Genomic DNA, 57,671 nt, shown 5'->3' on the forward strand with positions numbered 1-57,671 from the left:
GTGCTAAAACAATTAGTGCTAAGATCTTTTTCATTTCTATAATTTTTAGTGTTAAATATACTAAGATTGTATCAGTTTGTTGAAATTAAAGCATAAATTATGTTTCTTTTATGTAAAAGGTCTAGTGGTGTTTTTAATAATAATAGTTATGAATCCTAAAAATAAAACATAAAATGAGAATATTAGTTACAGGAGCTTCAGGATACATAGGCAAACGCATAATACCCTTATTATTAGAGAGAGGTCACTCCGTTGTTTGTGCAGTTCGTGGTAAATTACGAACCGAAAAACAGTATACAGGTGAAGCCAATGTGCATATTGTAGAAGCCGATTTTTTAGATGCAGACTCACTAAATAACATCCCCAAAGATATAGATGCCGCTTACTATTTAATTCATTCAATGTCCAATTCGGTGAGCCAATTTCAGAAAATGGAAGAAGATTGCGCCATCAATTTTAAACGCTATATAGAGACAACCAATGTAAAACAAGTTATTTACTTAAGCGGAATTACAAATGACACCAAATTATCTAAGCATTTAATTTCGAGACAAAATGTTGAAAAAACACTGCAATCTAAGGTGTACGCTTTAACGGTTTTTAAAGCCGGAATTATTGTGGGATCAGGCAGTTCTTCTTTCGAAATTATTAGGGATCTAGTCGAGAAACTTCCGGTAATGATTGCTCCAAAGTGGCTAAACACTAAAACACAACCTATTGCCATTCGCGATATTTTAAGTTTTCTAACTAGAGGTTTAGGCAAGGAAGAATTATACAATACCTCTCACGATATTTTTGGTCCAGAAGTGCTAACCTATAAACAAATGCTTTTACGTTTTGCCGCAGTAAGAAAATTTAAACGCTACATTATAACCGTTCCTATAATGACGCCAAAGCTATCTAGTTATTGGTTGTATTTCGTAACGTCGACCTCATACAAACTAGCGCAAACACTAGTAAATAGTATGGGAGTAGAAATTATTGGAAAATCTAGTGACATCAATCAACTCTTGGATGTTAACCCAATGTCATACGATAAAGCTGTCAAATTAGCCTTCGAAAAGATTGAGCAAAACAGTATCGCTTCAAGTTGGAAAGATTCCTTTGTAAGCAGCCGATCAAAAAAGAGAGTGTCAGCTAAATACATCAATGTACCTGAATACGGCTGCTTTAAAGATATTAAACAACGTAACGTGAAAAATGAAGCACGAACTTTAGAAAAAATATGGGCGATTGGAGGAGAAAACGGGTGGTACTACGGTACTGTTTTATGGAAATTTAGAGGCGCCATAGATAAGCTTGTCGGCGGTATTGGATTGCGCAGAGGACGTACCAATCAAACGACAATAAATACAGGCGATGCTTTAGATTTTTGGCGTGTACTTTTAGCTGATAAAGAAGAAGGGCGCCTCCTACTTTTTGCCGAAATGAAACTTCCAGGGGAAGCGTGGCTAGAGTTTAAAGTTGAAAAAGGTGTTATTTATCAACGTGCCGTTTTTAGACCGCGTGGGATTGCAGGACGATTATATTGGTATAGCGTTTTTCCATTTCACGGTTTAATCTTCAACGGAATGATTAATAAATTAGCCGATGCCTAACGCAACTAATAACACCATTTTATTACTCTAGAAACGTTTTCAAAACAAGCATCTATAGTTTATGACAGTAAAATAGTAACGCTATAAAAATTCTGTTTAACTATTTAGGTTAAACCTTAAACATTTCGTAAATTTGATGTAATTAATAACATAACTATGCTATTCAACACAACGTATAAAAATAAAGACAACTTAAAAACTATCGATAAAATGGTCGGTAATTCTTATGGTTTTTTAGAACGTATTAAATTGAAAGGTACCGGTTCTAAACGGATGATTATTGAAGAAGTTAGTCCGAATTTACGCCCTATTATTAACAGAGTTTCAGATATAAATTATGCAAGTATAGAGCTGCGTTCTAAAGGTATTTTAATTTACATAACCAAAGGACTTTCAAATTTCACCTGGGTAATTCCTTTTTATCAGCTTGTAATTTACAAAACGAACGGAACAAGCATTCATGCTCAGGGAAAATATATTCATTTTAAAAATAATATCACATTTAAAGAAAACAAAAGATTTTTTGATAAACTATTGTCTGAAAAATTAAAATTCGACGAACAGTATAAATTTCAACATATTGATCCGTGACTAATTTACTATAGGAGATTGCGACCAAACAAGTAATTTAACTAAAAAAAAAACACTGTCCTTTAAGCCGAGGCTTTGCAGGTTATCACGACTATAACCTAAAAGAATGAAACTAAATAATAGTGCTTAAAAAAAAGTTAATGTGCTAGGTCTAGCTGAAAAGCTTTAAAACAGTAAATAGTTTGAATTTCAACTTATACAAAACTAATTTTCAATAAATCCATTTCAAAACGATAAAATTGCTATGAAAAACAGTAATATTGAAATCTTACGGCTACCGGCAACGGCTCGTTTACGAGGGACACCTATTAATACTATGCTATTTTTATTTAGTACTGCTCGTTCTTTTGAGTTAAATACTAATAAAAACGTAAGAACAATCCGTTTATGTGCTGATAAAATAGCTGTTTTGGGACTTAATTTTTTAAATAATTTCTGGATAAAAATTACAAATTATGATGTTGAAAGATTAGTTTGTAAAATATTTTTCGGATTAAAGCTTCAAAATATGGTAAAAATTGCTTTATTTGAAAATAAATATCTAAATAACCAAATACGCCTAGAAAATAGCAGTGCGTTCTATTCTAATTGTGACCAACTTTTTGTTCCCACCTTAGAAAAAGCAGACGTGTCATACAACTCTTCTGGCAAGGTTATTGGGTTATTTGGAGCAAACCGTTTTGTAGAACATTATAAAATAATACTAAAAACACAAGAACGGTTAACAAATAAAATAGCAAATAAATTACACACAATTCTAAGCACAGAAGACGTTGCCGTAATTATTGATGCCAAACATTTATATGGTTCATCTCAAGGTATTAGAGATGGCACCTAGGCAACAGTAACTTCTTTTTTAGAGGTCAATTTAGGTCAGCCTCCAAAATTGCTGAATTGCAGAATTACTTAAAAGACTAATGATGGATACTCTAAAAAAAGCACTCGAATTTGAACAACAAGGCACCTCGTTTAAAAGTACCAATGAGCGAATAGTTGCGTCACGTGAAGCTAAAGAACTTATTCTTAGCTTAAACGAAATTTACAAAGAAAATAAGGACCCTGAGCTAATGGACGTTATGAAGCGTCTTACAGTGATAAAACAAAAAATTGAAAAACGACTTAAAGGTCGACCAAAGAGTAGCTAGACGAGGTTAACAGCTTCTGCTCTACTCTATCTAAACCATATAATTATGAAAAAAATATTAGTAGTAGGCGGAAGTAAAGGTATTGGTAACGCCATTGTTCAACATTTAGTAAGTCACCATACTGTTTACAATTTTAGCCGTACAGCACCAAGTTTTGGTCACAATAATTTACACCATTTTCAGGGAGACATTTTAACCGATGACCTCCCTGATTTAGAAGCTTTAGATTCTATTATTTACTGCCCAGGCAGTATTAATCTAAAGCCTATCTCCCGATTATCTCTAGACGAATTCCGAGAGGATTTCGAAATTAACGTTATTGGTGCTGTTAAAACTATTCAGCACTATCTCCCACTATTAAAAAAGGGAAATAAACCTTCTATCTTATTATTTAGTACGGTAGCCACCACTTTAGGAATGCCCTTCCACGCTAGTGTTGCAGCTTCAAAATCTGGAGTTGAGGGTTTAATGAAATCTCTAGGCGCAGAATTAGCACCAACAATTCGTGTTAATGCCATTGCTCCCACAGTTACCGATACCGATTTGGCTTCTAAACTACTGCGCAACGAAAAAATGATAGAAAACATTACGGATCGCCACCCCCTTAAAAAGTTTCTAAACCCTGAAGAAGTAGCCAATATGGCAGCTTTTTTAATTTCTGAAAAGGCTGCTGCCATTTCAGGACAAGTTTTAAAAATGGATTGTGGTATTGTCAGTTTTAAAATATAATCACTTATGAATCCTTTTAAAGCGTTTTTCGCAACACTTTTTACGCAATCGGGCTCTAATATTAAAGCTGAAAAATCCTCCATCTATGATATTTCAATGCGTAGCCTAACGGGTAAACCCATTGATTTTACAAACTATAAAGGAAAACACATTCTATTTGTTAATGTAGCGTCAAAATGCGGATTTACACCTCAGTATAAAGATTTAGAAACTTTGAGTAACACCTATAAAGATGCATTGGTTGTTATTGGGGTACCTTGCAATCAGTTTGGCAATCAAGAACCTGGAAATTCTGAAGACATCGAAACGTTTTGCGAAGTCAATTACGGCGTTACCTTTTTAATCACAGAAAAAGTTGCTGTGAAAGGAAAAAATCAACATCCATTGTATAAATGGCTAACGCAAGAGAGCAGAAACGGCAATAAAAGCTCTTCAGTAAAATGGAATTTCCAAAAGTATTTAGTAGATCCTAAAGGTGAGTTGTTAGACTACTACTACTCTACAACGAGCCCATTGAGTAAAAAAATAACAAAAAAATTATGAAACGTTTAAAACTATTTTTCATCTTTTTAATCATTAATTTTTCAGCTTTAGGAATCGGAAGCTGGTTAATGGATAATGGACCGCGGTCCCAATGGTACTTAGGTTTAAACAAAGCGCCTTGGACGCCGCCGGGCTGGGTTTTCGGTGCGGCCTGGAGTACAATTATGGTGTGCTTTTCAATCTACCTCAGTTATATATTTTATCGTAACAATTCTAAAAAAGTACAAGTTATATTCGGACTCCAAGTAATTTTAAACGTCATTTGGAATTTTATATTTTTTAATCAACATCTCGTATTGATGGGATTAATAACTATAACAGCGTTAACCGTTGTTATTTTTTACTTCTTTTTTAAGTATAAGACAGCACCCAGAGCTATAACTTACCTCCTATTGCCCTATATGATATGGCTAGTTATCGCAACGTCATTGAATGCTTATGTTTTAGTCAATAATTAATTTCAGAATTCAAATATGAAAATCTACACTTTCCATAAAAAGCAAAAGTTACCGATTACAAAAGAACAAGCTTGGGACTTTTTGTCAAGTCCGAAGAATTTAAAAACCATAACTCCCGATTATATGGGATTCAATATCTTATCTGGAGCCGACCGCCCAATGTTTGCTGGACAAATTATACAATATATAGTAACGCCAGTTATGGGAATAAAAACGAAATGGGTTACCGAAATTACACACGTAAAAGACGGAGAGTATTTTGTAGATGAGCAACGTTATGGCCCCTACGCTTTATGGCATCATAAACACTTTATCAATGTAATTGATGGAGGTGTTGAAATGGAAGATATTATAGATTATAAAGTACCGTTTGGTTTTTTAGGGCAGCTAGCGCATCCTTTTTTAGTTAAACCAAAACTTGAAGAAATTTTTGAATACAGAACAGAGAAGCTAGAAGCGCTTTTCGGAAAATATTAACAATTTATAATGATCTTAGTTATTACTAAAACTAGTCCTTATTCGTCAAAATAATGCTAACAATGAAGCCGCCTATAAATATTTTTTGGTTCCGTCGCGATTTACGATTAGATGATAATGTGGGATTTTATGAAGCCTTAAACGGGGATAATCCAGTAGTACCCATCTTTATTTTTGATACTGAAATAATAGACCCCCTACCAGAAGACGATGCTAGAATTACGTTTATTTTCGACACATTACAAGCAATGCGTAAAACTTTGCAGAACCACCATAATAGTAGTGTAGCTATTTTTAAAGGAACTCCAGAACGTGTTTTTAAAGCGCTGATAGAAACTTACACTATCGGTACCGTGTTTACCAATCATGATTACGAACCTTATGCTAAAGAACGCGATATTGCTATAGAGTCGTTACTAAAAAGTAATGACATTGATTTTAAAACGTACAAAGATCACGTTATTTTCGAGAAGGATGACGTTACAAAAAGCGATGGTAAACCGTATTTGGTATACACACCTTATATGAAGCGTTGGAAAGAGGCGTTTAAAACACACGATTTAACTATTTATTATACAAATGAGTATCTAGATAATCTTATAAAAAACGCACGCTTACCAAATCTAAGCTTATCGGATATTGGATTTAAAAAATCTCAGCAAATTATTGCACCCTATACTATTACTCCAACGCTAATTGAGGCGTATGAAAGCACTCGTAATTTCCCTGGCCTAGATGCTACATCACGATTAGGACCGCATTTACGCTTTGGCACAGCTAGCATTCGTAAAATATTAAAAAAAGCAATAGCCGAAAACAACGATACCTTTTGGAAAGAATTGATTTGGAGAGAATTTTTTATTCAGATATTATGGCATTTTCCTAAAACAACTACAAACGCATTTAAGCCTAAATACGATAGAATTGACTGGCTAAATAACGAAGCCGAATTTAAAAAATGGTGCGATGGAGAAACGGGATACCCACTTGTAGATGCAGGAATGCGAGAACTTAACACCACTGGATTTATGCATAACCGCGTGCGCATGTTAGTTGGTAGTTTTTTGTGTAAACATTTACTTATCGATTGGCGTTGGGGAGAAGCCTATTTTGCCGAAAAACTGCACGATTACGAACTCGCCAGCAACGTTGGCAACTGGCAATGGGCAGCCGGTACTGGCGTCGATGCTGCTCCATATTTTAGGATTTTCAATCCGACGACACAAATTGAAAAATTTGACAAAGACCATAAATACCTTAAAAAATGGGTGCCAAATTATCAAGAGTTTAACTACCCAAAACCAATGGTCGACCATAAAGAAGCACGAGAACGTTGCTTAAAAACGTATAAAACCGCTTTAAATTAATGGAAATAAATTCTATAAAAATCCTATAAAAAGAGTAGTAGATTTTATTACAATTTACTGCTTTTACATTTCTCTACTAGGATATAACATAGACTTTCAATTCTATTTATTATAAAATCGAGCTATAATCTCTTCGTGACTTTTAATGGTTTTCGTACACCAATCTAATCGTTTTTGTAGTTTTTCATCGTCAGTAAGACCCCACTCTACAGTGGTCTTTTTCAACTTTGTGGTAACGTGTTGTAAAATAATTGCAGCTGATACCGAAATATTTAAACTTTCAGTAAATCCAGACATCGGAATTTTTAAAAACACATCGGCTTCATCTAAAACCTCTTGCGACAACCCTTCGGTTTCTCTTCCGAAGAAAAAACAAGATTTTTTTGTCACATCAAAATCGTGAAGTTCACAATCGTCGGTATGCGGTGTCGTTGCCACAATTTGGTATCCTTTACTTTTTACATCGGCAATACAGTCTTTAATAGAATGGTAGCGATTTAAATCTACCCATTTCTGTGCTCCCATCGCGATTTCTCTATCAATACGCTTAGAGTTTATTTCCTCAACTATATTCACTTCTTGAATACCAAACACATCGCAACTTCTAATTACGGCGCTGGTGTTATGTAATTGATAAACATCTTCGGTGGCGACTGTGAAATGTTTCGTCCGCTTGTTGATAACGTAGTTAAAACGCTCCAACCGGTGGGGGGTTAAATAACTTTCTAAATGTTGTAATAATGCTCTATCAATCATAAAATAAAAATAAATAAACTGATGGTATGGCGGCATCAGGTTTTAACGTCGTTAAAAATAAGTGTTTAATTATTGGCACCTATATTGCCTTGCACCACTATTACATTTAATTGGCTGTCGCTTAAATGCACATTAATATATCCGTTTACCGTAAGCACATCATCATATAAAAATGGCGCGCCGTCGTTTAAAGCAGAAACGTTGGTTTTACTAATGCCAGTCGTTCCGTTTACAGTATTAAAGGTAAAAATAATTGGCCCAGTCGTAGCAGCATCATTACTATGAATATGAGCCGGATGAATCCCTCCGGACGGCGTTCCGTTTAATGAAATAACCGCTAAAGCTTCACCATTTAAGCGCTTTGTAAAAGTAATATTACCCGAAGCACCCAAAACATCTTTCTCAAGTAAATCGTAAGTAATACTAGTTGTTGTTAAATCGTTTTGCCCAATATCACCCTGAACTAATAGACCATCAGATTCAAAATTACTAAATTGTACATTCACGTAGCCATCAAAATCTATGAGGTCCTCATAAGTGTAAGCGCTGGTTGTTGTACTACTTATTCCTGTTTCGTTATTAATAGCTTCTAACTCTAAAGCAACCGCACCTGTTTCGGCTGCAGTATTAAGTCGTAATTGTGCAGGGTGGTCGGCAGCATTTAAATCTCCCGAAAGTTCGATATATAATGTGGTTGTATTATTAGAATTTTTAATGACAGTAATAAACCCTTGAATAGCTAAATCTGATGCCGCACCTAAATCGTAGGTTGTACTTGCCAATTGTGTCACAATATCTTCAGGAATTGGTGCATCATCATCGTTTCCACAGGCAACAAATAATAAAAGGGGGCACATAAAGAGTAGGTTTAATAGCGATTTTCTCATAGTCTTTTTATATTTTTTCAGAGTACTAAATTAAACAATGTTTTTGTATTGTTCAATTCCTTTTAAACAGAATAAAAATTAATATATCTTTAAACATTATTAAATAAATTAATATGAAACACATCGTCGTATTGACTGGCGCTGGTATTAGTGCCGAAAGCGGACTTAAAACGTTTAGAGATGCTAATGGATTATGGGAAGGCCAAGATGTGATGGCCGTCGCATCGCCTGAAGGTTTTGAAGCAAACCCTGCTTTAGTTTTAGAGTTCTACAATCAGCGCCGAAGACAATTATTGGAGGTACAACCGAACGTAGCACATTTTGATTTGTCTGAATTAGAAGCCGATTACAAAGTGACCATTATTACTCAAAATGTAGATGATTTACACGAACGTGCCGGAAGCACAAATGTGATTCATTTACACGGTGAATTACTAAAAGCACGATCCATCAATAATGAAAACGACATAGTATCGTGGACAACCGATTTAAATAGCGGTGATTATAATGACGCGGGCGAACAACTCCGACCGCATATCGTCTGGTTTGGAGAAGCAGTCCCAATGATCGATACCGCAATGACCATTTGTAATTCGGCAACAAATTTAATAATAGTAGGAACCTCGATGCAAGTCTATCCTGCGGCAAGTTTAAGGCATTACATCCCCGACGGTACACCCGTTTATTTTATAGATCCTAATCCGAATATTCAAAACTCTAAGCACCTCACCGTAATTGCTAAAGCAGCGACTCTAGGTGTAAAAGAGGCTATTGAAATGATTAAAACAATGCCATAACAGTCAACAAAAAAGGGACGAAGTTCGCACAGCGCCCCTTTTATATATAGTAATTGAATGGTATTGGAATTTCTGAAATAAAGGTCGGTACATTAGATTTTTAAATCCATATCCTTAATACTTTTTATTCTATTGCGCTCTAAAAAGGCATCAATCGTTTCGAAATGTTCAATGACACGTTGGTCTTTAAATTCAAATACTTTTTGAGAGAGACCTTGTAGAAAATCGCGATCGTGAGAAACTAAAATTAGAGTGCCATCAAAAGATTTCAAAGCCTCTTTTAAAACATCTTTAGATTTTAAATCTAAGTGATTTGTGGGTTCATCCAATATTAAAACGTTTACAGGCTCCAATAATAATTTAACCATCGCCAAACGTGTCTTTTCTCCTCCAGAAAGCACACTTACTTTTTTATCAATCTCCTCGCCTTTAAACATAAAACGCCCCAAAATATTTTTCACTTGCGTACGCATATCACCTTTAGCAACCGAATCTACCGTTTGAAAAATTGTTAATTCCGGATCTAAAAGGGTCGCTTGGTTTTGTGCAAAATAGCCCACTTTTACATTGTGTCCAATAGTACACGTACCATTAAAATCGATGTCACCTAAAATAGATTTAATCATTGTCGATTTACCTTCACCATTCCGTCCTACAAACGACACCTTCTCGCCACGAGCGATAGAAAAACTAGCCGCATTAAAAATAATTTTATCTCCGTATTTTTTTGATAATTCTTCGACTATTATCGGGTAATCTCCAGAGCGTTGCGCTGGTGGAAAGGTTAATTTCAATGCCGAATTATCAATTTCATCAACCTCAATAATTTCTAACTTCTCGAGCATACGTTCTCGCGAAGTTACTTGATTGGTTTTAGAATAAGTGCCTTTAAAACGATCTATAAACACCCTATTATCGGCAATAAATTTTTGCTGTTCTTGGTACGCTTTTACTTGATGCGCTCTACGGTCCTCGCGTAATTGCAAGTAATGCGAATAATTCGCTTTATAATCGAGAATACGTCCCATTGTTACCTCGATTGTGCGGTTGGTAATAGAATCAATAAACGCGCGATCGTGAGAAATAACCATTACAGCATTTGCTTTATTGACTAAGAAATCTTCAAGCCAAAGTACCGATTCTATATCGATGTGGTTGGTAGGCTCATCTAGTAAAATTAAATCTGGTTTTTGTAATAAAATTTTAGCCAGTTCAATACGCATACGCCACCCACCACTTAATGTGCTGGTTTGTAGTTTAAAATCGGCTTGCTTAAAACCTAATCCTTTTAACGCCTTTTCTACTTCAGAATCGTAATTTATATCTTCTAATGCATAATATTTCTCACCTAAGTCGGCAACCTTTTCAATAATCGACATATAGGCGTCACTCTCGTAATCGGTTCGCGTTTCGAGTGCTTTATTTAAAGCATCCATTTCAACGCCCATATCCAAGATATGTTTAAATGCTTTTGCTGCTTCTTCAAAAACAGTGCAATCATCTTCAGTTAATAAATGCTGTGGTAAATAAGCGATTACCGTCTCCTTAGGGCATCCTACTTTACCTCTAGTCGCTGCTTGTTCACCCGCAATAATTTTCATCATTGTCGACTTTCCTGCGCCATTTTTCCCCATTAAAGCAATCTTGTCATTTTCATTAATGACAAAATTCACATCTTTAAACAACGTTGTTCCGCTAAACTCAACGGCTATATTATCTACTGTAATCATATTCTTATTTTAAGATGGCGAAATTAATAAATTGACAGTACTAAATCCTTTATCTCACAGTAGATTTTTATATTAATCCAATAATTATGTTCTCATAACCTTCTTTTTTTATTAATTTCGCGCATTAAAATTATAACGCATTAATTATAAACTGATTATCATTGCATATATGAACGATATTTTATCCTTTGCCTTATTGTCATTCACCTCCTTTTTTACGTTAATCAATCCCCTAGGAACGATGACTATTTTTATGACAATGACGCGAGATCTCGAAAGTGCCGACCGAACTCGAATAGCAAAAAAAGCATCGATCGTGGCGTTTATATCTATCGTTATTTTTGCCTTTTCGGGGCAATTACTCTTTAAATTCTTCGGAATTTCTGTAGATAGTTTTAGAGTGGTAGGGGGTGTGATTTTCTTTTTAATGGGAATGGATATGCTGCAAGCACGACTGGGAAAAGTAAAAGTAAATCCGGCGGAAGTAAAAAGTTATGTTAGCGATATTTCGGTAACCCCATTAGCAATTCCTATGATTTGCGGACCTGGGGCACTAACAAACGCTATTGTTATGATGGAAGACGCCAATTCAATCGAATTAAAAGTCGTCTTAATTTTATCGATTGTTGTCGTAATGTTATTAACTTTTGTTATTCTTTATAGTTCGTCAAAAATCATTAAAATATTGGGTGAAACAGGGAATAATGTAATGATGCGTTTAATGGGTTTAATTGTAATGGTTATTGCTGTTGAATTCTTCTTTGCAGGATTAAAACCTATTATTGCCGATATGATGAACTAAAAGAGACCGTCACTAAATAACGTAGAAATAAATCATAAAAAAGTGAAACAAGGCACCGCCAATAACAAATAGGTGCCAAATCACGTGATTGTACGGTATTTTTTCGACGCTATAAAACACAATCCCAAAAGTATAGGCTGCACCACCGGCAGCGAGTAAAAGCAATCCGTTAGTAGGCATTAATTCTGCTAACCGCGTATAATCGAACACAATAAGCCAACCCATTATTAAGTATAAAAGTGTAGAAAAGACTTCGAATCGTCCCGTATAAAACAGTTTTAAAAACACGCCAAAAAAAGCAATGCCCCAAACGGCATAAAACAGCGGCCACCCCAAACTATCGGATAGCGTAATAAGTACAACTGGCGTATACGTTCCAGCAATGAGTATATAAATACTGATGTGATCGAGAATTCTAAAATAATGCTTTCTCGATTCTTTCTTTTCGTAATGGTAAAATGCCGAAGCACTAAACAGCACAATAATCGAGCAGCCATAAAGAACGACACTAAACAAACTCCAATCGGTTTTATTGGTGTCTTTAAAAATTAAAAACACGAGTCCTAAAACACCCAAAACGGCTGTTATGGCGTGCGATAGTGTGTTAAGTTTCTCTTCGAAAGGGGTTTGAATACGCATTAATTAGTTTCTATTTTAACCATTTATTAGATAATTCATAAAAATCGAATTGGATAGCGGGCTCTTGACGTTCTAAACTCCCACTCTGGAAACTACGTTCCAAAATATCTTCTATATAATAATCCTCCTTAACATTAACGGGGTCGAACTCTTCTTTGAGTGAAATACTAAACAAACTCGCCGTTGTATTAAACCAAAAGGCGCGCCAGCCATTACGGAGTTCTTTAATGAGATCGAAGGTGGTGTTGCCCGTTTGACGGTGAACTAGTTTTACTAAAATCTGACCTTCAGTTCGGGTTAATTTTTTTAATTCTTCAGAGAACTCACTTTCAATATACTTATGTATTCTTCGGGCATAAACGCGTTTGTCGCGTTTCGACTCTAAAGAATTTAAGCGTTCACTCAACGATTCTAAACGATTTGCAGCTAGTGTTGCATAAGGGTAAACCTTTAATGTTTTTCGGCGTAATATTACATACTTTCTACGCTCTAATGAGGAACCAAAATGCAATTGGTGTAAAAGCATTACTTCATTTAAATTAATAGCATTTACAGGTATAGAATCGCCATCAATTAACGTGTACTCTAATACAATAGAATCATTTTCTACGGGTACTATCTGCGCATATAAATATAGCGGTGAATACAGTAAAAAAAATAGTAATAGAAATAACATGTTTTTCATATAACACCAAACGCTAAAATCGTTCCAAACTTTTAATTATTATGTTACAAAATTACTAATTAATAGTCAGTATAATTGTTTATTGCTACTTTAGTGCAAAATTAAAAATAATGGCAAAAAAGACAATTCTTAACGAGAAGTCTATGGACTTTTTAGAAAAATATTTAAATAACGCTGCACCTACAGGTTACGAATGGGGTGGCCAGAAAATCTGGATGGATTATCTAAAGCCTTACGTCGATGAATTTATTACAGATACGTATGGTACCGCGGTAGGAGTTATTAATCCTGATGCAAAATATAAAGTGGTTATTGAGGGCCACGCAGACGAAATTTCGTGGTATGTAAATTATATTAATGACGACGGACTTATTTACGTGATAAGAAATGGTGGTAGTGATCACCAAATTGCACCGAGTAAAGTAGTAAATATTCACACTAAAGATGGCATTGTAAAAGGTGTTTTTGGATGGCCAGCGATTCACACTAGAAATAAATCGAAAGAGGAGGCTCCAAAACCTGATAATATTTTTATTGACTGTGGTTGTAAAACTAAAGATGAAGTTGAAGCCCTTGGCGTACACGTGGGTTGTGTAATTACCTACCCAGACGAATTTCATATTTTAAACAAAAACAACTTTGTTTGTCGTGCATTAGACAATAGAATGGGTGGTTTTATGATTGCTGAAGTAGCGCGTCTACTAAAAGAAAATAAGAAAGAATTACCTTTCGGACTTTACATTACCAACTCTGTACAAGAGGAAATTGGTTTACGTGGTGCACAAATGATTAGTGAGCGTATTAAGCCAAACGTGGCGATTGTTACCGATGTAACACACGATACAACAACACCAATGATTAACCAAAAAGCGCAAGGACATTGCGAAATTGGTAAAGGACCTGCTATAGCTTACGCACCAGCAGTTCAACAAAAATTACGTGATTTAATTACCGATACTGCCGATGCTAACAAGATTCCTTTTCAACGTACTGCTTTATCGCGCGCAACAGGAACAGATACCGATGCCTTTGCCTATAGCAATGGCGGCGTAGCTTCTGCCTTAATTTCGTTACCATTACGCTATATGCATACAACGGTAGAAACCGTGCACAGAGACGATGTAGAAAACGTGATTAAATTAATTTACGAAACCTTACTTAAAATTGAAGACGGCGAAACGTTCTCCTATTTTGAATAGCCAGCGAAGCTGAATTTAACTAAAAATAATTACGAGCCTCTTTTTAGAGGCTCTTTTTGATATGACAGAAGAGTGTATAGATATTGTAACCCAAACGGGAGAAGCCACTGGTAAAACAGCTTTAAAATCTGAAATTCACAGTCAAGGGTTGTATCATAATACCGCCCACATTTGGTTTTACACCAAAGACGGTTATATATTATTACAGCAGCGTGCAGCATCAAAAGCAATATACCCGCTACTTTGGGATGTTTCCGTTTCTGGTCACGTCGATGCTGGCGAATCCATTACCAATGGTGGCATTAGAGAAACTCAAGAGGAAATTGGCTTGAAAATAACGACTTCCGATTTGCATAAAATTGGTGTTTTTGACTGTTTCAAATCATATAATAATGGTATTATCGATAATGAATTTCACCATACCTTTATGGCGGAATTGAAAGTACCGCTATCAGAACTTGTACCTCAAGTTGAGGAAGTGGAGGCTTTAAAATTAGTAACTTTTGAAGCGTTCAAAGTACTATTGAAACATAGTACAACCAATGGGCATTTTGTGGCTTCAAATTATAGGTACTACCTAAAGGTTTTAAAATCCATAGAACAACGCAGCAACTAAATGAGTCTACTTCTACTAGCCCTCGCCCCTATTTTTATAATCATTATTTATATTTATAGTAAGGATAAATATGAAAGAGAGCCGAAATGGCTACTTCTCATTTCATTTCTATTGGGCGCTATAGTTAGCATTTTTATAACGACTATTCTATATAGTGTCTTCAAAATCGCCTTACCGGTTACCGACAATCTCAATGTAGTACAACAATGTATTCAAGCTTTTGTGGTCGTTGGGTTTTCAGAAGAATTTAGCAAATACCTTATTGTATTATTCTTTGCACAACGCCGAAAAGAATTTAACGAACGGTTCGACGGCATCGTTTACGCCGTTATGGTGTCTATGGGTTTTGCCGCTACCGAGAATGTATTATATGTTTTAGAAGGCGGAGCATCAACAGCTCTCTTAAGAGCCTTTACTGCCGTACCAGCACATGCTACTTTTGGAATCCTAATGGGCTATTTTATGGGAAAAGCGAAGTTTTCAAAAAACAAAATAGTACTTAATTTAACCGGTTTATTATTAGCTGTTTTATTTCACGGCGCCTACGATTTCTTCTTGTTTATAGACTTTATTCCAGGCATTTGGGTTGGGGCTTTCGTTTCATTAATCATAGGTGTTTTACTCTCTCGAAAGGCTATAAAAAGACATCAAAGCATATCCATTTTTAAAAATACCAAATAACACCTTATCTTTAAGGTTCGAAATACACACAATTTTATGAGTAAAACATATAAAACAAGCGTCAATTCTAACTATAATTTTGAGTTATCGCAAGACAGCGTTTCAACATTAGATGCTTTAAAAACAGCGGACAATACGTTTCATATTCTTGAGAACAATACCTCGTTTAAGGCACAGATTTTAGCTTCAGATTTTAATAAAAAGAGTTATAAAGTGGAAATCAATGACACCACTTACGCCGTTCAAATAAACGACGAACTCGATGATTTAATTAAAGAAATGGGATTTGAGATTGGAGCGTCCAAAACAATAAACGACATTAAAGCACCGATGCCAGGCCTTATTTTATCTTTAAATGTAAGCGAAGGTCAGGAGGTTAAAGAAAATGATCCTTTGTTAATTTTAGAAGCAATGAAGATGGAAAATGTATTTAATTCACCTCGCGATGGCATTATTAAATCTATTGCTGTGAAGACGGGAGATGCCGTAGAGAAAAATCAATTATTAATTGAATTTGAAAATTAAGATGAAGAAATTACTAGTAGCAAATAGAGGTGAAATTGCCATTCGTGTCATGCGAACAGCAAAAAAAATGGGCATTAAAACGGTCGCAGTATATTCTACTGCCGACAGAAATGCGCCGCACGTAAAATATGCAGACGAAGCCGTTTTAATTGGTGAAGCGCCTTCAAATCAATCCTATTTATTAGGCGATAAAATTATTGAAGTTGCGAAAAGCTTAAATGTCGATGCCATTCATCCAGGATATGGTTTCCTCTCTGAAAATGCTGGATTTGCGGAAAAAGCAGAACAAAATAACATCCTTTTTATTGGTCCGAAATCCAAAGCCATTAAAATAATGGGAAGTAAATTAGCAGCCAAAGAAGCGGTTAAAGCGTACGATATCCCAATGGTTCCGGGTACCGCAGAAGCGATTACCGATATTCCTGAAGCTAAAAAAATTGCTACTACCATTGGCTTTCCAATTCTTATTAAAGCCTCTGCCGGTGGTGGAGGAAAAGGAATGCGCGTGGTAGAAAAGGAAGCGGACTTCGAATCGCAAATGGATCGCGCCATCAGTGAAGCTGTAAACGCTTTTGGTGATGGTTCCGTATTTATCGAGAAATATGTGGCCTCTCCGCGACATATTGAAATACAAATAATGGCCGATAATCACGGTAATGTGATTCATTTATTCGAGCGAGAATGTAGTATACAGCGGCGCCATCAAAAAGTTGTCGAAGAAGCTCCTTCCGCTGTATTGACTCCCGAATTGCGAGAGAAGATGGGACAAGCCGCTATAGAAGTAGCTAAAGCTTGCGATTATGTAAATGCAGGAACAGTGGAGTTTTTATTAGACGACGACCTCAATTTCTATTTTCTAGAAATGAATACGCGTTTGCAAGTAGAACACCCCGTTACCGAGCTTATTACGGGTACCGACTTAGTCGAATTGCAGATTAGAGTCGCAAGGAATGAAGTGCTTCAACTTAAACAAAGCGATTTAAAAATTAAAGGACACGCTATCGAATTACGTGTGTACGCCGAAGATCCATTAAACGATTTTTTACCTAGCGTGGGGCATTTAGACGTGTACCAATTACCAGTGGGCGAAAACATTAGAGTGGATAATGGTTTCGAGCAAGGAATGGATATCCCTATTTATTACGACCCAATGTTGGCCAAATTAATAACCTATGGCGACACAAGAGCTGAAGCTATTCAATTAATGAGTACAGCCATTAGCGCGTATAAAGTGGAAGGCATACAGACCACTTTAACTTTTGGTGCTTTTGTTTGCCAACACGAAGCGTTTACCTCAGGGCATTTCAATACGCATTTCGTTAAGCAGTTTTATTCGCCAGAAGCTATAAAAGCAAAACAAGAGAATGAAGCAAAAATAGCCGCGAAAATAGCTCTGAAACAATATATTGAAGATCAAAAAGTGCTACGCGTACCAACGAAATAAGCGCTCATCACAATAAAAAACAATGCAATGTGCTTTTAAGCGCGCATTTTAAAATACACTTAGAAAAATGGATTCTAAAATTAAAGATTTAAACAAAAAACTGACGTTAGCTCACTTGGGTGGCGGACAGGTACGTATAGATAAACAACACGAAAAAAAGAAATTAACAGCACGCGAACGGGTGACTTACCTTTTAGACGATGGTTCTTTTGAAGAAATTGGAGCGTTAGTCACACACCGAACTAAAGATTTCGGAATGGAAAATCAGCAGTTTTATGGTGATGGGGTTGTTACAGGTTACGGAACAATAAGCGGAAGATTGATTTATGTTTTTGCCCAAGATTTCACCGTTTTTGGAGGCTCACTTTCTGAAACGCACGCCGAAAAAATATGTAAAGTAATGGATTTAGCAGTAAAAGTAGGTGCTCCCATTATCGGACTTAATGATTCTGGTGGTGCGCGTATTCAAGAAGGAGTACGCTCGCTTGGTGGTTATGCCGATATTTTTTACAAAAATGTTCAAGCTTCGGGAGTAATTCCTCAAATTTCAGCCATAATGGGACCTTGTGCCGGTGGTGCCGTGTATTCGCCAGCAATGACCGATTTTACACTTATGGTAGAAAATACCAGTTATATGTTTGTAACAGGCCCAAATGTTGTAAAGACGGTAACTAACGAAACCGTAACCTCTGAAGAATTGGGTGGTGCGAGCACACACTCCACAAAATCGGGAGTAACTCATATTACATCGGCTAACGATATTGAATGTTTGGAAGATGTTAAAAAATTAATGAGCTATCTTCCTCAGAATAATACCGAAAAAACGAAAGCCCTTCCTTTTGAATTAAAAGAGGAAACGCGCGAGGTATTAGCAAATATAATTCCTGATAACGCAAATAAACCGTACGATATGCACAGCGTTATTAACGGTATAATTGACGAAGACTCGTTTTACGAAATTCATAAGAATTTTGCAGAAAATATAGTGGTCGGTTTTGCACGGTTGGGCGGGAAAAGCATTGGTATTGTTGCCAATCAGCCGTTATATTTAGCCGGCGTTTTAGATGTTGATAGTTCAACAAAAGCGGCACGATTTGTCCGTTTCTGCGATTGCTTCAACATTCCATTACTAGTCTTAGAAGATGTGCCTGGATTTTTACCGGGAACCGATCAAGAATGGAACGCAATTATTACTAACGGAGCAAAATTATTGTATGCTTTTAGTGAAGCAACTGTACCTCGTATTACCGTTATTACACGTAAAGCCTACGGTGGCGCTTACGATGTAATGAACTCGAAACACATTGGTGCCGATATGAACTATGCGTGGCCAAGTGCTGAAATTGCAGTAATGGGCGCTAAAGGAGCAGCGGAAATTATCTTTAAGAAAGAAATCTCTGCAGCCGAAGATAGCGACGGCAAATGGAAAGAAAAAGAAGCTGAATATGCCGCTCTTTTTGCAAATCCGTACAGTGCCGCAGAACGTGGATTTATAGACGAAGTTATTTTACCACAAGATACCCGCCGAAAGTTAATAAAAGCTTTCGCTATGCTAGAAGACAAGCAGATCGAAACACCAAAACGCAAGCACGGAAATATTCCGTTATAGAGCGATACGAGACAATATATCGACCACCGAGGCGATAATATACTCTACGCCTATGGCGATAACGATAAACCCGATAATTCGGGAAAGTGCATTAATACCAGAAGCGCCCAAGAATTTAACGATGAAATGGGCGCTTTTTAGTATTACATAAATACATATCGTGACTAAAAGCATCGCTCCTAAAAGCGTCCATATTTCATATATTTTCTGATATTCTTGGTTATAAGCGATCAAGAGCGAGATAGTTCCAGGCCCTGCCAGCATTGGTATAGATAACGGTGTTAACGATATAGAATCTCGCGAATGTATATCTTTTTGCACACGCTCGCGTTTCATTCCTTTATGTTCTCCAAATTTCCCTGTTAACAAAGCAAAACCAGAGGACGCGATAATAAGTCCGCCGGCAATTTTAAGCGCATTCAAACTGATTCCGAAAAAGGACAAGATATACTTGCCCGCAAAAAATGATAAAAGCAAAATAACAAAGACATTTAAAGCCGTCCAAAAGGCCGTTATAGCGCGCTCCTTTTTACTGTGTTCTTGCGTTAACCCCACAAAAACAGGTACAGTTCCTAAAGGATTCATAATCGAGAATAAGGCACCAAAACTTAATAAGAATAATTCCATAGTTTTTTATGCAAATTCCGTTCTTTTTCCCCTAAAGAAAGTTAGCACCTCATTAAAATATAATTACCGAATAGTTAATTATTAGTCTTTAATAATTTGTCGCTATACATTAATTTAACACCGCTTAAATGGGTAATAAACTAAAGTTTACAAATAGACTGAATACCTTTTTTAAATAATTTTAAAGCATTGGTCGCTTTGGGGACGGCTATAGAATAATAAACGCCGACACCTTAATTTAGGGTCACGGTATTTTCTTTATCTTAGTTAGCAATTCAATTGTTGTTTACTTTATTTAAGAAAGACACAACAAAAGGCAAAAACAACTCCTACTATGAAATTATTACTGTATATTATAATCTTAACAACCACACAAACAATGGCTATAATTTTCAATTTTAATACATCTTCCAACATTACAAACTGGCGCGTAGTAGATGATGTCGTTATGGGAGGGCGCTCTAACGGCACTTTCTCTCTCAACAAAGATGGCAACGGTGTTTTCACTGGCAGCGTCTCTTTAAAAAATAATGGCGGTTTTTCGTCTTTGCGTTTCAATACAGAGAAAACTAGCGTAGAAGGATTTTCGAATATTGTTTTAAGACTTCGCGGTGATGGAAAAACCTATCAGTTTAGAGTAAAAACAAAAGCGACAGATGTCCATTCTTATATTACGACTTTTAAAACATCGGGAGAATGGGAAGACATTAGTATTCCTTTAAAAGACTTGTATCCTTCCTTTCGCGGAAGAACGCTAGAGATGACTAATTTTTCGGCAGAATCTTTTGAAGAAATTGGTTTTTTAATTGGTAATAAAAGAGAGGAATCTTTTACGTTATTTTTAGATAGTATACGGTTACAATAGAAAACATTTCAATTTAGCTGTATTCGCTTAGCTTCCATTAAATTTAATATTTCCGCTGGTATTATATATTATAATTCACCCCAAGGGACTAAAACCTATGAAAAAATTACTACTACTTTTTACATTGACTATTTTTGTGCCGTCGGTAAATGCGCAGTGGTCTGAAAACAATGCGTTGTATTTATCAATGGATTATAACTTAGGAAATTATATAGGAATTGATCTCAACGCAAATTACATTTACAACGAAACCTATTCCTTTAAAATTGGGTATACTGGAAATTTGCGAAAACCAAAACGGCAACCTGATGATTTTAGCAGGGGTTTTCCAGGTCTCTTTACGCTTGGATTAATTGGCCCTTTCGATACTATGGAAAATTACCAAATAGGAGCTGGACGGATTATTAAGTTAAATAACAAAGGGAGTATTAGATTAAATCTTTCTATGGGCATAGGCCTTACTACTATAAAAGAGGCCACAAATTGGCAAAGAGATTCAGCCTACCTGTTAGATAAAAATTACAGTTATCAATACCATCGTTACCGAACACTAAGTCTTATTATTAACCCAAAAATAGAATTCCCATTTACGCGAATCTACGGACTTAGTCTATCGCCAATGGTGCAAATAAACAAAGACCGAACGTATTTTGGAATTGGAATTGGGCAACTATTAGGTGTGCTTAAGAAAAGGGATAACGTTAAAAAATAAATTGCTATAGTTCTTAATTCTTCATAAAACTTAAGTATCTAAATGTAGAACCCGAAGCAAAACCTCGGGAGATACTGTGGGTAAAACCACCAATAACAGTCTTAGTTTTTTACAAGCACCCACAACTCCACTTCTTCTTCCGAACGCCAATGTTGGTCGCGATTTGTTTGTTTTGAAGCGCCTCGCACACTTTTCTTATAACAGTGTTGCAATTTAAAACGTCCGCCCTCCGCAAGCTCCCTTTCGATGGGATGCTCTTTGGTAACGTTAGTAATTTGAGCCAAATTTGAAAAAAGCAGTACCAAATGACCATCGTCTAAAAGACGCTCCCTGGCACCTTTAAAGAAATCAGGAAACAAGTTTTTAGGGTAATATATAGCTTCATCAAGAGCATCCACCCTGCGAGGTTCTGGTAACCACGGCGGATTAAAAACAATCAGTTCTGTCTGCTGCTCAAATTTACCAAAAAGAGATCCGTGGTCTAATTCTATTTTACGAGATAACTTCGTGTCGCCCATAAACTCAGTTAGTCCTACCACGGCATTCGGGTTAATATCGGTTCCTAAGACTTTCTGAAATCCGTGTTTTACGAGTTGTAAAGACAGTACGCCACTACCAAACCCAACATCGATCGCTGTTTTTTTCGCTCCTTCATAGCGCTTCAACCAATTATCGAACAACTCTAAATGATCAAAACGAGTCGGCACGTACGTGCCGTAATACGGGTGTAATTTATTTCTTAACACCGGAATTAACACCCCTTTTTCGTACCATTGCCAAGAGCTGTTTAAGCCTTGTACTTGTGGAAAAGTCAATAAAAAATTAGAAGTTTCAGGATACAGTCTTTCCAACCAACCAATTACCGGTGCTTTTTTTACTATTAATTTATGATCTGCAATTTCTATGACTATAAGATTCGATAGTTTTCGGTATTCCGATCGGTATTTGCGCTGCTCTAAAAATGTTTTATTAGGAAACTGCTTTTTAAGATGGTCTTGTAAGGCTTTAAGAAGCACCAATCCATTGCTATAAAAAGCGGTAATTAAAACATGTTTCCCTGCTTCTAAAGCTTTTATAGTTAGTTTAACATCTGTCGCGCGATTAAATAATTCTAAACGTTTTTCCGGAACAAAAGGTGCAGGTTTATTAATAGTAATATCTGTGCTCATAAATAATTGTATTGTTTTCGATTAAGAAGTAAAAACGACTAATCTACTTTTTTAACTGAATATAATGGATAAAAGATCGATTCAAAATAGTCAAAAATAAATTCTTAGCAATGGGCCACAGTGCTATAAAGAGATCATTAGTATCGAAAATGAGTAATAATCGGCAAAGATACTTTAATAAATTCCATTACATACCCGATTATAAAGGTTTATCTATCAAATAATAAAAACAAAATAGTAATATAAGCGTCACAGTGCTTAAAAAAATGAAACCTAGTATATCTATTTACTATCTCCAACAGTCATTGTGAAGAAAACACTCTTCGTTGCGTATTTTACAACAATTTAAAGTAACTATTACTTATATTGAACCCGCTAATTAACCCGCATTAAAAGGGAACCAATAATTTTGAATCCTTATTTTAAAGAGCACACCCATAGTCATCTATTTTAGGTGCCTTAAATTATAAAATAATATGAAAAAACGCATTGCAGGAATTGTTATTATATGCCTTATGGTGGCTTGCACCTCGAACAAAGACTATTACTTAGTAAAATTTAGCTTGAGTAATTCTGATAAAACCGGAGCGTCTTCAGGCTATATGAATTCTAAAGGAGATTTAATTATTCCTGTGGGAAAATACGATTATTGTTTTACCGACACCATTCGCGATTTAGGAATGGTCGTTGAAAAAGAAACGGGAAGAATTTTGGGTATTGATCGTAATGCCAATGAAATATTTGAGGTTTTTAAATACGATAATGGTCCTGATTTTGTAGAAAGCGGATTGTTTAGAATCCTTAAAAACGGAAAAATTGGTTATGCCAATACCAAAGGAGAAGTTATAATAGAACCTCAATTTGAATGTGCTTATCCGTTTGAAGGCCACTTTGCAAAAGTATCCAACACTTGCAAAACAGTTAACGATGGTGAATATACGGCTTGGGAAAGTGAGCACTGGTATCGCATTTCGAGAGATGGAAAACGCGTAAAAAATTAAGATTCTTTTTATAAAATACCCCCTTTGAAAACCAACTTAACATACAATCCGTTTTCTGGTCTATTAGCCGAGGATATCAACGCAGTTCTCGTGCCGCGATTTAATATGGAAGCCCTTATCTCAAAAATTAAACAACCCGAAGAATTACTTACTATTGAGTTTTTAGGGAAACAAGGCCGCGGAAAAACGACACATTTAAGGTCTGTGCACCAACAGTTAAAAGAGTTCCCTATCGTGTTTCTTAATGCGAAATCTTCAGCATCAGAAGTACTAAACCATACTAAAGAAATTCTTTTCATAGATAGTATTCATCATTTAAAAATTAAGGAACGCTTACAATTATTTAAACAGAAGAAAACCATCGTTTACACCACACATTACACCAGAAAATGGGAGTGTTTAATTGCTAAAAAAAAGATATATTCGTTTCAATTTAACGGGATTGAACCAGAAACACTTCAGCTGATACTAAATAAACGTTTACTTTTAGCAACGCCTGAAGGTCTAGAATGCGAGAATCTATTTTCGGTAAAGGATTCCACGGTATTAATAAAAAAATTTAAAGACAATTACAGAGCAATTATTAACCATCTTTACGAAACCTATCAATGACTAAAACGATCTTTACACAAGAGTTTATAATAGAAAGCGTGTCTACGGCAAACGTGGTATCGGGTTACTGCACTATTTTGGCTTCGGAAACTATTCACGCCGATGGAATTACTGGAATGATTTATTTTGAAGCCAGAGGCCGAATGACGAGTCAAAAGGAACACGTGTTAACTATAGAATTGGCACACGACCAGGCTCTACATAAAAAGGAAACGTATACCCTTCCTTTTTCTTTTGATTTACCTGCGGACAGCATAGAATCCTACAGCGGTAAAAACGTGAGCTTTTCTTATAGTTGCGACATTATACTGGCTATTAATGAAAACGATAGCAGTACAATAGAAAGAAGCGCATTTACCAAGATAAAAGCGGTAGTAAGCTCTAAAAATGAAATAAAAACCACGCATTATTTTAACTTCGAAAACAAAAACAGACCTTATGAAGTATTTGAAATTAAGGAGAAGTTTTATTTGCAGACCAATTTGTTTATCTCCTTAATTTTTATCTTAATTTTTGGCGCTATATACAGCTATTATATACCCGATTTTAATACTCTATATATAGTTTTAGGTGTTATTTTAGTTTTTCTTTTAGTTTTTGTTAGTAATCAATTTATTAAAGGTGCGCTGGGAAAAGTATCTCTAGAAACGTTACAAAATGACGACGGCTTTTATTGCAAAATTTACAAAACCAAGAAATTTAATTTATCTAACCAAACGCTCTATTATGAAATTATAGAAGAAGTCACAGATTCTAGAGGCTCATCAACGTCGACCGCTATAGAAACCATCTTTACATCGCATAAAAAACCATTAACAGATTTTAGAGACACCTCTACCATACAATTCAATTACCCTCAAGAAAGTGGCTTACAATCGGTAAACTATAAGGATGTTTCTATTTTTTGGCGCGTGGTTTTAGAAGGTAATTATTATGGTAATAAAATGAAATATTCAAGAAAATTTAAAGTCGATAAACGAAATCCATCAGTTTAGTATTTAACATGGTACACCATTTTTACACGTCTGTTTTTAACGGCATTTTTACAGTTTTAGACACGTTGAATAGGAATGAAATGATGCTAAAAAAACATCAAGAATCCATCAAAAAAAACAATCTTTATATAATTTAAAGGCACTACTATGAACTCTAAACTATGAAAAATAATTCGTTTTGGGATACCGTCTCCAATTACTTAAAATTTCAAATAATTGCTGGTGCTATAATTTTTGTCGTGGTTATAATTTGTGCTATTGCAAAATCGTTTTTATACCTCTTTTAGGCAAAAGACAACAAAAATTTAGATACGACATATATAAAACACCTGTTTTAATACTTTACCAAAGTGAACAGCATTGTTGTGACGTCTAGTTTTTTTTTATATAAAAATTGATACTCATAACACATCACACTGTGGCGGTATAATAAAACGGTCCAAATAATTAAACGTATGGCAAAAATTGAAAGAGACGACATCCAAATAATAAGTCGACATAGTAATTGGTCTGTAAAAAACATAGACCAAACGCTTAAAGAAAACATCTACAGCACTAAAGAAGCTTGGCAGAAGTTCCTTAGACTATTCTTTATCAGTTTAGGCGTTAGCTTTACAATAGCAGGAATTATTTTCTTTTTTGCTTACAATTGGGCGCACCTCGATAAATTCTTTAAAATTGGATTAGTTGAAGGTTTAATAACCGCAACTACTTTAGTAATTTTATTCTCTAAATTAAGTCATGATATTAAAAACATAATACTAACTGGCGCAGCAATGTTAGTAGGTGTTTTATTTGCAATTTTTGGTCAGATTTATCAAACAGGAGCTAATGCGTACGACTTTTTTCTGGGTTGGACTTTACTTATAACCTTGTGGGTTGCTGTTTCAAATTTCGCTCCTTTGTGGCTTATTTTCATCCTCTTAACAAACACCACAATCGTATTATATTCGCAACAAATAGCACATAACTGGTCTTTTGTTTTTATAACGACTTTACTATTCTCCTGTAATAGTGTGTTTTTAATAGCAACTCTATTTATAAACAAAATTAATAACGCCTTAAAGCCGCCACGTTGGTTTACAAATAGCTTAGCATTGGCCGTTGTTACTTCAAGTACAATTGGTATTAGTTTTGGTTTATTCGATAACTCTAAAGGTACTTTATTTGTATTACTTACAGTAAGTCTACTAGCTTATAGTGCAGGAATATGGTACGGATTAAAAGCAAGAAATGGTTTTTATCTCTCAGTGATTCCGTTTAGTGTAATCGTTATTATTTCTGCATTGCTCATTAAATTATCTGATGATTTTGGTATGTTTTTCTTAATTACCATATTCGTTATTACCAGTGTAACCTTAGTTATTAAAAACCTAATCAATCTTCAGAAAAAATGGATAAATTAGCGCATAAAAAGGTCTTATTAGATACGATTCGTTTATCGGAAGGTGCAACATTTGAATGTAACGAAGAGGCTATTCTTGAAGAGTATACACAGAAAGTAGAGAACACTTCCAGTGAAGCGATTAAGGTACTTTCTGTTTTTGGAGGTTTATTTGCATCACTTTTCTTTATAGGCTTTCTGGCGATTACTGGTTTATATAACTCTGAAATAGGGCTTTTAATTTTCGGAGCCTCATTTATCATTGCGGCAACCGCAATAAACAAAGCAGTTTCTAAACTTATTATCGATACGATTAGCTTTTCTATGTATGCCATTGGTTTTATTCTATTAGCTTTTGGCCTATACGGTATGGATTTAGGTTATAATTTTATTGTTATGCTATTCATAATAATAGCATTTAGCGCTTTGTATGTTACTCAGAATTATATGTTTTCATTTATTTCTATATTAATAATTAGTGGAGGTTTTCTTGCTTTAATCGTTTTAAATGACGTTTACACTGTCGTTCATCTATATATTGCAATGTGCACTTTGCTACTCACCTATGTCTTTCTAAATGAAGCTAAAATAATAGTGTCAAGTAAAAAACTATCGAAACTTTATAATCCATTAAAAACAGCGCTTATTTTCTCTTTGCTATTTGGTTTTATCACTCTTGGTGAAACCATTTTAACTACAGAGCCCGTGCAAATGCTTTGGCTATCGTCTGTCGCTATAATCGCTATAATTTTATATTTAATATCCATAATTATTAAAATAAACGAGATCGCAGAGGCTAAAACGAAAATAATTATTTACATATTGAGTGCTTTAATACTAAGCTCTACCCTATTTTTACCAGCAATTTCTGGCACACTTTTAATTATATTATTAAGCGTATTGGTTAACTATAAAACAGGATTAGCCATCGGTATAATCGCTTTTATATATTTTACAATTCAGTATTATTACGACTTACATTTCACCTTGCTAATCAAGTCGATCCTTTTACTGTCTTCTGGAATGGTATTTATTTTACTCTATCTATTCACTTCAAAACAGCTAAATTCTAATGAAAAAATATAAATGGATCATCATACTACTAAACCTTATTATTGTATTGGTAGTATTTAACAATTCTGTAGTAAAAAAGGAAACCTTACTTACCGATGGAACGCTTATTTTATTAGAATTAACCCCAGTAGATCCACGCTCGTTAATGCAAGGCGATTATATGGATTTACGCTATGCCATCTCAGACAATCTTAACGACAATTACGACAATGAGGATAGCTCTAAAAGAGGCTTTTGCGTTGTTACTTTAGATGATAACAAAGTTGCTAAAAGAGTACGTCTCCAAAACCATAAAACTCCGCTTAACAGAAAAGAGTTTCTTATAGAATACAACGCGAGACAATGGAACGGTATTACTATTGGTGCCGAATCTTTCTTCTTTCAAGAGGGCACGGCAGAAAAGTACGAGAATGCTAAATATGGCGGTCTAAAAATAGACAGTGAAGGCAACAGTTTGTTAGTGGGCTTGTACGATGAAAACCGAAATAAAATTGAATAACCGCAACTATTTTATACCATTATATAGAAACTCATTTACAAATTCGCGCCACAATCCGGTTTTTTTTCGCTCTTAATGTATTAAATTAGTTGTTTATAATAGCCGAAATCTCTTATCCCAAAAAACCACAATCCTTTTAATGGAAAACGAATTTACAAAAGTGATGTCCGAAAGGTCTAATGAAGAATTAATAAAAATAGTAACTGTCGACACTTCAAATTACAATGCAACAGCGATAGAAGCTGCACATTCTGAAATTGAAAAACGAGCTATTAATACCAGCGAATTTGAGGAGCTTAAGGAAAAAGCAACGCTTGTAAAAACGCAAGAAGTAAAAACGAGTAGTGTGGATTCTGGAGTTCGTCTTTTAAATTTTACAATCGATTTTATTGTTTGGTTAATTATAGTATTTATAGGAAGCTTTATCATTGAGTACTTTATTGCCCCCTCTAGCCAATCGATGATTTCATTTTTAATTTATGCGCTCATTTTCGGAACCTACCTTGCCTATTACGCTATTATGGAATTAAAGTTTCAAAAAACGGTAGGTAAGTTTATCACCAAAACCAAAGTGGTAAAACTAAATGGCGAAAAGCCCAAAAGTGGCGAGATTATTAATCGCACCTTTTGTCGCTTAATTCCGTTCGACCGCATTTCGTTTGTCTTTACCAACAACGGATTTCACGATTATGTATCGAAAACAAAAGTGGTAAAAGATAGCGCAGTAAAAGAGTACTAATAGAAACCGTTTTTAACCCTTATTTAATCTTTACCGTTTCCTTCTAAAGATCACGTTGTAGCTTTTTAGGTTTTTAATCAATTGGAATTTTAAAAGCGAAATAAAAAATACAAACACAGTTCCTTTGCGGTTGCCATTCTATTTAAGTTCGGCGTGGCTCTGCTTTAACTAACCTTATATTTACAGCTGATTTGAGATGGATTCCGGATTTAGTTCCTAAAGCCCACTACTTTCTTAAACAATACTGCTCGTTGCACCGAGTAATTACTTAATTAAAATCTCGTTTTTAACAATCACCGTTGTAATTTCCTGTAACAGTGCTTTTTGTTCCTCAAGAAACTGATGTATTTTAAACGGGGTGTCCATTATTTCAATAAGATGCGGGTGTTTAAGGTGGCGCATTTCACTTGTACCCCAAATTATACTCTGATTTTTGAAATACCCCTTACTCACATTGAGATGCAAAACTTGTTGTAACCCAAAAGCCTTGGCCTTTTTTAAAAGTTCTGTTGAAAAATCTGAAGCATACATTTTTTTCCAAAAGGACTGATTTTGAATTTTTTGTCCGTTTTCAAAATAAATTCTTACGGTTATTAACTCTTTCATTTTTTAGTTCTTTTATTTTTAATTTCAGATAAATGCAAGCCTTTTTCACGTAGAAATAGATGATGCTTTGGACTTCCTATAATTTGAGAAGAATACACGCCAGAGTGCCCGGAAAACAGATAGGCTGTACAGCAAGCTAGTGCGATAAAAACACCTGGTTCGATCCCAAAAAGCTCTATTCCCATTATAGTACACGCTATTGGCGTATTAGTCGCTCCGGCAAAAACAGCGACAAACCCCATTCCTGCGAGCAACTCCATTGGCAAAGGAATAAACCAAACTAATACATTACCTAAGGCAGCACCAATAAAAAATAAAGGCGTTACTTCTCCACCTTTAAATCCCGCACCAAGTGTAAAGGATGTGAATACTAATTTTAATAAAAAATCGTAAGAATTAAGGTTTACATTAAACGCGTCCACAATTGTTGGTATACCGAGCCCTATGTATTTTGTCGTTCCCACAAAATAAATAGCTATTGCCAGTATAGTTCCACCAATAACCGGTCTTAAAGGCGGATAGTTTACATTATTTTTAAAAAGATTACTCCAAAAATGTGTAGATTTAGAAAAGAGCATTGCTACAAGACCAAAAATAATTCCAGCAAGCAAAGACCACAGTACATTTACTGGTGTCATTTCTGCAATCGCATCTATATGGTACTGTGTATGAGAAATATTCCAAATGCTACAAAAATAATCAGCAAAAACCGCAGCCATAAAACTGGGGATAATGGCATCCAATCGCAATCTTCCTAAGACTAAAACTTCCAATGCGAAAATACCTCCGGCTAACGGCGTTCCAAATACAGATGCAAATCCGGCACTAATCCCAGCAATTAAAATAATCTTTCTATCGCGTTTTGACAGTTTAAGAACCTTTGTAAATCGATCTGCAATGGCGCCACCTATTTGCACCGCTGTTCCTTCACGACCCGCTGATCCACCAAATAAATGGGTTAAGATAGTTCCAAACAATACTAGAGGCACCATTCTAAAAGGAATGATTTTTTTTGGGGTATGAAATTCTTCGAGTAATAAATTATTGCCTTTTACGACACTATTTCCATATAAATGATACGATAAACCAATGATAAAACCACCAACTGGTAATAGTGCTATAATCCATAAATGAGATTCGCGCCAATGTGTTGCCCATTCTAAACTCAATAGGAAAAAAGCAGATATACTTCCTACTATAACGCCTAAAGTCAAACAGATTAAAATCCATTTTAAAAGATATAAAAAAGAGGGGATTTGCTCGAATGAGAATAAAAAACTTTTAATTCTATTTGCTTTCATAGTGCCTTAAATAAATGATTCCACAGTGGCGTAAGCCATTAAAAGTAGATGTCATTAGCTCCAAGCGGAACGGTTTAAGGCAGACCTCATTGCCAATTTTGTCAGGCAAAGATAAACAAAAAAAAAGTTTCATTACTCTTTTTCCAAAGAATTGAAAGAACGTGCTTAATTCATCGTTGTTTTCATACCTTTATAAACCCGTAGTAAACTCCAATATCTGCGTTTATTTTAATCAGAAATAAAGGCATTGTGTTTTGCTTCTTTTTATTTTATACTCTCTTAGAAAACCGCGAAACACTTGTAAAAATACGGTATTCGAAATTTTTAATTCAGAATGTAATGAAACAAAATGTTTAGACATCAAGGTAAAAGTAGGACTTTAAAACACAATCTGCGCATTGCCACGGTACTCTCTTTTGTAGCAGGTATTGTAAATGTTACAGGCTTTTTATCGTTTAAAGAGTTAACCACTAATGTTACCGGTCATTTTGCACTATTTATTTATGATGTTGCCAATTTTAAATTCTGGAAAGGTACCATCTATTTTCTATATATTTTCTCGTTTCTTTTCGGATCCTTCTTATCCAGTTTACTTATTGAAAAATATAGAGGCAATAGAAAAATTAATGTTTTCGTTCTCCCTACAATAATAGAATCGCTCATTTTAATAGCCATCGGACTCTCAAGCAATTTTTTTGAAATTAAATCGCCTAACGTCATTGTTTGTTTACTACTATTTGCTATGGGTTTACAGAACTCTTTTGTAACAAAAATATCGAACGCCGTAGTGCGCACCACACACTTAACTGGTCTGTTTACAGATTTAGGTATCGATATTTCTCAGTTATTCTTTCCTAAATCTTATCCGCAGAGAGAAAAATTAAAAGCAAATATTAAGCTTAGAATTTATATTATTTCATTCTTTTTTGCTGGTGGATTACTGGGTGGCTTGTTATACTCTACAGCCGATTTGAAATTAAATACGCTTATTATTGGTGCTGTAATCTTACTAATAAGCTTATTTTACGACGATTTTAGATATAAATTAATAAAGACTAAAAGAAAATATAACTATAAAAAAAGGGCGCGTAAAAAACTATCAAATAAATAACACCCTCACTACACTACACTACACTACACTACACTACACTACACTACACTAAACACAAGTAAAGAACTAAAAAGAATTCGTCTCTGCTAGCGAATAGCATTAATTGTAATCGCATAATCGAAAAGTCGATTCCCTTTAAAAGGGAACACATTGGTGTTTATTTAAGGCAGTAAAGAAGACTGTGAGACATTAACTTACTTAAAAGCTATTGGCGGTTTATGTCCACCCTATCCTCCTTATCTGTTTCCTTTACACAAAAAACCGTCTGCCACTTTCATTCAATAGCACATTTTTTGTTTCGACAACACAATGGAGTCCGTATTTCTTATATTGCCCATCATTACTCTATTTACAAACTTCGCAGAGCTATTCAATAAAGCTATTGATAAGTAATACTCACAAAAAGCAATCCGACAGTAAAAAATGAACATCGTATTATTCCTAAACAAAGACCTTGAAGCCAACATCGTTTACAATCTATTAAAAAAAGAACTGTTAAACCATACGGTAAAAATCTACTATTCTGATACCGTCGGAAATCCGCTTAATAAACCCGCTGATTTATTACAGTTGGAGTATTTTGAAAAAGAGTATATTTATAATACCCTCCCAAAAATTCAAAAAGAACAGCCCCTCGAAACGGCTTTTGAGTTTTTTGATGCGGATTTTAAATCGTTTCCCATTGAAAAGTGTACGACAGTAAATTCTGCAGAATTCATCGCTAAAATAAAAGATTTCAATCCCGACCTCTTTATATCAATCCGTTTTGGAAAGATCTTTAAAGATGAAATTATTCAAATCCCAAAAAAAGGAATTCTAAATCTACATTCAGCAATTTTACCCAACTACCGCGGGATTATGGGAACCTTGCACGCCCTTAAAGAACAAAACAAAACCATTGGCTGTACACTGCACACCATTCCTAATAATGGCATTGACACCGGGGAAATAATAGACATAGCGACGCTTAACGTGAATAAAGACAGATCTTTATTTTGGCATATCGTACAACTCTACCCTCTAGGAGCGGAATTAATTATTGCGGCTCTAAAAAAAATGAAGAGCGATAGTCCAATCAAATCCCAAAAACAAAATCTTAACGAAGGACACTATTTTTCGGTTCCAACACAAAAAGATTTTGAGGACCTCAAAAACTTAGGAATGGAAATAATTTCTGAAAATGATTATATTGAGATACTAACCCACTTTATATTTAAAAACGCATCCACAACAGAAAAACAACACTTAAAAAAGGCACTAAAAGATAGCAAACAAAATCACTTATAAATTGAAGATTAAACCTAGAACCTATGCGATTTTGAGATAGTTTGTGTCTGTAAGTTTTACCACAAAAAGGTCAAAATAGGAATTAATAGTAATAAAGCGACTTGTTATAAGCGATTTAGAGGCCAATGAAATCTTCGAAAATATACTATTAACGCACAACAAAAGGTAAGAAACTAAATAGAATTCAATCAGATAATTTTCAATCAAAACGAATAGAAAAATCAGAGGGCTTAAAAAGCACCGATCTATAAAGAGTTATAATTATTATAATGGGTGTGCTTATTGATATCATTGACCATAATTGAAAGGCGCCATAAAAACACTCTCCTTTTTTGATATAATCTCACTTTTAGTGTTTTTATTAACAATAATCAATAGTAACCCACATTTACAAACAGCTCTAAATAAACTTATTGCCAACAAAATAGAGCATAAACATTTTAAAACACACACTTATAAAACCTTCAAATGCAACCTTGGTTATTAGGTCTATTCTTGGTATAATTTTTGAACACAACGCAAATATGAAACAACTGAATGAAATTAAGACACCAAAAGAAGGCTTCGTTACTGTACGTGGCGCACGACAAAATAACCTTAAAGATGTCAGTCTAGAAATACCCCGCGATGCTTTGGTAGTATTTACAGGGGTTTCTGGGTCGGGGAAATCCTCTCTCGCTTTTGGCACCCTATATGCCGAAGCGCAACGAAGATATCTAGAATCTGTGTCACCTTATGCACGCCGCCTTTTTCATCAAATGCCCATTCCGGAAGTCGATGAGATCGAAGGGTTGCCGCCAGCGGTTGCCTTACAGCAACACCGAAGTTCAGGAACAACCCGATCCTCGGTGGGCTCTGTAACCACATTGTCGAACTTGTTGCGCATGTTGTATTCCCGAGCTGGCGATTATCCAAAAGGACAATCTATTTTGTATGCCGATTCATTCTCAACGAACACTATAGAAGGCGCTTGCACTGAATGCCACGGATTGGGTAGAGTGCACCAAGTTACAGAAAAAAGTATGGTTCCCGATGACACCCTAACCATTCGGGAAAAAGCTATCGCTGCATGGCCTAAGGCGTGGCAAGGTCAAAACTTTCGCAATATTTTAACTACTCTAGGCTACGATATTGATTGTCCGTGGAAAGATCTTCCAAAAAAAGAGCGCGACTGGATCTTATTCACTAACGAAAAACCACAAGTACCAGTATACCCTGGACTCGATAGAGACGCGGTACAGCTTGCCATTAAACAAAATAAGGAACCTAGTTATATGGGGACTTTCACGGGCGTAAAAAACTATGTGCTCCATACTTTTGCTAGTACGCAAAGTCCTTTAATGAAAAAGCGTGTATCGCAATACATGCTTAGTAGCGAATGCCCTAGTTGCAACGGTAAACGCCTACGTCGCGAATCACTTTCCGTGACTTTTGCCGGTTATGATATTGCCGACATTTCGCGGCTCCCGCTTAAAATGTTGCTAACTATTTTCACACCTTATGGTGATGGCACGGCGCCCGGTTTAGCTAAATTTAGCGAAAAACACCAAGAGAAAGCAATGGTAGCACGACGCATTGCCGAAGATTTAGTGGCAAGAGTTGCCGTTTTATTGGAATTAGGACTGGGTTATTTATCTTTAGAGCGCAGTACCCCTACCCTTTCTCCGGGCGAACATCAGCGTTTAAGACTAGCAACCCAAGTGCGTAGTAATTTATTTGGAGTGGTGTATGTATTAGATGAGCCTTCTGCAGGACTCCATCCCGCAGATACCGAAGCTTTACTAAAAACGTTAGACAGATTGAAAGCCTGCGGTAATTCGCTTTTTGTTGTCGAGCATGAGTTGGATGTTATTCGCCATGCCGACTGGATAGTAGACGTAGGTCCCGATGCTGGTAATGGTGGTGGAGACATTTTGTACAGTGGTCCACCGGCCGGTTTAGAAAATAGTCCGCGATCTAAAACCAGGCAACATCTTTTTAACACCCTCCCTTTCAAAAAGTCCACACCCCGAAAACCTTCTGGATGGTTGGCATTAAGTGGGGTGACAAGAAATAATTTAGTAGACCTAGAAGCGTCCTTTCCTTTAGGTGTATTAACGAGTGTTACGGGCGTGTCTGGCTCCGGTAAAAGCAGTTTGGTTAGCCAAGTATTGGTAGAATTAATGTCGTCCCAATTAGGAAAAAATATTGCTCCGGAGGAAGAGGAAGCAGAAGACGACTTGCAACAGGACGTTGTAGCGACTCTGGGTGGCGAAATTACTGCAGGTTCAGAAAGTATAAAGCGTATGGTTGTGGTCAATCAGAAACCAATTGGTAGAACACCGCGATCAAACCTTGCGACCTACACCGGCTTATTTGATGTGGTGCGAAAATTATTTGCAACAACAAAATTAGCTAAATCCCGAAATTATACGGCCGGTCGCTTTTCTTTTAATGTAGGAAAGGGTAGATGTTCCAATTGTGAGGGGGAAGGTTTTGTTATGGTCGAATTGTTATTTCTACCAAGTGTCTATGCGCCCTGCTCTGTTTGTGGCGGCACACGGTATAATCCCGAAACTTTAGAAGTGACATATCACGACAAAAATATTGCCCAAGTTCTTAGTATGACCGTAAATGAAGCTACTAATTTTTTTGAGAAAGAAGACCGCGTAAGCCGTCCTCTTAAAGTATTGCAAGAAGTTGGTTTGGGTTATTTACGTTTAGGCCAGCCGGCAACGGAGCTTTCCGGTGGAGAAGCACAGCGAATAAAGCTTGCAAAAGAACTCCAGCGACTAAGTCGTGGCAATACACTTTATATTTTAGACGAGCCAACTACCGGCTTGCATCCTACCGATGTAGAAAAATTACAACTTCAACTTGCCAAATTAGTCGATGCCGGCAATACCGTAATTGTAGTAGAGCACGATATGCAGATAGTAGCAGGAAGCGATTGGGTTATCGACATTGGCCCTGGAGCCGGAGAAGACGGTGGAAAAGTGATCGCGGAAGGAACGCCAGAAAAAGTTGCTAAAAATAAACACAGTAAAACAGCTGTTTATTTAGAGAGAACATTAAACGGGCAGCATTAAGAGGTAAATAGGTTTACTATTTAAGGAACTGTCCCTACCCCATCAGTGCGCAACAAAAATTATAAAAGCGATCCTAATTCGCAAGCTTAAAAAACAGGTTCTACTTTAGAGCCTGTTTTCATTTTATAGTGCATACATATACAGTCTTTAATACATTTTTAATACGAACAAGCCTTTAATAATAAAATCAGCATGCTTCATTACCTCCCCTACTTTCTACCCCTTTTTTTTTACAGAATAATCGCGCCTTTACGGTTTCCCTCAATAAAAGACAAAAGGGATGACTTACATTGAGCCCGCTATTAAGTACTAATCTTCGAACCTGCATTGTGTTTTTGATGGTATTTCTTTATAGTTAATAATAACACTACTACAGCCGGCAAAACTATTTAAGGGATTGTTTTGTATGGTGATGAGTAGATAGGCTGTTACCAGACAAAATAAAAATTTATATACTAAAATTTAAGACAATGAAAAGATTACTTTTTTTACTTATTGTGTTTTTACCATTTTTAAGTAGCGCACAAGCACATTTAGGAACAACTGAAAAAGAGATTAGGGATTTACATTCTGAGAAAACTTTTAAGGTTGAATATAACGATGATGGAGAAAAGTACATTAGCACATTTATGATTTATGGAACTTTTATATACTATTTTGATAAGAAAACAAAACTTTCTAATTTTTGTATGCAAATAGTTGACGAAATGCCATACTTAAATGGACAGGTAGAAACTTATAATAGAAAGTATGTTATTGTATCAGATACAGAATGGAAAGCATATCTTAAAGGAGGAAATATTTTAAAGATTAATCTAACTTATAATGACGAGAATAAATTTTATATTTTTCATTATAATGAATAAATCTTAAAAGAAAACTCGAACAAAGAACACTACAGAGTATTAAACACTACTAAACGTCAACTATCACAAATGCTCTCGAGAATATAAACAGCTGTATTTACAATCTGTAATCACTAATAATGAATTAAAATATGAAAACAATCCTTTTAATTTGTTCAGGACTTTTACTTTTAAGTATAGCTAATTTACCGATTGGCTATTATACCTTTTTAAGGATAATTGTTACTATTGGTGCTGTTACAATTATTGTAAAAGAATATCAAGGAGAGCTGAATTTTTGGTTAATCGTTTTTGGATTAATTGCTATCCTTTTCAATCCTATTATTCCCGTTTATTTCAATAATAAATCAGTGTGGGTACCGATAGACATAATAGTGGCCATTTTATTTGGTATTAAATCATTAACATTAAAACGTAAATAATATGAAAGCAATTTTCGGATCTTTATACAGTGTATTTGCTATTACGGCAATTATAACCCACATATGGACAGTAATAATAGCCTTTACCGAAGGCGGTTTTATAAGTGGCCTAATTTCGTTATTTCTGCCATTCCTGGCTGAACTTTATTGGATGTTTAAAATGTTTGGAGAAAATGATACGTATGCCTATATAGCACTTGCTCATTTAATATTAGCTATACCATTTTCAGTATTTGGACGTAACTAAAGAAAAGCAAATGATTACGTTTTACCTGTATTTTAGTCTGCTTTTTTTACTCAAGTAATTAAATGACGTTTCTAATAGTTTAGTCTAAATATTCCACTCAAAACAAAATTATCTTTTCTTTTTTTACAGAATAATCTCGCGTTTACGGTTTCCCTCAATAAAAGACAAAAGGGATAACTTACATTGAGCTCGCTACTAAGTAATGGTCTTACAATACCTTTCGTATGCTGTAGATATTTCTTGGTAGCCCTTTTAAAAGCAACAATTAAACTAAACGTGAAATATGGAATTATATAACCAGCTAAAAGCACTTGCTGACAAAGTTGAACAGCTAAAAGACCAAATAGAAACAGAGGAAAGCACAAAACACGCTTTCACTTTACCTTTCATAAATATTTTAGGCTATGATGCTTTTAATCCCACAGAAGTCGTCCCTGAATTCACAGCCGATTTAGGACTTAAAAAAGGAGAGAAAGTAGATTATGCCATCTTTCAAAATGGTGACCCCATACTAATTGTAGAATGTAAAAACTGGAAACAAGACTTAGATGTCCATAATTCACAATTATTCAGATATTTTCACGTCACAAAAACCAGATTTGCATTGCTTACAAATGGAATTATTTATCGCTTTTATACCGATCTCGATGAAACCAACAAAATGGATGAAAAACCATTTTTAGAATTTGATATAACAAACCTAAAAGAAAGCACCGCTAAAGAAATTGAAAAGTTCCACAAGTCGAAATTCGATGTTTCTAAAATAGTCGACAATGCCAGTCATTTAAAATATACCAGAGAAATTAAAAGCCTTATAGACCAAGAATTACAAACACCCTCACAAGAATTTGTGCGTTTATTTGCGCACAGAGCTTACAGTGGCAGACTAACGGCTACTGTGTTAGATGAGTTTAAAGACATAGTGAGTAAGGCATTTGCACAGTTAATTAGCGAAAAAGTGAGTGATCGCTTAAATTCTGCTTTAAATAAAGAGGTAGAACAACAAAAAATAGAGGAAGTGGTCGTAGACGAACCAAAAAGCAAAATCGAAACTACCGAAGAAGAAATTGAAGCCTACCAAATTGTCGTGGCAATTCTTAGACGTAAATTAACAAAAGACAGAGTTATTCACCGAGACACACAATCGTATTTTGGTATTCTGCTGGACGATAATAATAGAAAACCGATTTGCCGCCTACACCTAAACGGAGGTAATAAATACATTAGTATTTTCGACGATAATAAAAAAGAAATTAAAGAGCCTATTGAAAGCATCGATGATATCTATAACTACGAAAAACAATTATTAAACACCGTAGAAAATTACGTTACAGAATAATAAAATCATTGAGAGAAGTGTATTGAGGCAGTATCTAGCCAGGGAAAATAATTTTAAGAGCTACCCGGCCTTTTAGACAAGTCTGTTAAAAAAACGCTGTTATTACATCTTAACAAACGGGTTATAAAGATAAGTGCACAGTTGTTCTTTTTTTTAAGACCACATTCACATTTACGATTTTTTACAATAATAAAGAATAAGTAGTGTCTATATTGCAAACGCTAATAAGTAATAAAATTAACCACCAACGTTGATACCGCTTACTAAGCCAAATAACAGTTAATAGTAAATAATTTAACTCAGTTGGCAGTAATATCCCAAAACGAACAACAAATGAAAATCATTTATCTTTTTATAGCTTTATTTATTTCCACTAATCTTTACTCTCAAATAAGAGAAAACAGACAATCGAATTAACTGGTAAAATTGGAAAATCTAGCTTTCGATATTATGTATCTGGACATCCATCTAGTTCTTTAAACTCTATAAACTTCGGTATTAATGGAGATTATTATTTGAATAAAACTTGGAGCATCCAAACAGGATTGTTATATCAAAAAATGGGAGGAACGACATATAATAGTGAGTTCAAAATAGATTATGTAAATATACCTTTTAATATGAATTGGCATTTTGGAAAAACAAAAAAATGGAATTTGAATTTTGGAATTATACAAAGCTTTAGAACTAATAATTCTATGGCTCAAAATATATTAGGAGCAACAATAAAAAATACACAAACAGCAATAAATTTAGGTCTTGGTTATAGAATTAAGATAAATAATACAATTGGAATTTTATTAGACTATCAGTTTCTATCTGGAATGAATAATGTTGACAAAGATGAAATTTACTCAATTAAAAACAAGGGTGGAAATATAAATTTAGGAACTATAATAAAAATATAACAAATAAAATACGATTTGCCAATTCAGTACCCAACAAACAACCCTATAATTGCCGGTGCGCCTCTCACACCACCATAAAAACCAATCTCGTATAACGGTTCAACAGTCATCTCAATAATTACTCATTACACCAACTCGTAACTTAACAAATCTCCCTAGGCAATAACACCTTCTCTCACGCAATCCCTGCCGTATCTACCTCTTACCCTTTTGCTACGCTTTGGGCGTTGCAATGGTACTATTTACCCTAATAAACACAACGCTTATACAGTTTCTGCGTGGTCTATCCTGTGCGGAGTCAAAGGCGTCAATACCCAATCTTGTAATCTCGCTTTCTCAAAATAGTACTTAACAGTTACCAGCCTTACAACTAACTACTGCTTCTAGACGTTACCCCAGCGCATAAGAGACGTAACCCTCTAGATTAATTATTTACTGTGCAGTAAGTAAAAAACGCCCGTACTAGGCACACTATATACAAAAGCAATAGCAGTTTAGATACTAACGCAAACTGCTATTGCTTTTAATTAAGTATATTACAATCCAGTAGTTAGTATGCCTTAATAAGCCACAGCTCTTATATATAAACGGGACCTACAATCGCAACAAAATAAAAACACCATTGCATAGTTATGAATGACATATACGTAAGCACAGCATTAATTAGTCTCTTAATTTGCCATTTAGCAGCCATTATTATCGGGTATCAAATGCACAAACAAACGTTAATAATGTCGTATTTAAATATGGGTATTGCTATAGGAGCCTTTGTTTTTTGGGCCATCACTAGCCTGAATATAAAACAACATAATTTTCAATTTATAGAACTATTAGCACTATTTATAGAAGCTTGTATTTTAATATTCGCTTTTGTCTCCATTATAGGCTTTCATAATAAAACCGCTGTAAAAGTCATAAATTTTATTGGCTTCGGTATTCATTTATTAGTGACAACAGGAATGCTTATTTATATGTTAACATTTAAATTTAACAGACTTTTTTAACAGTAAATCACACCTAAAAATGACGCTTTTTAAAACCAAACTATTGCTTATACTATTGGTAGGTATGCAATGTACAGGATATGCACAATCAGAAAATAATAAGGGAGATAGTGCTATTATAATACCCCTAAAAATAGGCAAAAATCCTAGCACGCCATTTAATAACATAATCATAGAACCTGTTAATTTATATATACAATCAAAACCAATAAACAATAACTCACCACAGATACAACTAGAATTAAACGTAGTAGAAAACAATAGTAAATACACTACTTTTCTTTGGTGCTATAAGGCGTCTAATAATAGCGAAAAAGCAAACTATCCAAAAGCTTATAAAAACTATTCTTTTGATTTAAAAATTAATAAAGAAGACGTTGCATTAGTTGTTAAAAAATTAGACTTTAAAAAACCAATGTTTATCAATTTAGGCCAAATAGCCATTATTGGCACCCTTAAAATTCTCTTTCTAGAGTGTATTGGAGAATGGTCAGAGGATATAAAAGGAAATCATACAGATGCCTTTAATACCTATAATATTGCGTTATCAGAAGAAGAAGAACACAAAACCGTGTCGTTTACGCCACTAAATACCACTGTAGAAAAAGAACTAACGATACAATGGAAGAATTATAAAATTTTAATTTTAGAAGCTTCCGATAAAACAGTAAAGTTAATGGTGTTTAAAAACGATTCTTAAAAAAAATAACTAATGCCAATCCGGCACACCCCGCACCATCCAGTAATTGCCAACACACCGCACAACTAACACCTAAACCCTTTTTTAATAAACATTCACATTTACGGTTTCCCGCAACATAACATAAAAAGTAGTGTCTATATTGCAAACGCTATTAAGTAATAAAATTAATAACCAACACTTATACCGCTGTAGGCGCTATTAAGGTGTTCAATAGTAACTAATATAACAACGTTACCTGTAATGCAAGCAAAATCGAAACTACAATTCAATAAAAATTATTGTGGCAAAGTAAATAACAGATTTTGATTATTTCATTAATAAAAAAACTAACACAATATATTTAAGTAAATCTCTTCCAGCAAAAGTTTACAAAAAAAATGAAAATAGATAAATAAATGAAAAAGTAAAACCTATAAGTATTGCTTCTCTAAAAATGAAGAATGAAGAAACTCATAAGTTTTATAAGAAAAAGAAAAAATTGCACCCCTCTAGCTTATTTACTTACTTTGCTGTAAGTTAAAAAGGCCTATAATGGTCGCACACACGGTATGCCTAATTAAAAAATTCTTACTTCTTTTTAAATTTCTTATCAATCATTTTTCTTTTCCATTCTTCTCCAAAGAAGTCAAAAACATTAAGAAAATAAATTCCCAATATTACGCCCCAAGAAAGAAGTATCCATAAAAAAATACTCCAATTGGATGAATCATTAACTGCAATAATAAATGGAGCTACTAAGCTTAAAATTGCAATTGCAAGAAGCTTATAAAGCCCCTTAACATTTTGAAGGTACTCCTCTTCTTTTCTAATCTGTTCCTTTTCCTGTGCCTTATCAGAATCAGTAATATTAATTTCAAAAACTGCTGCTAAAGATTTTAAAGATTCTAAACCCGCATTCTCTCCATTTTCAATTCTCTGAATAGTTCTTATACTTAAGCCACTCATTTCTGCCAATTGATCTTGCGACCAATGACGCTCCAATCTTATTTTTTTAGTATCTCTTAAATTAATTGTATCAGGATTCATAATTTTTCTATGTGTTTAATATTAATTATTTAACAAAGATAAGTATTACCTTTTCTTTACTCTTAAAAGCAACGAGACGCTGCTATGACAGTTATATGACAGTTCTGCGACACTAATTCTTCAAATAAAAGAAAGCCCACAATCAAGTACCCACCTAACAACCCAATAATTGCCAGTACACTTTACTCTCTACAAGCCCTATAAACCACAAACCCCTCAGTTATATTTAAAGAAAACATTCACTTTTACGGTTTCCCGCAACATAACATAAAAAGTAGTGTCTATATTGCAAACGCTATTAAGTAATAAAATTAACAACCAACGCTTATACCGCTGTAGGCGCTATTAAGGTGTTTAATAGTAACTGATATAACAGAGTTGTACCCAATGCAAAAAAAACTAACGAATGACACCAACTGAATTTGAAAATCACCAAGTCTTTGAAAAGCTTGAACAAATTGAATCAAGAATTAAAGAAAAAGAATTAAGGGAACTTATAGGTGTTGATAGTTTAAACTTTTTTGATACAGCAACAAGCTACTTTAGAGATAGATTAAAGTTAACAATTCCTTCTATTGTTCAAGATACAGAATTAAGCACAATCTCTACTGAGCTTGAAAATTCCCTTGCTCAAATAAATGCATTCGTTGGCAATAAAAATCAAGGACATATTACAAATGCAACAAATCATCTATATACTGCAATTAATCGTGTCAGAAATTTACCATTGCCATTTTCAAAAAACGATTTTAATTTCTCAAAAAACATCGCAAACTTTGAAAAGATTATAAAAGAGAAATATTCTGAATTAGAAGAGGAAAACAAAATACTGAAGAAAGAGTTTTTAGCTCTAACTGAAAAATTAAAAACAACAGATACTGATTTAGAGACAATTAATAGTTTATTAAATCAAAAGGAGCTTGAATTACAAAATTTAAACAATACGTTTCAAACAAACTTTGATTCGATTAAAGCGACAGCGACACAAAATTACGAACAAGACAGAACATCATTTAGAGTAGAATTTGACACCTCAAAAAAAGCATTAATTGATGAAGTTGAAAAGCTTAAAACAGAAATCAATACTGGCACAGATCAAATAATTAAAGATTTAGAAACCAAACTTGAAGAAGCTAAAAAAATTGTTGGAGTAGTAAGTGATAAAGCAGTTACAGGAAATTATCAAATCATAGCGAATAGTCATAAAAAAACAGCTGATGTTTTTAGAATTATTGCAATAATTTTAATGATTGGATTATCTGGTATTCTAATATTTACGATTTGGGATATCAGCGGAGATAATTATGATTGGACAAAATCCTTAATTAGAATATTAGCAGCAGCAGCTCTTTCATATCCAGCTACATATGCTGCACGAGAATCAAGCAAACATAGAAAACTCGAAATTTTAAACAGAAAAGCAGAGCTTGAGCTAACTGCAATAAATCCATTCATTGAGTTATTGCCAGAAGAGAAAAAACAAGAAATCAAAGAAAAGTTAGTAGATAAATATTTTGGAAATCACGGAACTTCTTTAAATGATTTAGACGATAAAAAAGATGAAGATGTTTCTATTGGAACAATCGAACGAATTATAAAAACATTATTACCATTTATTAATAAGTAAAAGCACTGGGTACAATCAAGTACCCACCTAAGAACCCAATAATTGCCAATGCACCCCGCACACAAAAATACGTACAGATCTCACCCCCCACCATACAGTAATTACCAACCCACCGCACAACTAACAACTAAACCCTTTTTTTATAAACATTTACATTTACGCTTTTTTACAATAATAAAATAATTAGTAAAATTTAATAATTCGGCTTGTGTTTCATCCGAAAATTATTGCTTATTTTTAGCACTACTTTTCATATACAAGACCGTTGTGTACCATAAAAAAAACAATACTATGAAGCAGCAAAAATGGATGAATATTTACAATTCAATACTCCGATTAAGGTTTTATGCTTTTCTTGAGTTAAAGAAGTCTTTCGTCATAAATGAATTTGATACACATTTTCAAGAGTTCGTTGATGATTTTAATTTAAATAAGAATAAAGATAAAGCTAAGTTTTTTGGTGGTCAAATGCTAATTGGGTTATCTTATCTCATTTTAGTTAGGACTAATGAATATATTAAAAATGAATTGTCTGAAAGAGAAGCAATAGATGTGCTAAAAATTGATAATTGGAAGATCATAGAAATTAGCTCTTACGAGGCATTTGTTTTTAAATATAACATTAGTGTAAAACGTTTAAAAGAAAAAAATAAAAAAGGTATATTACTCTATAATAATGATAGTCAAAAATTAAATTATTTTATTAATAAACTTAGAAACTCTGTTAGTCATTATCGTTACGACACAGATATTGATAATATTATACTAACCGATATTAATCCTAACAACAATGATATCGAAATGAAGTGTTCTCTTAAATATTCAGATTTTTTGAATTTTTGTGCGGATTATGGCACAATAGTAAATGATACATTAATAAAAAAACGAATTATAGTTTAAGGTAAACTCCCCACAATCAAGTACCCACCTAACAACCCCATAATTGCCAATGCACCCCGCACACAAAAATACGTACAGACCTCACACCGCACCATCCCATAATTACCAAAACACCGCATAACTAAAACCTAAACCCTGTTTTTAATAAACATTCACATTTACGGTTTTTTACAATAATAAAGAATAAGTAATATCTATAGTGTGGGCGCTATTAAATAGTAACCAACGCTTATACCGCTATGTAGATGTTTAATAGTAACTAATATAACAGAGTTACACACAAACTAATAGAAACCCACCGCACGGTCAAAAACATTTCATTTTGCTCGTGCCTCACAAAATAAAAAAAACTTGCCCTTCCCCCCCCGCCACACACATAGAAAAACAAGAATAAAACACATAGCTTTATAAAATAAAAAAACAACTTACATTAGTTCCGGCATAAACAACGTCTTAAATAAGCAAAACGATTTAATGAGTCCATTTAAAAAAATAGACAAATCCGAATTAAAATAAATAGAATTAAGGAAGTCTTGAAAAAAAAAGGCATTAAACAAATTTAGCTTACCAAGAAATTGAAAAAAAGCTACAATATGATAAATGGGTATGTACAGAACAGACAGCAACCAAGACTAGAAATAGGAATACCTATTGTTAAAATACGCAACATACACCTAAAAGAATTAATTATCTCGAATAAAATAGACACTAAATAAATGTTTGAACAAAGTTTTAAAAATATAGACGACATACTACATAAAGATGCAGGATGCGGAAGCGAATTAGATTATGTAGAGCAAACCTCTTGGGTACTGTTTTTAAAATATTTAGACGATTTAGAAAAAGACAAAGAAAATGCAGCTTTACTTTCTGGAGAAGCATATACTAGACTCATAGAACCTCCCTACCAATGGACAAATTGGGCAGCTCCTAAATTAGAAGATGGTAAAATTGACCATAACACACAAACAGGAGACGATTTATTAGACTTTGTTAATAACGAATTGTTTCCTTACCTCAAAAAGTTTAAAGTAAATGCTACAAGTGCAGATACTATAGAATATAAAATTGGTGAAATCTTTGGGGAATTAAAAAACCGAATTCAATCTGGATATAATTTAAGAGAAGTCGTTGGCTTAATAGACCAACTACGTTTTCGTACGCACGCAGACCAATTAGAGATGAGCCACCTCTATGAAGGTAAAATTAAAAATATGGGTAATGCAGGGCGTAATGGTGGCGAGTATTACACACCACGTCCATTAATTAAAACCATTATAAAAGTAGTTAACCCTAAAATTGGTGAAACCGTTTATGATGGTGCTGTAGGAAGTGCAGGATTCTTGGTAGAAGCTTTTAATTACTTACGTAACACCAAAAAACTATCTACGCAAGACATAGAGACACTACAAAAGAAAACCTTTTACGGTAAAGAGAAAAAATCATTGGCATATATAATTGGTATTATGAATATGATATTGCACGGGGTAGAAGCCCCCAATATTATACACACCAATACGCTTGCAGAAAATAGTGCCGACATACAAGAAAAAGACCGTTACAATGTGGTGTTAGCAAACCCACCATTTGGAGGAAAAGAACGTGCAGAAGTACAAGAAAATTTCCCAATTAAAACAGGTGAAACTGCTTCTTTGTTTTTACAGCATTTTATTAAAATATTAAAAGCGGGTGGTAAAGCTGGTATTGTAATTAAAAACACGTTTTTAAGTAATACCGATAATGCTTCTGTTGCCATACGTAAAGAACTACTAGAAAACTGTAACCTACATACGGTCTTAGATTTACCAGGCGGAACCTTTACAGGTGCGGGTGTGAAAACTGTGGTCTTGTTTTTTGACAAAGGTGAACCCACTAAAAAAGTATGGTTTTACCAATTAAACCTTGACCGTAATTTGGGAAAACAAAACCCACTAAACGAAAAAGATTTAGCCGATTTTGTAACCCTACAAAAAACAAAAGCCGAAGGTGAAAACTCTTGGAGCATACGTTTAAGTGACATTGACCAAACAACTTTTGACCTTTCTGCAAAAAACCCAAATACACCAGAAGAAGCGCCTTTACGCCAACCCAATGAAATTTTGGAAGCAATGGCTACTTTGGATGCTGAAAGTGCTGATGTAATGAATGATTTAAAATTGTTGATTGGAAATGAATAAAGAATTGACAATGGAAAAGGCAAGTTTGCCTGATGGATGGGAGATGAAAACTTTAGGAGAGGTTTGTGATTTAAAAAGCGGTAAAACCATTTCAAAAAGTATCGAAAGAAGTGAAGGCGAAATTCTTTATATCAAGGTTGGTGATATGAATCTTAAAGGAAACGAAAACTATATTCAGGTTTCCAATCGTTTTGTAGATGAAATAGATATTAAGGCTAATCAAATCATTCCTATTGGTTCAATTATTTTCCCTAAAAGAGGTGGTGCTATTGCAACTAATAAAAAACGCAGAATTGTTAAGCCAACAATTGTAGACTTGAATACAATGGCTTTAGTTCCTTCAAAGATTATTAATAAGGATTATCTGTTTCATTGGTTTCAAAAAATAGATTTGGCAGAATTAAGTAATGGAGCGAATATTCCTCAAATAAACAACTACAGTTTTGATAATGTTTTAATTTCATTTCCAAAATCACTAACCCAACAAAAACAAATAGTAGCCCTATTAGACAAAGCTTTTACTGCCATAGCTACCGCAAAAGCCAATGCACAACAAAACCTACAAAACGCAAAAGAACTTTTTGAGAGTTATTTACAGAATGTGTTTGAAAATAAAGGAGATGATTGGGAGGAGAACACTTTGGAACAAATATCTGAAAGTATTTTTGCAGGAGGTGATAAACCAAAAGATGCTTTCTCTAAGGAAGTAACTACAGAATATAATGTTCCTATTTTTGCAAATGCGGTTAAAAAAAGAGGTCTATATGGATATACAAATAAAGCAAGAGTTTTAAAGCCTTCTGTAACAATATCAGCAAGAGGAAGTGGAACTGGACATACCGAATTACGGAAAATGAAATACTATCCTATTGTAAGGCTTATTGTAGTTATCCCTAATTCAGAAATTATGGATTTGCAATTTTTAAAACACTCAATTGATAATTTGGATATTTTAAGAAGTGGCTCAGCTATTCCACAATTAACGGTACCAATGATGAAAGAATATAAATTGGCTTTCCCAAAAATTGAAAAACAAAAACAAATAGTAAATAAACTTGATATTCTATCAGCAGAAACAAAAAAACTAGAAGCCATTTACACTCAAAAAATAGCCGATTTAGAAGAAATGAAAAAGAGTGTGTTGCAAAAGGCGTTTAGTGGGCAATTACTATAAGTATGAACAATTACAATCCAAAAATACACAAGCGCAAATCTATCCGATTAAAAGGATACGACTATTCGCAAGCGGGACTTTATTTTGTAACCATCTGTTGCCAAAATAGAACACATTTTTATGGCGAAATAATTAATGGTGAAATGAAATTGAATACCGCAGGCAAAATGATTTACAAATGGTATTATGAATTGGAAAATAAATTTACAGATATTAAATGTAACGATATGGTAATTATGCCCAACCATTTTCATTGCATCATCCAAAACGTAGGGGCAGACCTGCGTGTCTGCCCTAATACAAAATTAGGCGAACCTACATTGGGCAAACCATTACCTACATTAGGCGAACCATCGCCTACATTGGGCGAACCTACATTGGGCAAACCATTACCTACATTAGGCGAACCTACATTGGGCGAACCATCGCCTACATTGGGCGAACCTACATTGGGCGAACCATTACCTACATTGGGCGAACACGTAGGTTCGCCCCTACATTGTGTGGTGCAATGGTTTAAAACAATGACAACAAATGAATATATTCGTAATGTAAAATCAAATAATTGGAAACGTTTTGATGGTAAATTGTGGCAACGCAATTATTGGGAACATATTATACGTGACGAAAAATCATATCATAAAATTTCAGAATACATAATATCCAATCCTCAGAATTGGAAAAATGACACCTTATATTAAAATTAATATGAATGAAGCTGAAACTAGAGCAGAATTAATAGACCCAAAACTAACGGAAGCAGGTTGGGGAGTTGTAAAAAGTTCTAAAATATTAAGAGAACGCAACTGCCAAATAACCGCAGGTCGTATTCAAGCAGGTGGTAAAAGAGCCAAACCATTGATTGCCGATTATATTTTGGTGTACAATGGCATTAAACTCGCTGTAGTTGAGGCAAAAGCAAGAAATTTAGAAGTTGGTGAAGGTGTAGCACAAGCCAAATTATATGCAGACAAATTAACCTTAGACACTACTTATGCTACTAACGGAGATGATATCTACCAAATCTGTATGCAAACAGGTCAAGAAGGTATTGTAGACCGTTATTTAACACCACAAGAACTCTGGATAAAATCGTATCCATTACGCGCCAATTCAGAAATTACAGAATTATGGCGAGATAAATTCTCAGACATTCCATTTGAAGATAAATCGGGTACTTGGCAACCACGCTATTACCAAGAAATAGCCGTAAATAGAACGTTAGAAGCTATTGCAAAAGGTGACGATAGAATTTTATTAACCTTAGCTACAGGAACAGGAAAAACAGCCATTGCTTTTCAAATTGCTTGGAAACTGTTTCATACCCGTTGGAATCTATCAGTTAATAATCAATATCAAAAACGTCAACCAAGAATTTTATTTTTGGCAGATAGAAATATATTAGCCAATCAGGCATTCAATTCTTTTTCAGCGTTCCCAGAAGATGCTTTAGTACGTATAAAACCCAAAGAGATAAAGAAAAGAGGAAAAGTACCAACCAACGGAAGTATTTTCTTTACCATTTTTCAGTCTTTAATGGCAAATGACAACACCGCAGATGCCGAAGAAATAGAAGAAGAAAACACAACAAGTTATGATACAACTGCTGCATATTACAATCAGTACCCAAAAGATTATTTCGATTTAATAATTATAGACGAATGCCACAGAGGCGGCGCCAATGATGAAGGAAATTGGAGAGGTATCTTAGACTACTTCTCTCCTGCTGTTCAATTAGGCTTAACGGCAACACCAAAACGAAAAGACAATGTAGATACCTACAAATACTTTGGCGACCCTGTTTATACCTATTCTCTTAAAGAAGGAATTAATGATGGGTTCTTAACGCCTTTTAAAGTAAAACGTATTAAAACCACCATAGATGATTATGTCTATACAAATGATGATACGGTTGTAGAAGGAGAAATTGAAGAAGGTAAATTGTATGAGGAAAAGGATTTTAACCGTAAAATTATAATTCCTGCAAGAGAGCGTTATCGTGTAAAAGCATTTATGGATGATGCTAACGAACAAGATAAAACCATTATTTTTTGTGCAACACAAGACCACGCAGCAATGGTGCGTGATATGGTAAATCAGTATAAAAAAATAAGTAAAAACACAAGCTATTGTGTTCGTGTTACTGCAAACGATGGTCAGATTGGAGAAGATGCATTAAAACAGTTTCAAGATAACGAGAAAAGTATTCCTACTATTTTAACAACGTCTCAAAAACTATCTACAGGTGTAGATGCGCGTAATGTGCGTAATATTGTATTGATGCGCCCTGTTAGTCAGATTATTGAGTTTAAGAAAATTGTAAGTAGAGGAACAAGAACCTTTGATGGTAAAAACTATTTTACCATCTACGATTTTGTAGATGCACACCAACGTTTCCTTGACCCAGAATGGGATGGCGAACCAGAAGACCCCGTGGTCTGTGGCAAATGTAATCAAGAACCTTGCGTTTGTAAAAAAGGAGACCCAAAACAGTGTACTATTTGTGGGGTACAACCTTGCGCTTGTTTAAAAGAGCCACCTCCAGAATATAAAAAGAAAGTAAAAATTAAATTAAAAAATGGTAAAGAATTAACAATTCAACATACCTCTCAAACACTATTTTGGGATGCCAGTGGAAAACCTATTTCGTCAGAAGAATTTTTAAATAACCTACTTGGAGAATTACCAAACTTATTTAAAAGTGAAGCTGAATTACGAAAATTATGGAGTAATCCAACAACTAGAAAAATATTACTTGAAAAATTAGATACCGCAGGTTACGGTATAGAAAAACTAAACGCTTTAAGAAAATTAGTAGATGCTGAAAATAGCGACTTATTTGATGTGCTAGAGTATGTTTTTAATAGCGAAATAAAACCAATCTCAAGAACGGAACGCGTTGCAGCAGCAGAAGGGGCTATTTTTACGTTAATGAATCATAAACAAAAAGAATTTATTGAATTTGTGTTGAGTAAGTACATTGAAATTGGTGTAGGTAAATTAGACCAAACCAAGCTGCCTACTTTACTTTCAAGTATGTTTCAATCTCAAGCAGACGGAATAGAAGAATTAGGCGGAGATCCTTTAAAAATTAGAAATTTATTTATTGAATTTCAACAATATTTATATAAAACAGCATAAAGCAACGCAAGTTCAAGCACATTTAAAGTTTGCTCGTGCCTCACAATTAAATGAAACGAATCACGAACACCTAATGATAAAATAAAAACTAGGTGAGTAAATTTAAAAGAGCTTTCACGCCAACGCTAGCAAGTTTGCGGCAAGAAAAGCCAGACACCTAATCGAGGTACCATCTGGCAATGAAACAATTGCCAGTGCGCCTTTTACCACTCAGCGTAAACCTATATCACCACACTAAAAATAACCAAAAAACAAAATCCCCAAACAACACCCTTAATAATAAAATATAGTAAAGATATAATAATTTAAAATTATTATGTATATTCATAGTCTTAACCTATTAAACCCCAATACTATGAGTAAGCAATACGAAACAGGACACGCAAAAAATGTAGCCAATCTACAAAAGCTAATTGAGCAAGTAACAGTCTATACAGAATACAACCCTTCTGTAGTAAACCTAACTATCGCAAGTTTAAACACTTTGTACAGTACAGCACTAACCGTACTAACAGAAATTAAAGAAAAACGAAACGATAATAAATACGCAATCCATAACAGACAGGAAATCTACGAAAACTTAAAACCGCTATCCACACGTATTATTAACCAGTTAGATATTTTAGACCTCTCTAAAGGAACACTAGACCAAGCCAAATCTATAAACTATTTAATTCAAGGCTATTCTAAAAAAAAGCCCGTAGATAATAACGAAACCTTAGAAGAATCAAGAACAATCTCTACCTCTCGCCAATCGTACACCCAGTTAGCAGATAACTTTTCAAAACTACTACAGTTACTAACGTCCGTACCAAGCTACACCCCCAATGTAGCAGAATTAACAATCACCAGCTTAAACGAATATTACGAGGCCTTAATTACTAGTACACAAAAGGTCGACCAAACAGAAGCCGAATTTAATGCAAAACTCATAGAACGCAATAGTATTTTATATGCCGATAGCACTGGGGTGTATGCCATTGCACAAAATGTAAAAAAATATGTAAAAAGTGTTTATGGCGCTATTTCTGCGGAATACACTAGAGTAGCAAGAATAAAATTTACCGTATTTTAAAAGACAACGGTAAGGTGTAAATTAAGCCCTGCACGCCTATTATATAATACAGCCAACCCAAAGCATAAAACAAACACCCTAAAGTAATGTTAAGGCCTCTAAAAGTATAAAACAAGGCACTAAAAGAAAGAAACTAACAACCTAAAGTATAAAGCACAGCTCCCAAAGTTATAATACTACAACTAAAAGAATACAACGGCCTACCAAAAGGTATAATGTAGAGTCCCAAAGTATAAAGCACCGTTCCGGCAGTTATATTATGGTGTTAGTAAAAACACCCCTAAAAAGCACTTAAAAAAACGGCAGATCTAAAACCAAAAAAAAAGCACACCAAAGTCGTGTGATAAGGTTAATAATGTACTACAAATAAAAAAGGCAACTAGAGTATATAAAAAAGACGTAAAAACCACAAAAAAGGATTATTCAAGCACAACCACAAGAGCACCTAGTGCGCCCTAAATAAAAAGAAATGGCTAAAAACACTAAGCCGTACTGTAGCCTGTTTGCAACGTAAAGACAAAGCCTTATTGGTTATAGAGCCCCATTAATGTGTCTTCGTTTATAAATTAGAGTAACCGCTAGCGTGATCTTACCTTAGCCGTCAAGAACAAAAAAGCGCGTACCCTACCACCAATAACTTTGTGGTTTGGTAAGCGCTTTTGTAATACATAACAGGTACACAACACAACAATTAGTGCGTTATACGACCTTAAAAGACCATCGCGGTTATATGTTAGCTTGAGTGGACTATCCGTCGTTATAACGACCTCTAGCCGTTATAAGTGCCTTGTAATTAACACGCTTGGCGATACATTCGTTTTCAATAACAAGAATTAAATCAACGCGTCTAAAGATACTTATACCGTGACTACTAACTAAAGTCGTGCTTCTGCGTATTGTATAACCGTTTTATTACAGTTATAGTGTAAAACACAAAAACAAAAGACATAATACCTATATTATGCCCGCTCTTAAATAAAGACCGCGTCTATTTCTTTTAATAGTGTACAAGGAGATGTAACCTGCTATTTAAAATTAAAAACACGCAGAATACAAACGGTAGCGTTAATAAAGTAATAATATTGCACACTAATACCATCACCAACAACATCCTTAAAAACGAGAAAGACAACGTACTTATGAAACGATTACACATAAAAAATAAAAGACGGCATAGCGCACTACAATTTGCCCTTGTTTTACTAGTACTCCTGGTAGTAGAAATTGTTATTCTTATTAATATAGCAACGCTAAAACCGTCAGTGTACGTACCACTTATGACCCTTATAAATATGAGTGCCGTCTATTTCTTTTGGAGAAAAAACAAAAACAATAGAGCACAAAATACACCCGAAAAATAAAGCAGAACATAAAGGGTGCAACCACATAAAAAGAACAATACCCTCCAATAGCAATAACTACAAATCTAAAAGCAATACCGTAAACAGTACTAAAACGAGCGCCTTACGCTATAATAGCGCGGTATCTCTCCCCTAGTTTCTAGGGTGAGAATCCTGCACAATAAGCGCACACTTAAAAGCATACGGCCCCTTTTACAACCGTGCTTTACCTCTGTTATATCTTCGCTTGGTATGTATATAAGTCGTAATAACGCCCTTGAGCTGCTATAAGTTCCTCGTGATTTCCACGTTCTGCAATACGTCCGTTTTCAATAACAAGAATCTGGTCGGCGCGTCTAATGGTACTTAAACGGTGCGCAATAACAATAGTGGTTCTGTTTTCGGTTAACTTATTTAAACTCTTTTGTATTAAAGCTTCACTTTCGGTATCTAAATTAGAAGTAGCTTCATCTAAAATAATAATTTTAGGATCTGCTAGAATTGCTCTAGCAATGGCGATACGTTGGCGTTGTCCTCCAGAGAGTTTTACACCACGCTCCCCGATTAAGGTTTCTAAGCCATCGTCAAAACGATCGGTAAACTCATTAACATAAGCTGCATTTACAGCAGCTTGCAACTGTGCATCTGTCGCATTAGGTCTCGGAAATAAAATATTCTCTTTAATGCTGCCTTCAAAAAGAAATTCGTCTTGCAACACCACACCTAAATGCTTTCTAAAACTACTTAATTGTACAGTCGATAAATCGTTTCCATCTATAGTAACCATTCCCGATTTCGGATTTAAAAATGTAGCCGATAACCCAGCAATGGTCGATTTCCCAGATCCTGAACTCCCTACCAAAGCAGTAACAGAGCCAGAAGGGGCTTCGAAACTTATATTGTGTATTACCTCTTTGCCTTCACCATAGGCAAAAGAAACATCATTAAATACTAAATCACCTTTTACGGTATCTAAAGCAACGACTCTATTAACATCATCCTCTTCCGCAGTCATATTCATTAACTCTTCGGTTCTATCTAAACCCGCCAGCGCCTCGGTCAACTGACTTCCAATATTACTCATTTGCACAATAGGCGCAATCATAAATCCTAACAGTAAGGTAAACGATAAAAAATCTCCTGTGGTAAGTTCGCCAATCATTATTTTGTATCCCCCAATACCCATAATTCCGGTCGAAGCAATACCTAATAAAAAGGTAGAAGAACTCGTCATAATAGCAGTAGCCGTTAAACTCTTTTTAACGTTAATAAATAAGCGGTTTACCCCTTTTTCGAAGACTATATTTTCTTGCTCTTCAGCATTAAAAGCTTTGATAACCCGAACACCAGCAAGTGTTTCGGTTAAACGCCCCGTAACCTCTGCATTAATAACCCCTCGTTTCTTAAAAATAGGACGTATGTAACCAAAAGCTTTTAAAGCAATCACACCAAAAACAGCCACAGGAACAAGAACAAAAAGCGTCATAGACCAACTTATATTTACTAAAAGCACTAATGAAATAACGGCAGTAATAGTACCACCAACCATTTGAACCAATCCAGTACCGATTAAATTTCTAACCCCCTCGACATCACTCATAATTCGAGATACCAAAGCACCCGATTTTGTGTTATCGAAAAAACTTATAGGTAAAGACAAGACTTTTTTCTGTACCTGTGCACGTAGTTCACTAATTAAAAACTGTGCTTGTACACTTAGTATTTTAGTCAGTAAAAAAGAAGTAGCAGCCGATACTAATATGGCAATACCTACAATTAAAAGTAAGGTGTATAACTGGTCGAAATCTTTATTAGGAATAATATCGTCTAGTAACGCTTTGGTTTTCCAAGGTAATACCAACGCCGATAAACGACTTAAAACAATAAGTAGCAACCCTATAAGAACTAAGTTTCTACGTGGCCAAATAATAGTTTTAAATGCGGTTAACATAGTAACCTTAGATTTTTTCTTGTCGGAAGTATGTGCGGTCTCTTTAAAAGATTTCATAGTATAAAATTAGGAGTGCAAATATAAGTTTATTATCAATGAGATAGTCTTGTTATAGAGGTTAATACTCTTTTTAACCCAAAAGACACTTACAATGATCTATACAATTACACACCTACAAAATACACCACCAAAACCCCCTATCAGTATTGATTTGTTTTTAAGATGAAGTAAAAAAGAAAGGTAGTCATAAAATAAAAACACTAAACCGAAACACTATCCATCTAAAAGCTGCAGCACTCACTCTTTGCACCTAAATAAAATCACAGACTATTCACAATGCACTTTAAAAAAAACAAGTCTCAAATATAATAAAACTATCTAATTATCTTCAAATGCCGACCCCGACCTATCGCGCATCTATTGTAAAATTTGAAATGAAGGCACCGTAAAATTTTAAGCTGTTTAAGCTAACAAAACGAATGAATTGACAACTGATTTCTTCAGCAAGTTCCTAAAATTTAGGAGCACAATGATAAATGTAGATAGAGAGTCGTAAGCCTAGACTTTTTTGTTTCTTTTTTGGGCAATGCAAAAAAGAAAAAGAGTAATAAATAAAACACTTAATCGAAACACTATTAATCTAAAACAAACCAAAAAAATCTAATCTGATTTTAGTACGCTTAAAAACTAGGTATTAAATCAGTATTACTTATTTTCTTAAGATAAATCAATCCCACCCCCTTTAGGGTTGGGGTAAAGAAATTGAGATAAGTACTAGTCAACCACAATAACGAAGTGAACTAAAAATCATACATAAACATTCAAAATAAGAGTAGCAACCTCCAAAAAAAACTTCAGAAATTGCTACTGTATTTTAATCCTTAAAAATAACATCTTAGACTTTTGAATCCTCAAGGCTATTCATAAAATCAATAATAGCTTTAATTTCATCATCGGAAAGGTTTAACGCATCCAAAGGTAACGTTTGATGCTCTAATTGAATCCCTAAAGCACTTCCGCCGCCATTATTATAAAAGGTCATTACCTCATCTAAGGTTTTATATACGCCGTTATGCATATACGGTGCGGTAAGCGATACATTTCGTACTGTAGAGGTTTTAAAAAAGTGTTTTCTAGAATCGGTATTAAACAAATAATAGCGGCCTAAATCCGGAGAAATTTCTGCCATTGCTCCAGTGGTTTCTGGAACGCCTAAAGCTTCAAATTCTGTTTCTGTAAAGTTAGGAGGTACCGTACCATTAAAAACAGGTGCAAAATGACAAGTGGCACATTTCGCTTTTCCCATAAACAGATTAAAGCCTCTTATTTCACTTTCTGTAATGGTATGTTCTACTCCATTAATATTATTATCGAATTTAGAATTAAAAGCATTTAGACTTCTTATATAGCTAGCGATAGCATTGCGAATGGTATTGCCATCTA

Annotated in this window: 58 protein-coding genes and 1 riboswitch (2 of these 59 cut by a window edge); of the genes, 45 read left to right on the forward strand and 13 right to left on the reverse strand. The window is 34.7% G+C overall.

The window, feature by feature from the left end; genetic code table 11:
- A protein-coding gene (locus ES676_RS10660; RefSeq protein WP_148370316.1) for a 6-phosphogluconate dehydrogenase crosses the window boundary here: on the reverse strand, positions 1-34 show its 5' end (the start). 353 nt of this gene lie to the left of the window's left edge; the window shows 34 of its 387 coding nt (coding positions 1-34); the start codon lies at positions 32-34; the stop codon falls past the left edge of the window.
- A gap of 139 nt (positions 35-173) precedes the next feature.
- Between ES676_RS10660 and ES676_RS10665 the strand changes: the two genes are divergently transcribed.
- The 9 genes from ES676_RS10665 to ES676_RS10705 all read left to right on the forward strand — a co-directional run bounded on the left by ES676_RS10665 (position 174) and on the right by ES676_RS10705 (position 6,908).
- Positions 174-1,598, forward strand: coding sequence for an SDR family oxidoreductase (locus ES676_RS10665; RefSeq protein ID WP_148370317.1), 1,425 nt, complete (start codon positions 174-176; stop codon positions 1,596-1,598).
- A 156-nt stretch (positions 1,599-1,754) separates the two neighbouring features.
- Positions 1,755-2,189, forward strand: coding sequence for a hypothetical protein (locus ES676_RS10670; protein WP_148370318.1), 435 nt, complete (start codon positions 1,755-1,757; stop codon positions 2,187-2,189).
- Between the two features lie 244 nt (positions 2,190-2,433).
- Positions 2,434-3,027 (forward strand): GTP cyclohydrolase I, encoded by a 594-nt coding sequence (locus tag ES676_RS10675; RefSeq protein ID WP_148370319.1) that lies wholly within the window; start codon positions 2,434-2,436, stop codon positions 3,025-3,027.
- An 82-nt stretch (positions 3,028-3,109) separates the two neighbouring features.
- Positions 3,110-3,334 carry a hypothetical protein gene (locus tag ES676_RS10680; protein ID WP_148370379.1) on the forward strand — a complete coding sequence of 75 codons (225 nt, stop codon included), beginning with the start codon at positions 3,110-3,112 and terminating at the stop codon, positions 3,332-3,334.
- Between the two features lie 45 nt (positions 3,335-3,379).
- Positions 3,380-4,063, forward strand: coding sequence for an SDR family NAD(P)-dependent oxidoreductase (locus tag ES676_RS10685; protein ID WP_148370320.1), 684 nt, complete (start codon positions 3,380-3,382; stop codon positions 4,061-4,063).
- Positions 4,064-4,069: 6 nt separating this feature from the next.
- Complete coding sequence (locus ES676_RS10690) at positions 4,070-4,606, forward strand: glutathione peroxidase (RefSeq protein ID WP_148370321.1); 537 nt, start codon at positions 4,070-4,072, stop codon at positions 4,604-4,606.
- The gene (locus tag ES676_RS10695) at positions 4,603-5,064 is read left to right on the forward strand and encodes a TspO/MBR family protein (RefSeq protein ID WP_148370322.1); all 462 of its coding nucleotides are present in this window, start codon (positions 4,603-4,605) and stop codon (positions 5,062-5,064) included. The genes ES676_RS10690 and ES676_RS10695 overlap by 4 nt, the downstream gene beginning before the upstream one ends.
- 15 nt (positions 5,065-5,079) lie before the next feature.
- On the forward strand, positions 5,080-5,541 hold the full coding sequence (locus tag ES676_RS10700; protein WP_148370323.1) for an SRPBCC family protein: 462 nt from the start codon (positions 5,080-5,082) through the stop codon (positions 5,539-5,541).
- A gap of 62 nt (positions 5,542-5,603) precedes the next feature.
- The gene (locus ES676_RS10705) at positions 5,604-6,908 is read left to right on the forward strand and encodes a cryptochrome/photolyase family protein (protein ID WP_148370324.1); all 1,305 of its coding nucleotides are present in this window, start codon (positions 5,604-5,606) and stop codon (positions 6,906-6,908) included.
- 102 nt (positions 6,909-7,010) lie between these two features.
- On the opposite strand, the gene ES676_RS10710 is transcribed toward ES676_RS10705, so the two are convergent.
- Positions 7,011-7,664 (reverse strand): TrmH family RNA methyltransferase, encoded by a 654-nt coding sequence (locus ES676_RS10710; protein ID WP_148370325.1) that lies wholly within the window; start codon positions 7,662-7,664, stop codon positions 7,011-7,013.
- Between the two features lie 65 nt (positions 7,665-7,729).
- Positions 7,730-8,551, reverse strand: coding sequence for a CHRD domain-containing protein (locus ES676_RS10715; RefSeq protein WP_148380245.1), 822 nt, complete (start codon positions 8,549-8,551; stop codon positions 7,730-7,732).
- Positions 8,552-8,664: 113 nt separating this feature from the next.
- On the opposite strand from ES676_RS10715, the gene ES676_RS10720 reads away from it, so the two are divergent.
- Complete coding sequence (locus ES676_RS10720; protein WP_148370327.1) at positions 8,665-9,348, forward strand: SIR2 family NAD-dependent protein deacylase; 684 nt, start codon at positions 8,665-8,667, stop codon at positions 9,346-9,348.
- A 92-nt stretch (positions 9,349-9,440) separates the two neighbouring features.
- Here ES676_RS10720 and ES676_RS10725 read toward each other — a convergent pair whose 3' ends face one another.
- Positions 9,441-11,078, reverse strand: coding sequence for an ABC-F family ATP-binding cassette domain-containing protein (locus ES676_RS10725; RefSeq protein WP_148370328.1), 1,638 nt, complete (start codon positions 11,076-11,078; stop codon positions 9,441-9,443).
- Positions 11,079-11,247: 169 nt separating this feature from the next.
- Between ES676_RS10725 and ES676_RS10730 the strand changes: the two genes are divergently transcribed.
- Positions 11,248-11,880, forward strand: a complete 633-nt coding sequence (locus tag ES676_RS10730; RefSeq protein WP_148370329.1) for a MarC family protein — start codon at positions 11,248-11,250, stop codon at positions 11,878-11,880.
- 12 nt (positions 11,881-11,892) lie between these two features.
- Here the strand turns inward: ES676_RS10730 and trhA are convergent, their stop codons facing one another.
- Together trhA and ES676_RS10740 are read right to left on the reverse strand one after the other, a co-directional pair.
- Positions 11,893-12,519, reverse strand: coding sequence for a PAQR family membrane homeostasis protein TrhA (trhA, locus tag ES676_RS10735; protein WP_148370330.1), 627 nt, complete (start codon positions 12,517-12,519; stop codon positions 11,893-11,895).
- A gap of 10 nt (positions 12,520-12,529) precedes the next feature.
- Positions 12,530-13,204, reverse strand: coding sequence for a DUF4294 domain-containing protein (locus tag ES676_RS10740; protein ID WP_148370331.1), 675 nt, complete (start codon positions 13,202-13,204; stop codon positions 12,530-12,532).
- 110 nt (positions 13,205-13,314) lie between these two features.
- Here ES676_RS10740 and ES676_RS10745 point away from each other — a divergent pair, with 110 nt between their 5' ends.
- The 6 genes from ES676_RS10745 to ES676_RS10770 all read left to right on the forward strand — a co-directional run bounded on the left by ES676_RS10745 (position 13,315) and on the right by ES676_RS10770 (position 19,278).
- A complete protein-coding gene (locus tag ES676_RS10745; protein WP_148370332.1) occupies positions 13,315-14,403 on the forward strand; it encodes a M42 family metallopeptidase in 1,089 nt (362 codons plus the stop codon).
- Positions 14,404-14,464: 61 nt separating this feature from the next.
- Positions 14,465-15,019, forward strand: coding sequence for an NUDIX hydrolase (locus tag ES676_RS10750; RefSeq protein ID WP_148370333.1), 555 nt, complete (start codon positions 14,465-14,467; stop codon positions 15,017-15,019).
- Positions 15,020-15,700, forward strand: a complete 681-nt coding sequence (locus ES676_RS10755; protein ID WP_148370334.1) for a PrsW family intramembrane metalloprotease — start codon at positions 15,020-15,022, stop codon at positions 15,698-15,700.
- 36 nt (positions 15,701-15,736) lie between these two features.
- Positions 15,737-16,225 (forward strand): biotin/lipoyl-containing protein, encoded by a 489-nt coding sequence (locus tag ES676_RS10760; RefSeq protein ID WP_148370335.1) that lies wholly within the window; start codon positions 15,737-15,739, stop codon positions 16,223-16,225.
- A gap of 1 nt (position 16,226) precedes the next feature.
- On the forward strand, positions 16,227-17,669 hold the full coding sequence (locus tag ES676_RS10765) for an acetyl-CoA carboxylase biotin carboxylase subunit (RefSeq protein ID WP_148370336.1): 1,443 nt from the start codon (positions 16,227-16,229) through the stop codon (positions 17,667-17,669).
- A 67-nt stretch (positions 17,670-17,736) separates the two neighbouring features.
- A complete protein-coding gene (locus ES676_RS10770; protein ID WP_148370337.1) occupies positions 17,737-19,278 on the forward strand; it encodes an acyl-CoA carboxylase subunit beta in 1,542 nt (513 codons plus the stop codon).
- Here ES676_RS10770 and ES676_RS10775 read toward each other — a convergent pair.
- The gene (locus tag ES676_RS10775) at positions 19,273-19,905 is read right to left on the reverse strand and encodes a MarC family NAAT transporter (RefSeq protein ID WP_148370338.1); all 633 of its coding nucleotides are present in this window, start codon (positions 19,903-19,905) and stop codon (positions 19,273-19,275) included. The genes ES676_RS10770 and ES676_RS10775 overlap by 6 nt on opposite strands.
- 334 nt (positions 19,906-20,239) lie before the next feature.
- Here ES676_RS10775 and ES676_RS10780 point away from each other — a divergent pair, with 334 nt between their 5' ends.
- Positions 20,240-20,770, forward strand: a complete 531-nt coding sequence (locus tag ES676_RS10780) for a CIA30 family protein (protein ID WP_148370339.1) — start codon at positions 20,240-20,242, stop codon at positions 20,768-20,770.
- Between the two features lie 97 nt (positions 20,771-20,867).
- Positions 20,868-21,482, forward strand: a complete 615-nt coding sequence (locus ES676_RS10785) for a hypothetical protein (RefSeq protein ID WP_148370340.1) — start codon at positions 20,868-20,870, stop codon at positions 21,480-21,482.
- A 101-nt stretch (positions 21,483-21,583) separates the two neighbouring features.
- On the opposite strand, the gene ES676_RS10790 is transcribed toward ES676_RS10785, so the two are convergent.
- Positions 21,584-22,651, reverse strand: a complete 1,068-nt coding sequence (locus ES676_RS10790; RefSeq protein WP_148370341.1) for a methyltransferase — start codon at positions 22,649-22,651, stop codon at positions 21,584-21,586.
- 476 nt (positions 22,652-23,127) lie between these two features.
- Here ES676_RS10790 and ES676_RS10795 point away from each other — a divergent pair, with 476 nt between their 5' ends.
- The 8 genes from ES676_RS10795 (at position 23,128) to ES676_RS10825 (ending at position 28,955) form a co-directional block, all read left to right on the forward strand.
- The gene (locus ES676_RS10795; protein WP_148370342.1) at positions 23,128-23,652 is read left to right on the forward strand and encodes a WG repeat-containing protein; all 525 of its coding nucleotides are present in this window, start codon (positions 23,128-23,130) and stop codon (positions 23,650-23,652) included.
- A 24-nt stretch (positions 23,653-23,676) separates the two neighbouring features.
- Positions 23,677-24,264: a hypothetical protein gene (locus tag ES676_RS10800; RefSeq protein WP_148370343.1), complete on the forward strand. Its 588-nt coding sequence runs from the start codon at positions 23,677-23,679 to the stop codon at positions 24,262-24,264.
- The gene (locus tag ES676_RS10805) at positions 24,261-25,259 is read left to right on the forward strand and encodes a hypothetical protein (protein ID WP_148370344.1); all 999 of its coding nucleotides are present in this window, start codon (positions 24,261-24,263) and stop codon (positions 25,257-25,259) included. Before ES676_RS10800 ends, ES676_RS10805 begins: the two co-directional genes overlap by 4 nt.
- 161 nt (positions 25,260-25,420) lie before the next feature.
- On the forward strand, positions 25,421-25,546 hold the full coding sequence (locus ES676_RS15190; protein ID WP_262712305.1) for a hypothetical protein: 126 nt from the start codon (positions 25,421-25,423) through the stop codon (positions 25,544-25,546).
- A gap of 168 nt (positions 25,547-25,714) precedes the next feature.
- A complete protein-coding gene (locus ES676_RS10810; protein ID WP_148370345.1) occupies positions 25,715-26,665 on the forward strand; it encodes a DUF2157 domain-containing protein in 951 nt (316 codons plus the stop codon).
- Complete coding sequence (locus ES676_RS10815; RefSeq protein WP_148370346.1) at positions 26,653-27,729, forward strand: DUF4401 domain-containing protein; 1,077 nt, start codon at positions 26,653-26,655, stop codon at positions 27,727-27,729. Before ES676_RS10810 ends, ES676_RS10815 begins: the two co-directional genes overlap by 13 nt.
- Positions 27,716-28,216 (forward strand): GDYXXLXY domain-containing protein, encoded by a 501-nt coding sequence (locus ES676_RS10820; protein WP_148370347.1) that lies wholly within the window; start codon positions 27,716-27,718, stop codon positions 28,214-28,216. Before ES676_RS10815 ends, ES676_RS10820 begins: the two co-directional genes overlap by 14 nt.
- A 139-nt stretch (positions 28,217-28,355) precedes the next feature.
- A complete protein-coding gene (locus ES676_RS10825; RefSeq protein WP_148370348.1) occupies positions 28,356-28,955 on the forward strand; it encodes an RDD family protein in 600 nt (199 codons plus the stop codon).
- Positions 28,956-29,219: 264 nt separating this feature from the next.
- Here the strand turns inward: ES676_RS10825 and ES676_RS10830 are convergent, their stop codons facing one another.
- A complete protein-coding gene (locus ES676_RS10830; RefSeq protein ID WP_148370349.1) occupies positions 29,220-29,561 on the reverse strand; it encodes a DUF190 domain-containing protein in 342 nt (113 codons plus the stop codon).
- Positions 29,558-30,862 (reverse strand): voltage-gated chloride channel family protein, encoded by a 1,305-nt coding sequence (locus ES676_RS10835; RefSeq protein WP_148370350.1) that lies wholly within the window; start codon positions 30,860-30,862, stop codon positions 29,558-29,560. Before ES676_RS10835 ends, ES676_RS10830 begins: the two co-directional genes overlap by 4 nt.
- 38 nt (positions 30,863-30,900) lie before the next feature.
- Positions 30,901-30,965: riboswitch (Fluoride riboswitch) on the reverse strand.
- Positions 30,966-31,211: 246 nt separating this feature from the next.
- On the opposite strand from ES676_RS10835, the gene ES676_RS10840 reads away from it, so the two are divergent.
- The 10 genes from ES676_RS10840 (at position 31,212) to ES676_RS10885 (ending at position 41,814) form a co-directional block, all read left to right on the forward strand.
- Positions 31,212-31,973, forward strand: coding sequence for a YoaK family protein (locus ES676_RS10840; protein WP_148370351.1), 762 nt, complete (start codon positions 31,212-31,214; stop codon positions 31,971-31,973).
- A 423-nt stretch (positions 31,974-32,396) separates the two neighbouring features.
- A complete protein-coding gene (locus ES676_RS10845) occupies positions 32,397-33,260 on the forward strand; it encodes a formyl transferase (protein WP_148370352.1) in 864 nt (287 codons plus the stop codon).
- 524 nt (positions 33,261-33,784) lie between these two features.
- Positions 33,785-36,328 carry an excinuclease ABC subunit UvrA gene (uvrA, locus tag ES676_RS10850; RefSeq protein ID WP_148370353.1) on the forward strand — a complete coding sequence of 848 codons (2,544 nt, stop codon included), beginning with the start codon at positions 33,785-33,787 and terminating at the stop codon, positions 36,326-36,328.
- A 470-nt stretch (positions 36,329-36,798) separates the two neighbouring features.
- Entirely contained in the window at positions 36,799-37,194 is a 396-nt protein-coding gene (locus tag ES676_RS10855) for a hypothetical protein (protein WP_148370354.1), read from the forward strand.
- A 131-nt stretch (positions 37,195-37,325) separates the two neighbouring features.
- On the forward strand, positions 37,326-37,616 hold the full coding sequence (locus tag ES676_RS10860) for a DUF6804 family protein (RefSeq protein WP_148370355.1): 291 nt from the start codon (positions 37,326-37,328) through the stop codon (positions 37,614-37,616).
- A 1-nt stretch (position 37,617) separates the two neighbouring features.
- Positions 37,618-37,863 (forward strand): hypothetical protein, encoded by a 246-nt coding sequence (locus tag ES676_RS10865; RefSeq protein ID WP_148370356.1) that lies wholly within the window; start codon positions 37,618-37,620, stop codon positions 37,861-37,863.
- 283 nt (positions 37,864-38,146) lie between these two features.
- Positions 38,147-39,202 carry a type I restriction endonuclease gene (locus ES676_RS10870; RefSeq protein WP_148370357.1) on the forward strand — a complete coding sequence of 352 codons (1,056 nt, stop codon included), beginning with the start codon at positions 38,147-38,149 and terminating at the stop codon, positions 39,200-39,202.
- A gap of 425 nt (positions 39,203-39,627) precedes the next feature.
- Entirely contained in the window at positions 39,628-40,110 is a 483-nt protein-coding gene (locus ES676_RS10875; RefSeq protein ID WP_246130349.1) for an outer membrane beta-barrel protein, read from the forward strand.
- A 632-nt stretch (positions 40,111-40,742) separates the two neighbouring features.
- Positions 40,743-41,114 (forward strand): hypothetical protein, encoded by a 372-nt coding sequence (locus tag ES676_RS10880; RefSeq protein ID WP_148370359.1) that lies wholly within the window; start codon positions 40,743-40,745, stop codon positions 41,112-41,114.
- A gap of 19 nt (positions 41,115-41,133) precedes the next feature.
- A complete protein-coding gene (locus tag ES676_RS10885; protein WP_148370360.1) occupies positions 41,134-41,814 on the forward strand; it encodes a hypothetical protein in 681 nt (226 codons plus the stop codon).
- A gap of 570 nt (positions 41,815-42,384) precedes the next feature.
- Here ES676_RS10885 and ES676_RS10890 read toward each other — a convergent pair.
- Positions 42,385-42,843, reverse strand: coding sequence for a helix-turn-helix domain-containing protein (locus tag ES676_RS10890; RefSeq protein ID WP_148370361.1), 459 nt, complete (start codon positions 42,841-42,843; stop codon positions 42,385-42,387).
- Positions 42,844-43,249: 406 nt separating this feature from the next.
- On the opposite strand from ES676_RS10890, the gene ES676_RS10895 reads away from it, so the two are divergent.
- From ES676_RS10895 to ES676_RS14730, 8 genes are all read left to right on the forward strand, one after another.
- Entirely contained in the window at positions 43,250-44,470 is a 1,221-nt protein-coding gene (locus ES676_RS10895) for a hypothetical protein (RefSeq protein ID WP_148370362.1), read from the forward strand.
- 291 nt (positions 44,471-44,761) lie between these two features.
- A complete protein-coding gene (locus tag ES676_RS10900) occupies positions 44,762-45,370 on the forward strand; it encodes a hypothetical protein (protein WP_148370363.1) in 609 nt (202 codons plus the stop codon).
- Between the two features lie 716 nt (positions 45,371-46,086).
- Entirely contained in the window at positions 46,087-47,547 is a 1,461-nt protein-coding gene (locus ES676_RS10910; protein ID WP_148370364.1) for a class I SAM-dependent DNA methyltransferase, read from the forward strand.
- Positions 47,540-48,721, forward strand: coding sequence for a restriction endonuclease subunit S (locus tag ES676_RS10915; RefSeq protein WP_148370365.1), 1,182 nt, complete (start codon positions 47,540-47,542; stop codon positions 48,719-48,721). The genes ES676_RS10910 and ES676_RS10915 overlap by 8 nt, the downstream gene beginning before the upstream one ends.
- 2 nt (positions 48,722-48,723) lie before the next feature.
- Positions 48,724-49,422 carry a transposase gene (locus ES676_RS10920; RefSeq protein WP_148370366.1) on the forward strand — a complete coding sequence of 233 codons (699 nt, stop codon included), beginning with the start codon at positions 48,724-48,726 and terminating at the stop codon, positions 49,420-49,422.
- 7 nt (positions 49,423-49,429) lie between these two features.
- On the forward strand, positions 49,430-51,862 hold the full coding sequence (hsdR, locus tag ES676_RS10925) for an EcoAI/FtnUII family type I restriction enzme subunit R (protein ID WP_148370380.1): 2,433 nt from the start codon (positions 49,430-49,432) through the stop codon (positions 51,860-51,862).
- A gap of 355 nt (positions 51,863-52,217) precedes the next feature.
- Positions 52,218-52,937 carry a hypothetical protein gene (locus ES676_RS10930; protein ID WP_148370367.1) on the forward strand — a complete coding sequence of 240 codons (720 nt, stop codon included), beginning with the start codon at positions 52,218-52,220 and terminating at the stop codon, positions 52,935-52,937.
- 1,139 nt (positions 52,938-54,076) lie between these two features.
- The gene (locus ES676_RS14730) at positions 54,077-54,298 is read left to right on the forward strand and encodes a hypothetical protein (RefSeq protein WP_170234449.1); all 222 of its coding nucleotides are present in this window, start codon (positions 54,077-54,079) and stop codon (positions 54,296-54,298) included.
- Positions 54,299-54,512: 214 nt separating this feature from the next.
- On the opposite strand, the gene ES676_RS10935 is transcribed toward ES676_RS14730, so the two are convergent.
- Together ES676_RS10935 and ES676_RS10940 are read right to left on the reverse strand one after the other, a co-directional pair.
- Positions 54,513-56,285: an ABC transporter ATP-binding protein gene (locus tag ES676_RS10935; protein WP_148370368.1), complete on the reverse strand. Its 1,773-nt coding sequence runs from the start codon at positions 56,283-56,285 to the stop codon at positions 54,513-54,515.
- 838 nt (positions 56,286-57,123) lie between these two features.
- On the reverse strand, positions 57,124-57,671 hold the 3' portion of the coding sequence (locus ES676_RS10940) for a cytochrome-c peroxidase (RefSeq protein WP_148370369.1). It continues 1,246 nt past the right edge of the window; 548 of the gene's 1,794 nt are visible here — the last part of the coding sequence; its start codon lies beyond the right edge, outside the window; its stop codon occupies positions 57,124-57,126.

This window comes from Bizionia saleffrena (assembly GCF_008086175.1).
GTDB lineage: Bacteria > Bacteroidota > Bacteroidia > Flavobacteriales > Flavobacteriaceae > Bizionia > Bizionia saleffrena.

What these genes read in the sequence shown, in the direction of transcription:
- ES676_RS10665 (WP_148370317.1), top strand. Translation starts at nt 174, where the DNA reads ATGAGAATATTAGTTACAGGAGCTTCAGGATACATAGGCAAACGCATA.
- ES676_RS10670 (WP_148370318.1), top strand. Translation starts at nt 1,755, where the DNA reads ATGCTATTCAACACAACGTATAAAAATAAAGACAACTTAAAAACTATC.
- ES676_RS10675 (WP_148370319.1), top strand. Translation starts at nt 2,434, where the DNA reads ATGAAAAACAGTAATATTGAAATCTTACGGCTACCGGCAACGGCTCGT.
- ES676_RS10680 (WP_148370379.1), top strand. Translation starts at nt 3,110, where the DNA reads ATGGATACTCTAAAAAAAGCACTCGAATTTGAACAACAAGGCACCTCG.
- ES676_RS10685 (WP_148370320.1), top strand. Translation starts at nt 3,380, where the DNA reads ATGAAAAAAATATTAGTAGTAGGCGGAAGTAAAGGTATTGGTAACGCC.
- ES676_RS10690 (WP_148370321.1), top strand. Translation starts at nt 4,070, where the DNA reads ATGAATCCTTTTAAAGCGTTTTTCGCAACACTTTTTACGCAATCGGGC.
- ES676_RS10695 (WP_148370322.1), top strand. Translation starts at nt 4,603, where the DNA reads ATGAAACGTTTAAAACTATTTTTCATCTTTTTAATCATTAATTTTTCA.
- ES676_RS10700 (WP_148370323.1), top strand. Translation starts at nt 5,080, where the DNA reads ATGAAAATCTACACTTTCCATAAAAAGCAAAAGTTACCGATTACAAAA.
- ES676_RS10705 (WP_148370324.1), top strand. Translation starts at nt 5,604, where the DNA reads ATGAAGCCGCCTATAAATATTTTTTGGTTCCGTCGCGATTTACGATTA.
- ES676_RS10710 (WP_148370325.1), bottom strand. Translation starts at nt 7,664, where the DNA reads ATGATTGATAGAGCATTATTACAACATTTAGAAAGTTATTTAACCCCC.
- ES676_RS10715 (WP_148380245.1), bottom strand. Translation starts at nt 8,551, where the DNA reads ATGAGAAAATCGCTATTAAACCTACTCTTTATGTGCCCCCTTTTATTA.
- ES676_RS10720 (WP_148370327.1), top strand. Translation starts at nt 8,665, where the DNA reads ATGAAACACATCGTCGTATTGACTGGCGCTGGTATTAGTGCCGAAAGC.
- ES676_RS10725 (WP_148370328.1), bottom strand. Translation starts at nt 11,078, where the DNA reads ATGATTACAGTAGATAATATAGCCGTTGAGTTTAGCGGAACAACGTTG.
- ES676_RS10730 (WP_148370329.1), top strand. Translation starts at nt 11,248, where the DNA reads ATGAACGATATTTTATCCTTTGCCTTATTGTCATTCACCTCCTTTTTT.
- trhA (WP_148370330.1), bottom strand. Translation starts at nt 12,519, where the DNA reads ATGCGTATTCAAACCCCTTTCGAAGAGAAACTTAACACACTATCGCAC.
- ES676_RS10740 (WP_148370331.1), bottom strand. Translation starts at nt 13,204, where the DNA reads ATGAAAAACATGTTATTTCTATTACTATTTTTTTTACTGTATTCACCG.
- ES676_RS10745 (WP_148370332.1), top strand. Translation starts at nt 13,315, where the DNA reads ATGGCAAAAAAGACAATTCTTAACGAGAAGTCTATGGACTTTTTAGAA.
- ES676_RS10750 (WP_148370333.1), top strand. Translation starts at nt 14,465, where the DNA reads ATGACAGAAGAGTGTATAGATATTGTAACCCAAACGGGAGAAGCCACT.
- ES676_RS10755 (WP_148370334.1), top strand. Translation starts at nt 15,020, where the DNA reads ATGAGTCTACTTCTACTAGCCCTCGCCCCTATTTTTATAATCATTATT.
- ES676_RS10760 (WP_148370335.1), top strand. Translation starts at nt 15,737, where the DNA reads ATGAGTAAAACATATAAAACAAGCGTCAATTCTAACTATAATTTTGAG.
- ES676_RS10765 (WP_148370336.1), top strand. Translation starts at nt 16,227, where the DNA reads ATGAAGAAATTACTAGTAGCAAATAGAGGTGAAATTGCCATTCGTGTC.
- ES676_RS10770 (WP_148370337.1), top strand. Translation starts at nt 17,737, where the DNA reads ATGGATTCTAAAATTAAAGATTTAAACAAAAAACTGACGTTAGCTCAC.
- ES676_RS10775 (WP_148370338.1), bottom strand. Translation starts at nt 19,905, where the DNA reads ATGGAATTATTCTTATTAAGTTTTGGTGCCTTATTCTCGATTATGAAT.
- ES676_RS10780 (WP_148370339.1), top strand. Translation starts at nt 20,240, where the DNA reads ATGAAATTATTACTGTATATTATAATCTTAACAACCACACAAACAATG.
- ES676_RS10785 (WP_148370340.1), top strand. Translation starts at nt 20,868, where the DNA reads ATGAAAAAATTACTACTACTTTTTACATTGACTATTTTTGTGCCGTCG.
- ES676_RS10790 (WP_148370341.1), bottom strand. Translation starts at nt 22,651, where the DNA reads ATGAGCACAGATATTACTATTAATAAACCTGCACCTTTTGTTCCGGAA.
- ES676_RS10795 (WP_148370342.1), top strand. Translation starts at nt 23,128, where the DNA reads ATGAAAAAACGCATTGCAGGAATTGTTATTATATGCCTTATGGTGGCT.
- ES676_RS10805 (WP_148370344.1), top strand. Translation starts at nt 24,261, where the DNA reads ATGACTAAAACGATCTTTACACAAGAGTTTATAATAGAAAGCGTGTCT.
- ES676_RS15190 (WP_262712305.1), top strand. Translation starts at nt 25,421, where the DNA reads ATGAAAAATAATTCGTTTTGGGATACCGTCTCCAATTACTTAAAATTT.
- ES676_RS10810 (WP_148370345.1), top strand. Translation starts at nt 25,715, where the DNA reads ATGGCAAAAATTGAAAGAGACGACATCCAAATAATAAGTCGACATAGT.
- ES676_RS10815 (WP_148370346.1), top strand. Translation starts at nt 26,653, where the DNA reads ATGGATAAATTAGCGCATAAAAAGGTCTTATTAGATACGATTCGTTTA.
- ES676_RS10820 (WP_148370347.1), top strand. Translation starts at nt 27,716, where the DNA reads ATGAAAAAATATAAATGGATCATCATACTACTAAACCTTATTATTGTA.
- ES676_RS10825 (WP_148370348.1), top strand. Translation starts at nt 28,356, where the DNA reads ATGGAAAACGAATTTACAAAAGTGATGTCCGAAAGGTCTAATGAAGAA.
- ES676_RS10830 (WP_148370349.1), bottom strand. Translation starts at nt 29,561, where the DNA reads ATGAAAGAGTTAATAACCGTAAGAATTTATTTTGAAAACGGACAAAAA.
- ES676_RS10835 (WP_148370350.1), bottom strand. Translation starts at nt 30,862, where the DNA reads ATGAAAGCAAATAGAATTAAAAGTTTTTTATTCTCATTCGAGCAAATC.
- ES676_RS10840 (WP_148370351.1), top strand. Translation starts at nt 31,212, where the DNA reads ATGTTTAGACATCAAGGTAAAAGTAGGACTTTAAAACACAATCTGCGC.
- ES676_RS10845 (WP_148370352.1), top strand. Translation starts at nt 32,397, where the DNA reads ATGAACATCGTATTATTCCTAAACAAAGACCTTGAAGCCAACATCGTT.
- uvrA (WP_148370353.1), top strand. Translation starts at nt 33,785, where the DNA reads ATGAAACAACTGAATGAAATTAAGACACCAAAAGAAGGCTTCGTTACT.
- ES676_RS10855 (WP_148370354.1), top strand. Translation starts at nt 36,799, where the DNA reads ATGAAAAGATTACTTTTTTTACTTATTGTGTTTTTACCATTTTTAAGT.
- ES676_RS10860 (WP_148370355.1), top strand. Translation starts at nt 37,326, where the DNA reads ATGAAAACAATCCTTTTAATTTGTTCAGGACTTTTACTTTTAAGTATA.
- ES676_RS10865 (WP_148370356.1), top strand. Translation starts at nt 37,618, where the DNA reads ATGAAAGCAATTTTCGGATCTTTATACAGTGTATTTGCTATTACGGCA.
- ES676_RS10870 (WP_148370357.1), top strand. Translation starts at nt 38,147, where the DNA reads ATGGAATTATATAACCAGCTAAAAGCACTTGCTGACAAAGTTGAACAG.
- ES676_RS10880 (WP_148370359.1), top strand. Translation starts at nt 40,743, where the DNA reads ATGAATGACATATACGTAAGCACAGCATTAATTAGTCTCTTAATTTGC.
- ES676_RS10885 (WP_148370360.1), top strand. Translation starts at nt 41,134, where the DNA reads ATGACGCTTTTTAAAACCAAACTATTGCTTATACTATTGGTAGGTATG.
- ES676_RS10890 (WP_148370361.1), bottom strand. Translation starts at nt 42,843, where the DNA reads ATGAATCCTGATACAATTAATTTAAGAGATACTAAAAAAATAAGATTG.
- ES676_RS10895 (WP_148370362.1), top strand. Translation starts at nt 43,250, where the DNA reads ATGACACCAACTGAATTTGAAAATCACCAAGTCTTTGAAAAGCTTGAA.
- ES676_RS10900 (WP_148370363.1), top strand. Translation starts at nt 44,762, where the DNA reads ATGAAGCAGCAAAAATGGATGAATATTTACAATTCAATACTCCGATTA.
- ES676_RS10910 (WP_148370364.1), top strand. Translation starts at nt 46,087, where the DNA reads ATGTTTGAACAAAGTTTTAAAAATATAGACGACATACTACATAAAGAT.
- ES676_RS10915 (WP_148370365.1), top strand. Translation starts at nt 47,540, where the DNA reads ATGAATAAAGAATTGACAATGGAAAAGGCAAGTTTGCCTGATGGATGG.
- ES676_RS10920 (WP_148370366.1), top strand. Translation starts at nt 48,724, where the DNA reads ATGAACAATTACAATCCAAAAATACACAAGCGCAAATCTATCCGATTA.
- hsdR (WP_148370380.1), top strand. Translation starts at nt 49,430, where the DNA reads ATGAATGAAGCTGAAACTAGAGCAGAATTAATAGACCCAAAACTAACG.
- ES676_RS10930 (WP_148370367.1), top strand. Translation starts at nt 52,218, where the DNA reads ATGAGTAAGCAATACGAAACAGGACACGCAAAAAATGTAGCCAATCTA.
- ES676_RS14730 (WP_170234449.1), top strand. Translation starts at nt 54,077, where the DNA reads ATGAAACGATTACACATAAAAAATAAAAGACGGCATAGCGCACTACAA.
- ES676_RS10935 (WP_148370368.1), bottom strand. Translation starts at nt 56,285, where the DNA reads ATGAAATCTTTTAAAGAGACCGCACATACTTCCGACAAGAAAAAATCT.